The 55,663-nt window shown below is 71.8% G+C and carries 49 protein-coding genes and 1 riboswitch; of the genes, 17 read left to right on the forward strand and 32 right to left on the reverse strand.

Annotated elements, in window-relative coordinates:
• Positions 1-30: 30 nt before the first annotated feature.
• From V8J36_RS08285 to V8J36_RS08305, 5 genes are all read right to left on the reverse strand, one after another.
• Positions 31-843, reverse strand: a complete 813-nt coding sequence (locus V8J36_RS08285) for a GNAT family N-acetyltransferase (RefSeq protein ID WP_336466815.1) — start codon at positions 841-843, stop codon at positions 31-33.
• Positions 843-1,556, reverse strand: coding sequence for an SDR family oxidoreductase (locus V8J36_RS08290; protein ID WP_336466816.1), 714 nt, complete (start codon positions 1,554-1,556; stop codon positions 843-845). The genes V8J36_RS08285 and V8J36_RS08290 overlap by 1 nt, the downstream gene beginning before the upstream one ends.
• An 826-nt stretch (positions 1,557-2,382) precedes the next feature.
• Positions 2,383-3,678 carry an arylsulfotransferase family protein gene (locus V8J36_RS08295; RefSeq protein ID WP_336466817.1) on the reverse strand — a complete coding sequence of 432 codons (1,296 nt, stop codon included), beginning with the start codon at positions 3,676-3,678 and terminating at the stop codon, positions 2,383-2,385.
• A gap of 2 nt (positions 3,679-3,680) precedes the next feature.
• A complete protein-coding gene (locus V8J36_RS08300; protein ID WP_336466818.1) occupies positions 3,681-5,207 on the reverse strand; it encodes a sulfotransferase in 1,527 nt (508 codons plus the stop codon).
• Between the two features lies 1 nt (position 5,208).
• Complete coding sequence (locus V8J36_RS08305) at positions 5,209-5,517, reverse strand: hypothetical protein (RefSeq protein WP_336466819.1); 309 nt, start codon at positions 5,515-5,517, stop codon at positions 5,209-5,211.
• A 564-nt stretch (positions 5,518-6,081) separates the two neighbouring features.
• Between V8J36_RS08305 and V8J36_RS08310 the strand changes: the two genes are divergently transcribed.
• On the forward strand, positions 6,082-6,966 hold the full coding sequence (locus tag V8J36_RS08310; RefSeq protein WP_336466820.1) for a L,D-transpeptidase: 885 nt from the start codon (positions 6,082-6,084) through the stop codon (positions 6,964-6,966).
• Positions 6,967-7,526: 560 nt separating this feature from the next.
• Here V8J36_RS08310 and V8J36_RS08315 read toward each other — a convergent pair.
• Positions 7,527-7,868 (reverse strand): cupin domain-containing protein, encoded by a 342-nt coding sequence (locus V8J36_RS08315; RefSeq protein ID WP_336466821.1) that lies wholly within the window; start codon positions 7,866-7,868, stop codon positions 7,527-7,529.
• Positions 7,869-8,036: 168 nt separating this feature from the next.
• Between V8J36_RS08315 and panB the strand changes: the two genes are divergently transcribed.
• The 3 genes from panB (at position 8,037) to V8J36_RS08330 (ending at position 11,287) form a co-directional block, all read left to right on the forward strand.
• Complete coding sequence (gene panB / locus V8J36_RS08320) at positions 8,037-8,867, forward strand: 3-methyl-2-oxobutanoate hydroxymethyltransferase (RefSeq protein WP_336466822.1); 831 nt, start codon at positions 8,037-8,039, stop codon at positions 8,865-8,867.
• Positions 8,864-9,712: a pantoate--beta-alanine ligase gene (panC, locus tag V8J36_RS08325; protein ID WP_336466823.1), complete on the forward strand. Its 849-nt coding sequence runs from the start codon at positions 8,864-8,866 to the stop codon at positions 9,710-9,712. The genes panB and panC overlap by 4 nt, the downstream gene beginning before the upstream one ends.
• 909 nt (positions 9,713-10,621) lie before the next feature.
• Complete coding sequence (locus V8J36_RS08330; RefSeq protein WP_336466824.1) at positions 10,622-11,287, forward strand: DUF1523 family protein; 666 nt, start codon at positions 10,622-10,624, stop codon at positions 11,285-11,287.
• A 21-nt stretch (positions 11,288-11,308) separates the two neighbouring features.
• Here the strand turns inward: V8J36_RS08330 and V8J36_RS08335 are convergent, their stop codons facing one another.
• The 6 genes from V8J36_RS08335 to V8J36_RS08360 all read right to left on the reverse strand — a co-directional run bounded on the left by V8J36_RS08335 (position 11,309) and on the right by V8J36_RS08360 (position 16,600).
• Complete coding sequence (locus V8J36_RS08335; protein WP_336466825.1) at positions 11,309-11,638, reverse strand: hypothetical protein; 330 nt, start codon at positions 11,636-11,638, stop codon at positions 11,309-11,311.
• 193 nt (positions 11,639-11,831) lie between these two features.
• Positions 11,832-12,479: an aspartate/glutamate racemase family protein gene (locus V8J36_RS08340; RefSeq protein WP_336466826.1), complete on the reverse strand. Its 648-nt coding sequence runs from the start codon at positions 12,477-12,479 to the stop codon at positions 11,832-11,834.
• Position 12,480: 1 nt separating this feature from the next.
• On the reverse strand, positions 12,481-13,317 hold the full coding sequence (locus V8J36_RS08345) for an ABC transporter permease (RefSeq protein ID WP_336466827.1): 837 nt from the start codon (positions 13,315-13,317) through the stop codon (positions 12,481-12,483).
• Between the two features lie 2 nt (positions 13,318-13,319).
• Entirely contained in the window at positions 13,320-14,183 is an 864-nt protein-coding gene (locus V8J36_RS08350) for an ABC transporter permease (protein ID WP_336466828.1), read from the reverse strand.
• An 84-nt stretch (positions 14,184-14,267) separates the two neighbouring features.
• Positions 14,268-15,533, reverse strand: a complete 1,266-nt coding sequence (locus tag V8J36_RS08355) for an ABC transporter substrate-binding protein (RefSeq protein ID WP_336466829.1) — start codon at positions 15,531-15,533, stop codon at positions 14,268-14,270.
• A 92-nt stretch (positions 15,534-15,625) separates the two neighbouring features.
• Complete coding sequence (locus V8J36_RS08360; RefSeq protein ID WP_336466830.1) at positions 15,626-16,600, reverse strand: ABC transporter ATP-binding protein; 975 nt, start codon at positions 16,598-16,600, stop codon at positions 15,626-15,628.
• Between the two features lie 221 nt (positions 16,601-16,821).
• Between V8J36_RS08360 and V8J36_RS08365 the strand changes: the two genes are divergently transcribed.
• Together V8J36_RS08365 and doeB are read left to right on the forward strand one after the other, a co-directional pair.
• On the forward strand, positions 16,822-17,535 hold the full coding sequence (locus V8J36_RS08365) for a GntR family transcriptional regulator (protein WP_336466831.1): 714 nt from the start codon (positions 16,822-16,824) through the stop codon (positions 17,533-17,535).
• 113 nt (positions 17,536-17,648) lie between these two features.
• The gene (doeB, locus tag V8J36_RS08370; RefSeq protein ID WP_336466832.1) at positions 17,649-18,692 is read left to right on the forward strand and encodes a N(2)-acetyl-L-2,4-diaminobutanoate deacetylase DoeB; all 1,044 of its coding nucleotides are present in this window, start codon (positions 17,649-17,651) and stop codon (positions 18,690-18,692) included.
• Between the two features lie 3 nt (positions 18,693-18,695).
• Here doeB and V8J36_RS08375 read toward each other — a convergent pair whose 3' ends face one another.
• From V8J36_RS08375 to hisS, 4 genes are all read right to left on the reverse strand, one after another.
• Complete coding sequence (locus V8J36_RS08375) at positions 18,696-19,799, reverse strand: AbrB family transcriptional regulator (RefSeq protein ID WP_336466833.1); 1,104 nt, start codon at positions 19,797-19,799, stop codon at positions 18,696-18,698.
• A gap of 238 nt (positions 19,800-20,037) precedes the next feature.
• A complete protein-coding gene (gene hisG / locus V8J36_RS08380) occupies positions 20,038-20,727 on the reverse strand; it encodes an ATP phosphoribosyltransferase (protein WP_336466834.1) in 690 nt (229 codons plus the stop codon).
• Positions 20,724-21,815 (reverse strand): ATP phosphoribosyltransferase regulatory subunit, encoded by a 1,092-nt coding sequence (locus V8J36_RS08385; protein WP_336466835.1) that lies wholly within the window; start codon positions 21,813-21,815, stop codon positions 20,724-20,726. The genes hisG and V8J36_RS08385 overlap by 4 nt, the downstream gene beginning before the upstream one ends.
• Complete coding sequence (gene hisS / locus V8J36_RS08390; RefSeq protein ID WP_336466836.1) at positions 21,812-23,317, reverse strand: histidine--tRNA ligase; 1,506 nt, start codon at positions 23,315-23,317, stop codon at positions 21,812-21,814. Before hisS ends, V8J36_RS08385 begins: the two co-directional genes overlap by 4 nt.
• A gap of 209 nt (positions 23,318-23,526) precedes the next feature.
• Between hisS and V8J36_RS08395 the strand changes: the two genes are divergently transcribed.
• The 3 genes from V8J36_RS08395 (at position 23,527) to V8J36_RS08405 (ending at position 24,709) form a co-directional block, all read left to right on the forward strand.
• Positions 23,527-23,730, forward strand: a complete 204-nt coding sequence (locus tag V8J36_RS08395; RefSeq protein ID WP_336466837.1) for a SlyX family protein — start codon at positions 23,527-23,529, stop codon at positions 23,728-23,730.
• Between the two features lie 263 nt (positions 23,731-23,993).
• Positions 23,994-24,398: a methylmalonyl-CoA epimerase gene (gene mce / locus V8J36_RS08400; RefSeq protein ID WP_336466838.1), complete on the forward strand. Its 405-nt coding sequence runs from the start codon at positions 23,994-23,996 to the stop codon at positions 24,396-24,398.
• Positions 24,398-24,709 (forward strand): DUF1467 family protein, encoded by a 312-nt coding sequence (locus V8J36_RS08405; RefSeq protein ID WP_336466839.1) that lies wholly within the window; start codon positions 24,398-24,400, stop codon positions 24,707-24,709. The genes mce and V8J36_RS08405 overlap by 1 nt, the downstream gene beginning before the upstream one ends.
• A 92-nt stretch (positions 24,710-24,801) precedes the next feature.
• Here V8J36_RS08405 and V8J36_RS08410 read toward each other — a convergent pair whose 3' ends face one another.
• Positions 24,802-25,512, reverse strand: coding sequence for an EI24 domain-containing protein (locus tag V8J36_RS08410; protein ID WP_336466840.1), 711 nt, complete (start codon positions 25,510-25,512; stop codon positions 24,802-24,804).
• Positions 25,509-26,117 (reverse strand): nitroreductase family protein, encoded by a 609-nt coding sequence (locus V8J36_RS08415; RefSeq protein ID WP_336466841.1) that lies wholly within the window; start codon positions 26,115-26,117, stop codon positions 25,509-25,511. Before V8J36_RS08415 ends, V8J36_RS08410 begins: the two co-directional genes overlap by 4 nt.
• Positions 26,118-26,578: 461 nt before the next feature.
• On the opposite strand from V8J36_RS08415, the gene V8J36_RS08420 reads away from it, so the two are divergent.
• Complete coding sequence (locus V8J36_RS08420) at positions 26,579-29,899, forward strand: hypothetical protein (protein ID WP_336466842.1); 3,321 nt, start codon at positions 26,579-26,581, stop codon at positions 29,897-29,899.
• Here the strand turns inward: V8J36_RS08420 and rlmJ are convergent.
• Both rlmJ and V8J36_RS08430 read right to left on the reverse strand, forming a co-directional pair.
• The gene (gene rlmJ, locus V8J36_RS08425) at positions 29,896-30,678 is read right to left on the reverse strand and encodes a 23S rRNA (adenine(2030)-N(6))-methyltransferase RlmJ (protein ID WP_336466843.1); all 783 of its coding nucleotides are present in this window, start codon (positions 30,676-30,678) and stop codon (positions 29,896-29,898) included. The two genes, V8J36_RS08420 and rlmJ, sit on opposite strands and share 4 nt — an antisense overlap.
• A 24-nt stretch (positions 30,679-30,702) precedes the next feature.
• Positions 30,703-31,800 carry a class II histone deacetylase gene (locus V8J36_RS08430; protein WP_336466844.1) on the reverse strand — a complete coding sequence of 366 codons (1,098 nt, stop codon included), beginning with the start codon at positions 31,798-31,800 and terminating at the stop codon, positions 30,703-30,705.
• 74 nt (positions 31,801-31,874) lie between these two features.
• Here V8J36_RS08430 and V8J36_RS08435 point away from each other — a divergent pair, with 74 nt between their 5' ends.
• Positions 31,875-32,138: a DUF167 domain-containing protein gene (locus tag V8J36_RS08435; protein ID WP_336466845.1), complete on the forward strand. Its 264-nt coding sequence runs from the start codon at positions 31,875-31,877 to the stop codon at positions 32,136-32,138.
• An 84-nt stretch (positions 32,139-32,222) separates the two neighbouring features.
• On the opposite strand, the gene V8J36_RS08440 is transcribed toward V8J36_RS08435, so the two are convergent.
• The 3 genes from V8J36_RS08440 to V8J36_RS08450 all read right to left on the reverse strand — a co-directional run bounded on the left by V8J36_RS08440 (position 32,223) and on the right by V8J36_RS08450 (position 34,574).
• Positions 32,223-33,059, reverse strand: a complete 837-nt coding sequence (locus V8J36_RS08440) for a DUF1206 domain-containing protein (RefSeq protein ID WP_336466846.1) — start codon at positions 33,057-33,059, stop codon at positions 32,223-32,225.
• A gap of 82 nt (positions 33,060-33,141) precedes the next feature.
• Positions 33,142-33,639 carry a DUF6446 family protein gene (locus V8J36_RS08445; RefSeq protein ID WP_336466847.1) on the reverse strand — a complete coding sequence of 166 codons (498 nt, stop codon included), beginning with the start codon at positions 33,637-33,639 and terminating at the stop codon, positions 33,142-33,144.
• Positions 33,636-34,574, reverse strand: a complete 939-nt coding sequence (locus V8J36_RS08450; protein WP_336466848.1) for a glycine--tRNA ligase subunit alpha — start codon at positions 34,572-34,574, stop codon at positions 33,636-33,638. Before V8J36_RS08450 ends, V8J36_RS08445 begins: the two co-directional genes overlap by 4 nt.
• A 400-nt stretch (positions 34,575-34,974) precedes the next feature.
• Between V8J36_RS08450 and V8J36_RS08455 the strand changes: the two genes are divergently transcribed.
• Entirely contained in the window at positions 34,975-36,831 is a 1,857-nt protein-coding gene (locus tag V8J36_RS08455; protein WP_336466849.1) for a serine protease, read from the forward strand.
• Between the two features lie 772 nt (positions 36,832-37,603).
• Here the strand turns inward: V8J36_RS08455 and V8J36_RS08460 are convergent.
• Positions 37,604-39,052: a TrkH family potassium uptake protein gene (locus V8J36_RS08460; protein WP_336466850.1), complete on the reverse strand. Its 1,449-nt coding sequence runs from the start codon at positions 39,050-39,052 to the stop codon at positions 37,604-37,606.
• 319 nt (positions 39,053-39,371) lie between these two features.
• Positions 39,372-40,820 (reverse strand): TrkH family potassium uptake protein, encoded by a 1,449-nt coding sequence (locus V8J36_RS08465; RefSeq protein WP_336466851.1) that lies wholly within the window; start codon positions 40,818-40,820, stop codon positions 39,372-39,374.
• A 769-nt stretch (positions 40,821-41,589) separates the two neighbouring features.
• Here V8J36_RS08465 and V8J36_RS08470 point away from each other — a divergent pair.
• The gene (locus V8J36_RS08470) at positions 41,590-42,291 is read left to right on the forward strand and encodes a GcrA family cell cycle regulator (protein WP_336466852.1); all 702 of its coding nucleotides are present in this window, start codon (positions 41,590-41,592) and stop codon (positions 42,289-42,291) included.
• Positions 42,292-42,398: 107 nt separating this feature from the next.
• Entirely contained in the window at positions 42,399-43,790 is a 1,392-nt protein-coding gene (gene rimO, locus V8J36_RS08475; protein WP_336466853.1) for a 30S ribosomal protein S12 methylthiotransferase RimO, read from the forward strand.
• Positions 43,791-43,821: 31 nt separating this feature from the next.
• On the opposite strand, the gene V8J36_RS08480 is transcribed toward rimO, so the two are convergent.
• On the reverse strand, positions 43,822-44,184 hold the full coding sequence (locus V8J36_RS08480; RefSeq protein WP_336466854.1) for a PRC-barrel domain-containing protein: 363 nt from the start codon (positions 44,182-44,184) through the stop codon (positions 43,822-43,824).
• 258 nt (positions 44,185-44,442) lie between these two features.
• Positions 44,443-44,592, forward strand: a riboswitch (FMN riboswitch).
• 79 nt (positions 44,593-44,671) lie between these two features.
• Between V8J36_RS08480 and V8J36_RS08485 the strand changes: the two genes are divergently transcribed.
• Entirely contained in the window at positions 44,672-45,136 is a 465-nt protein-coding gene (locus V8J36_RS08485) for a 6,7-dimethyl-8-ribityllumazine synthase (RefSeq protein ID WP_336466855.1), read from the forward strand.
• Positions 45,137-45,318: 182 nt separating this feature from the next.
• On the opposite strand, the gene V8J36_RS08490 is transcribed toward V8J36_RS08485, so the two are convergent.
• From V8J36_RS08490 to V8J36_RS08500, 3 genes are all read right to left on the reverse strand, one after another.
• Positions 45,319-45,570 carry a DUF6455 family protein gene (locus tag V8J36_RS08490; RefSeq protein WP_336466856.1) on the reverse strand — a complete coding sequence of 84 codons (252 nt, stop codon included), beginning with the start codon at positions 45,568-45,570 and terminating at the stop codon, positions 45,319-45,321.
• A gap of 64 nt (positions 45,571-45,634) precedes the next feature.
• Positions 45,635-46,891 (reverse strand): DUF2254 domain-containing protein, encoded by a 1,257-nt coding sequence (locus V8J36_RS08495; protein WP_336466857.1) that lies wholly within the window; start codon positions 46,889-46,891, stop codon positions 45,635-45,637.
• A 297-nt stretch (positions 46,892-47,188) separates the two neighbouring features.
• A complete protein-coding gene (locus V8J36_RS08500; protein ID WP_336466858.1) occupies positions 47,189-47,899 on the reverse strand; it encodes a M48 family metallopeptidase in 711 nt (236 codons plus the stop codon).
• A 425-nt stretch (positions 47,900-48,324) separates the two neighbouring features.
• Here V8J36_RS08500 and V8J36_RS08505 point away from each other — a divergent pair, with 425 nt between their 5' ends.
• Positions 48,325-48,561: a hypothetical protein gene (locus V8J36_RS08505; protein WP_336466859.1), complete on the forward strand. Its 237-nt coding sequence runs from the start codon at positions 48,325-48,327 to the stop codon at positions 48,559-48,561.
• 931 nt (positions 48,562-49,492) lie between these two features.
• Here V8J36_RS08505 and argF read toward each other — a convergent pair.
• A complete protein-coding gene (gene argF, locus V8J36_RS08510) occupies positions 49,493-50,419 on the reverse strand; it encodes an ornithine carbamoyltransferase (RefSeq protein WP_336466860.1) in 927 nt (308 codons plus the stop codon).
• A gap of 149 nt (positions 50,420-50,568) precedes the next feature.
• A complete protein-coding gene (locus V8J36_RS08515) occupies positions 50,569-51,747 on the reverse strand; it encodes an aspartate aminotransferase family protein (RefSeq protein WP_336466861.1) in 1,179 nt (392 codons plus the stop codon).
• A 759-nt stretch (positions 51,748-52,506) separates the two neighbouring features.
• Between V8J36_RS08515 and V8J36_RS08520 the strand changes: the two genes are divergently transcribed.
• Complete coding sequence (locus tag V8J36_RS08520) at positions 52,507-53,325, forward strand: response regulator transcription factor (protein ID WP_336466862.1); 819 nt, start codon at positions 52,507-52,509, stop codon at positions 53,323-53,325.
• A gap of 1,515 nt (positions 53,326-54,840) precedes the next feature.
• On the opposite strand, the gene V8J36_RS08525 is transcribed toward V8J36_RS08520, so the two are convergent.
• Positions 54,841-55,548, reverse strand: a complete 708-nt coding sequence (locus V8J36_RS08525; RefSeq protein WP_336466863.1) for a GNAT family N-acetyltransferase — start codon at positions 55,546-55,548, stop codon at positions 54,841-54,843.
• Positions 55,549-55,663: the final 115 nt, after the last annotated feature.

Below are 55,663 nucleotides of genomic sequence, written 5' to 3' on the forward strand. Positions count from 1 at the left end.
GGGGGGGCACGCGTGCCCCCCCGACCTGCCTCATCCAAGCTCCAGCGTCGCCACCGCGAGTCCGGTCCCATCCCCGCGCGGCGCCGGCCCCCGGTACATCCGCGCCGTCCCGAACGAGGCCCCGAAGCCCAGCGCCTGCAGCGGCGCGGTCAGGGCCGAGCCCTCAGGCAGGTCCACGACGATCTCGCCCACGCCCATCGCCGCCACCGCCGCACGGATCAGCGTCAGCCCCGCCGCGGCCTCCGGCGCGACCACCGGCCCGATCTTCGCCGCCCCCCGGCACAGCCGCAGCGTCGCGAAGCCGCCGTGGCCAAGGTAGGTCCGCCGCGAGGCCGCCGGCGCCAGCCAGGCCGACAGGAAGCGGCTGCGGTCATACCCCGTCGCGGCGCGGTCGAGCGCCAGAAGTTCCGCCAGATCGGCCGCCCCGGCCTCGCGCACCGCGGGGTCACTCCGGCCGTCGATCCGCCCCTGCCAGCGCCAGGTCTGGCCCGCCGGCGCGAAGCCCGATTTCACGTAATTCGCCTGCTGCGCCGGCACGCCGTCAAGGCCCACGGTGCGCTCCCCCGCATGGGCCAGCGCGTGGGACCAAAGCGCGAAGCCCACGCCCCGGCCCCGCCAGTCGGGCCGGCAGAGGTAGAGGCCAAGGAAAGCCATGCCCGGGTCGTGGTTCACCACCGAGATCGCGGCGACCATCTCGCCGCCCGCGAAGGCGCCGAAGAAACCCTCCGGATCCGCGGCGCGGAAGGCCGCGGCATCATCGAGCCCGGGGTTCCAGCCCTCTGCCGCCGCCCAGTCCATCGCCTGCGACAGCTCGGGCCCGGTCAGGACGCGCAGATCGGGCATCACAGGTCGCGGATGTCGGTGGCCGGTTGCGTGCCGAAGGCCTCGGACAGCAGGTGGGCGACGATGGCGGCGGCCGCGGCCTCGGGGCTGGCCAGCGCGCCCTCGGCCTTCATCGCGACGAAGCGGTCCAGCGCCGAGAAACGTTCGGCCGGGGTGGCGCGGATCGTGCCCTGCATCTCGGTGTCGATGACGCCGGGGGCGAGGCTTTCCACCCGCAGCCCGGCCAGCGCGTCCTCGACGACCGAGCGGGCGTGGTGGTCGAGCGCGGCCTTGGTCGCGCAATAGACCGACCAGCCGCTGTAGGCCTTGCGGGCGGCTCCGCTCGAGATGTGGCAGAGCCGGCGGTCGGGCAGGCCGGCGGTGGCGGCGATCATCGCCTCGGCCAGCATCAGCGGCGCCGCGACGTTCAGCGCGACGGCCTGCGCGACGGCGGCGGGGGCGTTGGTGCCGGCGGGGCCGATCGGCTCGACCATGCCGGCGTTGTTCACGAGGATCGCGGGCCCGGTGCCGCCGGCGAGGAAGTTCGCAAGCTCGCCCCCCGCCAGCCAGTCGCCGACCGCGGCGGTGTCGGACAGGTCCAGCGCCACCTCGCGCAGCCCCGCCGCGCCCGAGCGGCGGCGCGAGACCGCGAGCACCTCTGCCCCCGCCTCGACCAGTTCCGCGGCGATGGCCGCGCCGAGGCCGCGGCTGTGACCGGTTACGATGGCGCGCATGGCGATCCCCTTCTGCATTCGGCAAATCCGGGCGCGAGACTAGCAGCGGGTCCGTCAGGCACAAGCTGTTGTCATGCAGCGTCTTCGCCGGGCCGCGGGGCGGCTCCCCGCCCGGTCGGGCGCGGTGCCACCGCCTCTGCGCGGGTGCCGGCTCCGGCGGCCCCGGGGCGGTGGTTGCAATGTGCCGCGCCCCCGCGCCCCTCGCTAGGAAGGTGAGCGTGCGGATTGCGGTCCGCGTGTTCGCTTTGCCGCGTCCGGGGGCGGCCGAGAGTGCCGAGGCCCGGGTCCGCAGAAGGACGATCACCAATCCGGGGCCCGCGCCGTTCGGACGAGCGCCCGGTTCAAGGCCAAGGCGCAGGGTGCGCCAACCGGGGGCACCTGAGGCAAGGGCGGAACGTGACATCGCGATCCCGTCCGGCGGCGGCCGCTGCGGGCCGGGTCACCCCGATCCGTCGCGACGCGGCGGGCACGGAAGCAGATCGGCGCCCCCGATCCCGCGGCCGACAAGCTGGCGCCGCTGCGGGCCGGGTCGCCGGCAAGCCGGCCGGACACAAGGCCGCGAGGAGAGTGGCGCCGGACTTCGTCGCAAGCGCTTCGACCCCGCCGCGCGGGGATCAAAGGGGTGCGGGGCGCGCGAGAGAGCCGAGGGCGCAGCTTGCGCCACCATCCGCCCCGCTGCCTGTCCCGAGGGCGCAACCGATCGCCGGTCCCGGCATGGCTACCGGTTCGGACGATCCCAAACCGCGGCCCCCGGGCTCCCGATCCGCCACGCCGTCGTGTCCCCTGCCCGCCACGCGCGCCGCGAAGGCCCGGCGCGGGGCGCGGGTCAGAGCTGCCCGGAGCCGCCCTCGGCCGCGGCGGTGACCTCGCAGCGCGGGCGGCCGCCCTCGAAGAAGTCGGGCGCGACGTGGCGGGCCTCGGTCACGATCAGGTTCTGGCGCGCGTCCCAGCCCATGTCGCGTTCCCAGACCAAGGCGCCGTCGGCGGTGATCTCGAACACGCGGCCGTGCTGGGCCTCGGTGATCAGGATGTTGCCCGAGGGCAGGACCTGATGCTTGCCCCGCTGCCAGCTGTAGAAGGGCAGTGCCTCGCTTCCGGCGAAGACCACCGCGGTCTCGTGCGTCTTCGGGTCGACCCGCAGGATCCGCGAGCGGCCCGAGCCGGTGTGGTTGTCGAAGACGGTGATCGTGCCGTCGGGCTGGAAGTCGGGATCGTGCTGCTTCAGCCAAGGCCCGTGCTGATACCACTTGAAGCGCCCGGTCCGGCGGTCGGCCACCGCGATCATGTTGATCTCGCGCAGCGAGACCAGCAGGTCGCCCGGCGCGAACATCGGGAAGGCCGCGGCCATTTCGGGGGTCAGCGTCTCGACATCATTGGCGTGGAACGGGTCGCTTTCGTAGGTCAGCGGCGCCTCGCCATAGCCGACATGGGTGCGGATGCCGATGATCCCCTCCTGCCCCGCGCCGGCGCGGATCATGTCGCCGATGCTGACAAGATCTGTGACCGCCCCCGTCTCGAGATCGACATGGGCGGCGGTGTCGCCGCGCCAAGTCAGCAGGCCGGGCGCCCCGTCGGTGCCGGGGTCGGGACTGATCGTGTGGTGGAAGTCGCCCGGCGTCGACCACATCGGGGTGCCGCAGGCGTCGAAGCGGGCGATGGCGTGGCCGCCGTCGAAGGTCGCGATCAGCGAGCCGTCGGCCTCGACCTCCATCCCGTGCAGCATGGTGTTCAGCGGGTTCGGCCCGCCCGGATCGGCCTTGGCATAGTCGATCGGCCATTCGTGGACGACGCTGCCGCGCTCGTCGAAGAGGGTCACGGTGAAGGGCGCGCGCGCCTGATCGCGCGAGAGCCCGGCGACGAGGGTGAAGCCCGGCGTCACCCGGTCGGGCTGCGCGACGGTGAAGCGCTCGGCCGCGCCGGGGTGGCGGGCGGGCACGAGATGGCGCGTGGGCTCGAGCCCGACATCGTTCTTCCAGTTGGCCCGCAGGTCCGCGACCGTGTCGAGCGCGAGCGTGATCTGCGGGTTCGGAAACCAGTCGTTGCGGGCCGCGACCACGCCGTAGCCGGCGGCAAGCACCGCGACCGAGACGGCAAAGGCGGCAAAAGGGGCCTTCTCGGGCATGGTCAGGCCTCCGCCCGCGCGCGCGGGCGGCGCAGCGGCACCACCGGCGCCGGGGCGCGGATCAGGCAGCGCGCGATCAGCGCGGCATGGACCTCGCGCACGCGGGCCAGCAGCGCGCGGTCGGCGTCCTCGGGCGGCGCGGCGGGACGCGGGGCGCGGAACCGCGGCGCGGTGGCGGCAAGCGCCGCGCGGTCCTGCAGGCCCAGCGCCCGCGCCAGAACAGGCAGGTGGCGCCGGGGATCCGCGGACAGCGCGTCATGGTCAAGGAACACCGCGCCCGCCCCCGCAGTGGCCAGCACGCCCTCGTGGACGTCGGCCCAGTAGCGCAGCCAGAAGTCGGGATGCGCGGCCTCGTCCCCCGCAGGCGGGGCGCCGTCGAACAGGATCGGGCGCAGGGCCTGGCCGAATTCGAAATGGCCGATCCCCTCCATGTAGCGCCGGCCGAAGGGTTCTTGCGCGTGCAGGCGGCCGAAGCGCGCATGCTGGCGCATCAGCGAGCGGACATGCGCCATCGGGTCGCGCACCGGGATCAGCAGCGTCGCATCGGGGCAGATCCGCTGAAGGTAGCCAAGCCGCGCGATCGAGGCGTTGTTCTTGGCCAGGTAACGCTCGGCCCCCGGACGGGTGGCCACGACCTTGGCGCGGTACAGCTCGAAGAACCGCTCGAAGGCCGGGTTCGCGGCCTCTTGCGGCCAGGGGCGGATGTGGTCGCGGGCGTACTGGTCCTTCCAGAAGGCGAGCCAGGCCATCTCTTCGAAGGCCTCGGGGCTGTCGAAGCCCACGGTCAGCCCGTCGCCATGCGCCCGCTCGACCGCGTCGGCCGGCTTGCGGAAGCCGCGGGTCAGTTCGGACCACATCAGCGGGGCCAGCGCGAAGGGCATGTGCCGATAGGTGGCGGCGGCGAATTCGCCCTGCCGGGCCAGCACCTCGAGCAGGATCGTGGTGCCGGCGCGCGCGAGCGATGTGACGAAGACCGGGCGGCGCGCGGTGGCAAGGTCGATGCGGTCGGCGTAGCGGTCGGTCTCGACCTGGGCCAGCGCCTTCTGCAGGCCAGGCCCGGCGAAGGCCAGCCGGTGCAGGGCGCGGTCCGCCCGGCCATAGGGAATGTCGTCCGGGCGGGCGGCGCGCTCGCCCTCGGGACGCCGTCCGCGGCCTGCCTTCGGCAGCGCGACCCACAGCGCGGTGGCGATCGCGCCCGAGGCCAGCAGGAAGACCCCGTCCGAGGCCAGCGCCAGCGCCTCGGCCATCGTGTAGAGGCCAAGCGCGGCCCCCGCCCAGACGATCAGGCCCGACAGGCCCAGCGCCGCAAGGCCGATGCCGCCGATGCGGAAGAAGCCCAGGAACAGTCGCCCCGCAGCGGCGCGCATCGCCGCCTCTTTCTCGGCGTCGCCAAGATCGGGGGCGGCCATGGTGGCGCCGGCGGTCCGGGCCGTCGCCACCAGCCGCGCGCCGACATCCTCGGCCCGCATCAGTTTCAGCGAGGTCACGAAGGCCAGCAGGCCAAGGCCCAGCGCCACCAGCGTCGCCATCTCAGCGCTCCCGATCGCCGGGCAGATCGGTGCCCGCGGAGGTGGCCGTGGACGTTGCTGGGCGGCCGCGCCGCAGCAGCCGCTTCACCGGATACCAGACGAAGCCCACCAGCGCGAAGAAGACCGCGCCGATCAGCGCGAGCACGGTGCCGATGGCGGTCAGCCCGGCGCCGGGGCCGACATAGGCCTGCGCCATGCCGGGCAGCGCCAGCGCCAGCGCGCCGGCGAGCAGCGCCGCGAGATGGGGAGAGAGACGCCCGGACCTGCAGGCGGGACGGCGGGCGGGTTGCAGCGGGGTGGTCGGGGTCATGCGGGTCTCCTCTGGGGGCCGGTCCGCCGGGGGCGGGGCGGGTCCTGACAGGCGGTCCGGCGCGGCGGCGGCGGAAAACGCTTCTCCGCGGCGGGGTGTCCAATGGGTCTATGTCCTTCCCGGACCCGGGGTCCGCAGCGAATTTCGGCTGCGGCGAATTCCTGCGAGGCCGCGGCGCGCGCCGGCAGGGATCGGCCGGGGCGGCGGGCCTTGGCGCGGGGTCAAGGGGGTGGCCCCGGCGCACCCGTCACGAAGCCGCGACCGCACCGGGACCGGGGCGTGATCGCGCCGCGCGAATCCCCGCGCCGGCCCGGCAGGCAAGGGCCGCGCCGGTGCAACCATTCCCGAAACGAAGCGCTGCGCGGGCGGTGGGCGCGGGCCGCGCAAGAGGGATTCCTGCACCGCCCCCGCCTGAATCTCCGGGCGATGGAACCGCGAGGGGTTGACGGACCTTTCGCCCATGTCCTGATAGGGCGTCGCCCTCCGGGGCGGGTCGGGCAGCTGCCGCCCGGGCCCGCATCACCCCCCCGGCAGAGCCTAAACGAACGAACGAGGTATCCCGAGGTGATCCTTCTGAACACCCGCACCCGCCTGGCCGCTGCGGCCATCTCCCTGCTCGCGCTCGCGGCCTGCGGTGGCGGACCGGTCAACGACGCCGCGCCGCGTCCCAACAGCGTGCCGCCCGAGGTGGCCGCGCGCTACCAGGCGATGCCCGATGGCGAATACACGATCCCGGCCGTCGATACCGGCTATCTGAACGATGCGACCGTGCGCAAGGAAGTGGCCTACAACGGTCCAGACAGCCCCGGCACCATCGTCGTCGACCCCTATGCCCGCGTGCTCTACCACGTCGAGGAAGGCGGCCGCGCGACTCGCTACGGCATCGCCGTCGGCCGCGAGGGCAAGGGCTTCTCGGGCGCCGCGGTGATCAACCGCAAGGCCGAATGGCCGCGCTGGACGCCGACCGCGAACATGGTCCGGTCCGAGCCCGAGGTCTACGGCCCCGTCGCCGGCGGCCTGCCGGGCGGTCTCGAGAACCCGCTGGGCGCGCGCGCGCTCTATCTCTACCGCGGCGGGCGTGACACCTACTACCGGATCCACGGCACCAACAACGCCTCGACCATCGGCCGCGCCACCTCGGCCGGCTGCATCCGGCTTTACAACCAGGACATTGTCGATCTCTTCGCCGCGACCGAACTGGGCTCGCCCGTGAAGGTGCGCACCCCCGACGAGTCGATGGCTCTGGAAGGCGAGATGGTCGAAGGGCCGGACGGGCTGATGATCCCGATGGCCTCGCTGAGCCCTGAAGTGCAGAACCAGATCCGCATGGGCCAGACCCCCTGGCCGGCCTTCTTCGCCGGCAGCTCGATCAGCCCGACGAACTCGATCGGCTCCGAGGCGGCGCTGCAGGCGCACAGCATCAACGACCAGGCGCCGCTGACCAACTGAGCGCGGCGCGACGGCACGAGACGCGGGCGGGGGAGACCCCGCCCGTTGTCGTTTGCAGGGGCCGGCCGCTGGGCCGTCTGATCGCGCGGCGGGCCGCATCCGGCCGACCCTGGTCTTTGACCGCCGGGCCCTTCCCGCATCCGCGACACGACGCCCGGCTTAGCGCTGCGACCGGCTGCCGATCCCCGGGATGCTGGACGACACCGACCGGATCCGCGGCCTGCGCCGCTCGGTCGTTCGGTCTTGGCTGGTGAAACCGCGCAGGTGGCGATGGTCCGCGAGGAACCGGGATCGAGGCCTCGCCACCCGGGCCGCCGCTGTTCGTCGACGCCCTGTTTCCCGCGAGGGCAGTGCCGGCCACGATAGTCCGGCGATCTTCGATCCTGCCTTCCCGCCGGCCGCCCGGGTCGCGCCCGGTGTCCTCGGTCGCCCCGGCCGGCCACGGCTGATCCCCTAAGGTCCTGTGGCGCCACTCGTCCGCGGCTCCCCCGCGCAGCGCCGGGCCGGAGGCCCCGGGCGCAGGGGGTCCGGGGGAGGCCGCGCCTCCCCCGGCACCTGTTTCATTCGAGGATCACGAAGTCCTTCAGCATCGTCTCGACGCAGTGCCAGATCCCGGTGAACCCCGGGCGGATGATCAGGCTGGTGCCTGCGGCCAGCCGCGTCTCGCTGCCGTCGTCGCCGATCAGGATCGACAGGCCCGAGTGCACGCGGATGTATTCCCACTCGGAATAGGACACCTTCCACTTGCCGGGGGTGCATTGCCACATGCCGCAGTAGAGCCCGTCGCGGTCCTCGGCCAGCCAGGTGGTGTGCTCGGGATCGCCCTCGATCACGATCTCCGGGTCGGGACGCTCGACCTCGGGCACCAGGGTGGAACGATCGAACGTCTGGATGGTCTGCATGGGGCCTCCTCGGGCTGTCGCGCACCGGTCGCGGCGACCGGCAGGCGCAGGTCTAGCCGCCCGCGGGGGGCGCTGTCAGCCCTTGCCGGGCGACTGCGACGAAAAGGTGGTTGGAACGCGCCCCCCGCCCGTCTAGAAACCGCCGGACACCGCGGGGGAGGACGATCCGTGAGCGCACAGTCGGAAGCGGGCCGCAGGCTCACCCCCTCGGAGATCCGCGCGCGCAAGGGCGGCCAGCCGATCGTCTGCCTGACCGCCTACACCACCCCCGTCGCCCGCATCGCCGACACCGCCTGCGACCTGGTGCTGGTCGGCGATTCCGTGGGCATGGTGCTGCACGGCCTGCCCGACACGCTGGGCGTCACGCTCGAGATGATGATCCTGCACGGCCGCGCCGTGGCCCGCGGCCTTGCCCGCGCCTGCATGGTCGTCGACCTGCCCTTCGCCAGCTACGAGGCCTCGCCCCAGCAGGCCTTCGCCGCCGCCGCCCGGGTGATGGCAGAGACCGGCGCGCAGGCGGTGAAGTTGGAGGGCGGCCAGCACATGGCGGAGACCGTCGCGTTCCTGGTGACCCGCGGCATCCCGGTCATGGGCCATGTCGGGCTGACGCCGCAGGCGGTGAACACGCTGGGCGGCTACAAGGTGCAGGGCCGTGGCGCCGCCGGCGAGCGCATCGCCGCCGACGCCCGCGCGCTGGCCGAGGCCGGGGCCTTCGCGGTCGTGCTGGAAAAGGTGCCCGAGGGGCTAGGCCGCCGGATCACCGAGGCGCTGCCCGTCCCCACCATCGGCATCGGCGCGGGCGCGGCCTGCGACGGGCAGGTCTTGGTGATCGACGACATGCTGGGCCTCTTCGCCGCGTTCCGCCCGAAGTTCGTCAAGCGCTATGCCGAGCTTGGCCGCACCGCCGAGGCCGCCGTCGCCGCCTATGCCGAAGAGGTTCGCGCGCGCCGCTTCCCCGCCCCCGAACATGTCTTCGCCGACGAGGGAGAGACGAAATGACCGACGCCGTCCCGATCATCCGTTCGCTGTCCCAGCTGCGCGCCCTGACGCGAGCCTGGCGCCGCGCGGGCGAGCGCATCGCGGTGGTGCCGACGATGGGCGCGCTGCACGCCGGGCACATGAGCCTGGTGACCGAGGCGAAGGCCCGGGCCGAGCGGGTGATCGTGACGATCTTCGTGAACCCCAAGCAGTTCAACAGCCGCGAGGATTACGAGAAATATCCCCGCACCGAAGAGGCCGACGCGCGGCTTCTGGCGCCCTATGCGGTCGATGCGGTCTTCGTGCCGCCCGAGGACGAGGTCTATCCGCCGGGCTTTTCGACCACCATCAGCGTCACGGGCCTGACCGGGCCGCTGGAAGGCAGCTTCCGCCCCGGGCATTTCGACGGGATGACCACGGTGGTCACCAAGCTTCTGACCATGACATCGGCTGACCGCGCGATGTTCGGCGAGAAGGACTGGCAGCAGCTGCAGGTCGTCACCCGGCTGGCGCGCGACCTGAACCTCGACTGCGAGATCGTGCCCTGCCCGACGATCCGCGAAGAGGACGGGCTGGCGCTGTCGTCGCGCAATCAGCGGCTCAGCGCCGCGGAACGCGCGATGGCCGCGGCCCTGCCCCGCGCGCTGTTCGGTGCCGCGGTCGAGATCCTCGAGGGCCGCGCGCCCGACACCGTGCTCGAGACCGCGCGGGCGGCGATCCTTGCGGCGGGATTCGGCTCGATCGACTATCTCGAGCTGCGCGACGCCGAGACCTTCGGCCCCGCCCATGCCGGCCGCCCCGCGCGGCTTTTCGTGGCCGCCTGGGCGGGACCGGTGCGGCTGATCGACAATATCGCCGTGGGCTGAGCGACGCGCAGGCCGTTTTGGCCGCGCGGGTTCGCCGCGTGGCTTCCGGCCCGGCGACGTCAGGGATCATTCCCCGCACGCCCCGCCACGGGCCGACGCGCTGGCGGCGGGGGGCGCCTGCTGCAGGCCCGCCTCCCGACGCAGGCGCCGCGCGACGCTTGGCATGCCCCGCCTGCGCAGGCCACGCGGCTTCCGCGCCCGCCGCGCGCCCAGAGATGTCCTCTTGTTCCGTCCGCGGGTCCTTTTGGAGCACCTTTGCAACGACCGAAGACGCAGCCCGGGACCGGCGGACCATCGATGGCGACCTCGACCGCGGCTCCCATCGCCGCAGGCCCGATCCCGCGCTCATGCGGTGCCGCGGCTGGTGTTACGGCACGCAACCCGGCAGACAGCATCCGTTCAGACCGCGCTCCACGGCCCAAGCGGCACGCACCGCACCGCACCGCACCGCACCGCACCGCACCGCACCGCACCGCACCGCACCGCACCGCACCGCACCGACGCCATTCCTGCCCGGCCTAAGATGCAATCGCACTGTGCCAGCGGCCAACCCTGCGACGCGCCAGCGGCACGGACCCGACAGGCCTACCAAGGCCGCAGCAGCCGTGCCGCACGCTCCGGCTCGACACGGTCCGTGACCAGCCGAGCCGGCCCGTTACCTGCCCTGCACAGGCTCGCGCGCCCGCCCGCGCGTGTCAGACGGCTTCCGTAGCGCCGCCGCGCGCTTCCGCGCCCCCCCTGCCCCGTGCCGACCGTGGCTGTAGCCATCACACCGGCCCTCTCCTGCACGCCCCCTGCGTGCACCGTCGTGCCGGGCGTCGATGCGCCGCCCCCTGCACGCCGGGCGGGACTGGCACCTGCCGGTCCGATCCCCCATATTGATCGCGTGGTTAACCGGGGGCAGGACCGATGCGTTACGTGAAATGGGGCGGGCTCGCGCTGGTGGCGCTGATCGTCTTCGGCTTCCTGCACTATACGCTGCCGCGCCATGACATCGTGCGCATCGTCGACACCGACACCCGGCGCATCGACTTCGGCAACAACGCGATCTTCTGGCAAGCGGCGGAGTCCGGCACCGCGCGCGACCAGGTCACCCGCGACGTGAAGTTCATCGAGACGGTGCGCGAGAACGGCAAGCCCTTGGTGTTCCGCAACGAGGACACCGGCTGGGGCTGGCCCTTCTACTTCAAGTTCGACAGCTACGACCTGCAGACGCAGGCCGCGAACCTGCGCTCGACCGAGGCCGCGCCGCAATGGGTGCAGGTCACCCGCTATGGCTGGCGCAACCAGTATTTCACCATCTTCCCCAACGCGATGTCGCTGAAGCCGGTGGCCGGGCCCGAGGTGCGGATCATCCCCTGGTTCAACATCATCTTCCTGACGCTGGTCGTGCTGGGGCTGCTGACCCTGCGCCGGCTCTGGCTGAACTTCACCCGCCGGCGGATCGAACCCGCGCTGGAAGGGCTGGGCGAGGGCTGGGAAGGTCTCGAGCATCGCGGCGCCGATGCCGCACGGGGCGCGCGCACCGCCACGGGCCGGATGAAGGCCCGCCTGAAGGGCTGGTTCGGCGGCTGAAACGCCGAACCGCAGGGGCCGTCAGCCCTCGACTTCGGGGGCGACGGTCAGCGTGGCGCTGCGGCCCGCATAGCGCAGCGCGAAGCGGGTCAGCGGCGGCGGCACCATCCGCTCGACCACTTCCGAGGTGACCATGAAGCCCGCATCGCGCAGGAAGTCGATGACCTCGGGCCCGGCGATCGGATCGCCGCCCAGCACCCGCACGTTCACGTCCGAGATGCCATTGAGCCGCCCGAGCAGGAAGGTCTCTGCCGCGGGATCGAGGAACATCGGCTCGCGGGTGAAGCGCCGCTTGCCTTCGGGGCCGGCCGCGGGAGTTCCCTCCAGCGGTTCCATGCCTTCCATATCCATGCCTGTGCCCTCTCTCTGGCCCGTCTATCCCCCGGTTGATCCGGGGGCCGCGGGGCTTTGCCGACTCTGCCGTCCCCTAGGGCTAACACCCGGCGGCTGAGTCCTGCAAACATCCAGTCAGCTTTCGGCGGTATCCGGCTGCCGGGGGTCGATTTCGGCGAGCCCCCGCCGAGAGGTATGACGACCGGCCCCGTCAGGGCGCGAGCGCGACCGACAGCCGCGCCGCCGCCGCCACCCCGTCGACCAGCCGCGCGCGGAACCGCGGCTGCAGCAGGTCGCGCAGCGGCGCCATGCCCGCGCAGCCCAGCACCAGCGCGGCAGGCGCGTCGGCCGCCTCGGCCGCGGCCAGTGCGCCTGCCAGCCGCTCGATCGTCGCGGGCCCCGCGGGTTCCAGGTCCAGCACCGGGATGCCGCTGGCATGGACCTTCGCGCAGACCGACGACAGGCCATAGGCGGCGATGTTGTCCTCGATCACCGGGACAGAGACCTGCAGCGTCGTCACCACGGAAAAACGCCGCCCCAGCAGCGCCGCGGTGTGGAAGGCGGCCTGGCCGATGCCGATCACCGGGCAATGCGCCGCCGCCCGCAGCCGGTCGAGCCCGGTGTCGTCGAAGCAGCCGATCACGATCGCCTCGGCGCCGGCAGCCGCGGCCGCGGGCAGCCGCGCAAGCAGGCCCGGCACCGCGGCCTCGCCATCCGCCGCGCCCTGGATCGCGGGCGGGCCGTCGTGGTTGGTCCAGCCGATGACCTCGTGCCCGGGCACGGCGGCCCGCGCGGCCTCGACCATCGCCTCGGTCATCGCCTCGGTGGCATTCGGGTTCAGATAGAGGATGCGGGTCACGTCAGACGCCCTTGCCTGCGTCCGACCCCAGCCGCGCCTGACGTTTCGCCCCGATCCAGAGCACCGCCATGAACACGCCGATCACCAGAAAGGAGAAGACCGTGGTCAGCGTGCCCAGCGCGAAGATCACCGGCGTGGTGACGTTGGTGGTCATCCCGTAAATCTCGAGCGGCAGGGTGTTGTAGCTGCCCGAGGTCAGCAGGGTGCGGGCGAATTCGTCATAGCTGAGCGTGAAGCCGAAGAGCGCGACCCCGAACAGCGACGGCGCGATCATCGGCACGACGACGTGGCGGATCGTCTGCCAGGCGGTGGCGCCCTGGTCGCGCGCCGCCTCCTCGTAGGCCGGGTTGAAGCGGTTGAAGATCGCGAACATGATCAGAAGGCCGAAGGGCAGCGTCCAGGTCAGCTGCGACCCGAAGCCCGAGGTCGCCCAGTGCACCTCGAGCCCGGACTGCGAGAAGATCAGCCCCACGCCCAGCGACACGAGGATCGAGGGGATCACCAGCGCGGTGATGATCAGGTAGAACAGCGCGCCCGAGCCCGCGAATTTCTTCCGGAACGCCAGACCGCCCATCAGCGCGATGACCACGGTCGCGACCATGACCATCAGGCCGAGCGCGAGGCTGCGCCGGAACGCGCCCCAGATGTCGCCCACCGCCTGCTGCTCGAAAAGGTCGCGGAACCAGTAGAGCGAGACACCGCGCATCGGGAAGGTCAACCCGCCCTCGGGCCCCTGGAAGCTGAGGATCGCGATGGTCAGCGTCGGCCCGTAGAGGAACAGCAGAAACAGGGCGAAGAAGGCCGCGAGCAGGTAGAAGGACTTCGGACGGGGTTCCATGCTCACAGCTCCTTCCGGATGTCGACGAAGCGCAGGAAGATGGCGATGGTGATCAGCACGGTCGCCAGCAGCACCACGGATGTCGCGGCGGCCGAGGGGTATTGCAGCAGCGCGATGTCGTTCGAGATCAGCCGCCCGACGTTGGCCGATTGCGATCCCGACATGAAGCGCACGGTGATGAAATCGCCCATGACCATGGTCACGACGAAGATCGTGCCGATCATGATCCCGGGCTTGCAGAGCGGGATGATGACGTTCCACAGCGTCTGCCAGCCCGTGGCGCCGGCGTCGTTGGCGGCCTCCAGCAGCGAACGGTCGATGCGCATCATCGTGTTGAAGATCGGCACCACCATGAACAGCGTGTAGAGGTGGACGAAGGCCAGGATCACCGAGAAGTCCGAAAACAGCAGCCAGTCCAGCGGCTGGTCGATCACCCCCCAGGCCATCAGCGTCGAATTGGCGATGCCGTTGCGGCCCAGGAACGGGATCCAGCTGATCATCCGGATGATGTTCGAGGTCCAGAACGGGATCGTGCACAGCAGGAACAGCGCCGTCTGCCACCCGGTCGAGCGGATGTGGAAGGCCAGGAAATAGGCGATGGTGAAGCCGATCCCCAGGGTGAAGACCCAAGTGATCGCGGCATATTTCGCGGTGTTCAGGAACACCCGGTAGGTCACGTCCGAGCCGAAGAGGAACTCGTAGTTCTCCAGGCTGAAGGCCGGCACGATCGAGAATTCGGTCGCGGTCCAGAAGCTGACCACGGTGATCATGACGATCGGCAGGATCAGGAAGAAGAACAGCACCACCACCAGCGGCGAGGCCAGAAGCCACCCGCTCAGGTGCCGCGATTTCAGCAGGCGCTCCATGATCCCTCTTTCGGCTTGGCGGAAATACTCTCGGGGGGTGCAGGGGGGCAGACAGCCCCCCTGCCTCTTCGTCACGCGCGAGGCTCAGGCCGCGATGAACTCGTTCCACTTGCGGACCATGTACTGGTTCTCGTCCATGACCGCGTTCCAGCAGGCGACATGGCCCATGCGCTCGTAGAACGAGCCGCCGTCGCGCAGGTCGCCGGCCTTGGCCATCGCCTGTCCTTGCGGGTTGGTGATGGTGTCGGTGGCGGGCTTGCCCTCGAACCAGTAGCCCCATTCGTTCTCGCTCATGTGCTCTTTCGAGGTCTCGGGGACCGCCGAATAATAGCCCTGGCGCATCAGGAAGCCGCCGACCCAGCCGGACAGATACCAGTTGATGTATTCATAGGCCGCATCCAGCTGGATGCCCGACAGCGCCTTCGACAGGCCGATGCCGCCGCCCCACGAGCGGTAGCCTTCCTTCAGCGGCTGGTAGACGCAGTCGATGCCGCGCGACTTCACGGCGGTGATCGCGGGCGACCACATCGACTGGATGACGACCTCGCCGGAGGCCATCAGGTTCACCGACTCGTCGAAGGTCTTCCAGAAGCTGCGGAACTGGCCGGCACGCTTGGCCTCGGTGAAGATCGCCATGGTCTTGTCGATCTCTTCGCGGGTCATGTTGCCCTTGTCGCCGTACTTGATCTCGCCCATCGCCTCGCAGACCATGGCCGCGTCCATGATCCCGATCGACGAGATGTCGAGGATCGAGGCCTTGCCCTTGAACTCGGGGTTCAGAAGCTCGGTCCAGCTTTCGATCGGGCGCTTGATCAGGTCGGGGCGGATGCCCAGCGTGTCGGCGTTGTAGATCGTCGGGATGAGGGTCATCCAGCCGGTCTCTTCCTTGGCGAAGTCCTTGCCGCCCGGGCCCGAGGTGAAGCCCACGGTATGCGGCGCGGTGCCCTGCGCGATCACGCTTTCCGGGGTCAGCTTGCCGTTGCGGAAGATGCCCACGATCTTGTCGTAGTTCTTGATCTTCGAGACATCCATCGCCTGCAGGTTGCCGGTCGGCCAGACCTTCTTGCAGATCCAGTACTCGATGTCGGCGATGTCGAAGCTGTTGGGCTGGGTGGCGGCGCGCTGGGTGACGGCGTCGCTGTCGAGCGCGGTCATCTCGAGCGTGAAGCCCAGGTCTTCCTTCACCTTCGCGGCGACCTCGTTGAGGTTCGACACGCCGGTGCCGAACTGGCGCAGCGTGACGTTCTTGATGTCCTGCGCCCAGATCATCGGCGCCGGGAAGGCGGTGGCGGCAGCGACGGCCGCGCCGGTCTTCAGCAGGCTGCGGCGGCTGTAATGGTTCTTCTTCATGTCGTCCTCTCCTGTGGGTCTTTCGGGCGGGTCCCTCTCCGGCTCCGCCGCGTTTCAAAGGGTGTCAGGCGTCGGGTGTCAGGCGTCGGCTTTCAGGCGTCCAGGCGGTGCACCCGCGCGGGGTCCCAGACGAAGCTGACGGCATCGCCCGGCGCCTTCGGATCGGCGAAGAAGGCGGCCTCGGGGATCAGCGCCAGGATCTCCTGCGCCCCTGCCGCCTGCCCGGTCACCGCCACATGCGCGCCCTGGTATTCGACCGCGCGCACGACGGCCTCGGTCCCTCCGGGACCGATCCGCACCTCGTCGGCCCGCACCGCGACCTTGCCCGCGGGCAGCGCGATCACGTTGTGCCCGCCCATGAAACGGGCCACGAATTCGGTGCGCGGCGCGTTGAACATCTCGCGCGGCGACCCCGCCTGCTCGATCACGGCGTTGTTCATCAGCACCATCTCGTCGGCCAGCGCCAAGGCCTCGTCCTGGCCGTGGGTGACATGGATGAAGGTGATGCCCAGCTCGCGCTGCAGCCGCTTCAGCTCGGCCCGCACCTTCAGCCGCAGGAACGGGTCCAGCGCCGACAGAGGTTCATCCAGCAGAAGCACCTGCGGATCGGTGATCAGCGCGCGGGCCAGCGCCACGCGCTGCTGCTGCCCGCCCGACAGCTGCGCCGGGCGCCGCTCGGCCAGCCGCACCATGTCGACCAGCTCCAGCATCTCCATCGCGCGCTTGCGGCGGGTCTCGGCGGCGATGCGCTTCATCTTCAGGCTGAAGGCCACGTTGTCGACCACCGACAGATGCGGGAACAGCGCATAGGACTGGAACATCATCGCCGTGCCGCGCTTCGCCGGCGGCAGCTTCGCCACGTCGGTGCCGCCCAGAACCACCGCGCCCTCGGTCACGCTCTCGTGCCCGGCGATCATGCGCAGCGTCGTCGACTTGCCGCAACCCGACGGGCCCAGCAGGCAGACATAGCTGCCGCCCCGGAACAGATGCGTCACCGCGTTCACCGCCGTGGTCGCGCCATAGCGCTTGGTCACGCTGACCAGCTCGAGATCCTGCCCTGTCCGCATCGCGCCCCCTGCACCTGTCTTCACCGATGCTGCGCCGGCCTTTCGGCAGGGCGGGAACGAAAAGCGCGGCGAAGAGCCCGGATTTCTTTCGTGCTGAAAGCTTGGGCGGATCGGATCGGGTCCAGCTCTCGATTGCATCCAAAATTGTATACAACCTCCAATACGAAGCCTCCGACACTGCCGCGCTTGAGCTTTCCCGCCGCTGTCGCGAGAATCATTTCATGGACCAGAGCCCTGCCCTTTCCGCCGCGCCCGCCCGCGAAATCCCCGCGACCAGCGAGGCCGTGGCCGAAGATCTGGCGCTGGCGATCCACGAGCATCGCCTGCCGCCCGGCACCAAGCTGAGCGAGGACGAGGTCGGCGAGATCTTCGGTGTCAGCCGCACGGTGATCCGCGCCGCCTTCCAGAAGCTGTCGCATGACCACCTGATCGTGCTGAAGCGCAACCGCGGCGCCTTCGTTGCGCAACCGACGGCCCGCGAGGCGCGCGAGGTGTTCGAGGCGCGCGCGCTGCTGGAACCGCGCACCGCCCGCTCGGCGGCCGAACGGGCGACGCCGGCCGACCTCGCCGCCTTGCGCCGCCACATCGACGACGAGCACGCGGCGTTGCATGCCGGCGACATGGGCCGCGCCCTGCGCCTCTCGGGCCTGTTCCACATCGAGATCGCGCGCATCGCCGATCAGGACACGATCTGCGAGTTCATCACCTCGCTGATCTCGCGCTCGTCACTGATCATCTCGCTCTACTGGCAGCGCCGCACCGCGATCTGCGAGAGCCACGCCCATGACGCGCTGCTGCGCGCGCTCGCCGACCGCGACGGCGCCCGCGCGGAAGAGCTGATGAAGAGCCATCTTCTCGACCTGCTGTCCTCGCTCGACCTCAAGAGCGCGCCCGAGGCCAGCCCCTCGCTGCGCGCCGCCCTGCGCCGCGACTGATCCCTCTTTCGCATTGGCCGAAATATCCCGGGGGAGCGCGGCACGCGCGGGGGCAGAGCCCCCTCTTGCCTTCGTCCCGCCGCGCCCCCACCCTCCCCGCACCGGAGGATGCCATGCCCGATCCCGCCAAGCACGACCCAGCCCTGCCCGCCGCAGACCTGCCGCCCTCACCCGTCGTCCCGACCATCGCGCTGACCGGCGACGGCAAGCGCCACGGTCACCTGCGCCTGCCCTACAGCCGCGACGACAGCGCCTGGGGCTCGGTGATGATCCCGGTCTCGGTGATCGCCAACGGTCCGGGCCCGACCGCGCTGCTGATCGGCGGCAACCATGGCGACGAATACGAAGGCCCGGTCGCGCTCTGGGATCTGGCCCGCAGCCTGACGCCGGATCAGATCACCGGCCGGGTGATCCTGCTGCCCGCCCTGAACCAGCCGGCCTTCGCCACGGCCGGCCGCACCTCGCCCATCGACCGCGGCAACCTGAACCGCAGCTTCCCCGGCCATCCCGCCGGCACCGTCACCCAGAAGATCGCCGATTTCGTCACCCGCGCGCTGCTGCCCGAAGCCGACATCGTGCTCGACATCCATTCCGGGGGCCGCACGCTCGACTTCCTGCCCTTCGCCGCCGCGCACGAACTGCCCGACCCCGCCCATCAGGCGCGCTGCGTGGCCGCGATGCGCGCCTTCGGCGCCCCCTTCTCGATGGTCATGCGCGAGATCGACGCGGTCGGCATGCTCGACACCACCGCCGAGGCGATGGGCAAGACCTTCGTCACGACCGAGCTTGGCGGCGGCGGCACCGTCACCGCCGCCTCAGCCGGGATCGCGTCCCGCGGGATCCGCGGGCTTCTGGCCCATGCCGGCATCCTGCCCGCACCCCGACCAGACCCGGGCCCCGCGCCGTCGCGGCCGCTGTCGATGGCCGACGACCGCGCCACGCATGTCGCGCCGGCCTCAGGGCTCTGCCAGCCGCTGCGCGACCTTGGCGAGCGGGTGGCAGAGGGCGAGCCGCTCGCGCTGATCCACCCCGCCGACCGGCTGGGGGCCGAGCCTGTGACGGTCCGGGCGCAGATGCCGGGGCTGCTCGCCGGGCGGCATTTCCCGGGGCTGGTGAAGCTTGGGGATTTCCTCGCGGTGATCGCGACCGAGCTCTAGCGCTCAGCCGCGGTGGCCGGTCCAGCGCATCGCGATCCGGGTGATCCAGGGGCCGAAGAGGATGACGATCACCGCCCGCGCGGTCTGCATCGCCATCACGAAGGCCACGTCGACCTTGGTCGAGGCGGCGATGACCGCCACGGTGTCGAGCCCGCCGGGCGAGGTCGCCAGATAGGCCGACAGCGGATCGATCCCCGCGAAGCGCACGAGCAGCGCCGCAAGCCCGCCGCAGATCGCGACCAGCACAAGGATCATCGCCAGCACCCGCGGCAGCGCGCGGGCGGCATGGGCGATCACCGGCCGGTCGAAGCGCAGCCCGACCCCCCAGCCGATCGCGGCATAGCCCAGCGCCAGCATCAGGGGCGGCAGGTCGATCTCCATGAAGCCCGCATCCTGCAGCGCGGTGCCGATGAAGATCGGCAGCAGCAGCGGCCCCGAGGGGATGCGGATCCACTCGGACAGCCAGACCGCCCCGACCGCCAGCGCCATCGTCGCCACGAAAGGCACCGCCTGCGGCAGCACGAACCAATGCGTCCCCGGCGCCGAGCCGCCGGCGGGCGCGCCCAGCTCGCGCGCGATGATCGCCGCGGCCGAGGCCACGATCAGCACGCGGGTGTATTGCATGACCGCCACCAGCCGCTGGTCGGCGCCATATTGCGCCGACATCAGCGTCATCGCGCTGGCGCCGCCCGGCGAGGCGCCCCAGAGCGCGGTGGTGCCCGGCAGGATCCGCGCCCGCGCCAGCAGCACGCCCAGCCCCATCGCCACCGCGATCACCGAGACGACGCCGCCCAGGAACAGCGGCCAGCGCCCCGCGATCTCCTGCAGCACCGGCAGCGACAGCGAATCCGCGACCATGCAGCCGACGAGGGCCTGCGCGAAGCGGTAGGGCAGCCCCGGCAGCACCAGCCGCGCGCCCCCCAGCCCGCAGAGGATCCCCGCCAGCATCGGTCCCAGCAGCAGGGCCGCCGGCAGCCCGGTCTGTTCCAGCAGCACGACGAAGACCAGCGACATCGCCGCCAGCAGCAGCCAGCGCAGCGCAACGGGCATCCGCCCCAGGCGGGTGGCCCCCGGGGCGGTCGGCGGATCGGACGGTACGGGGGTCATCGGGCAGGCTCCGGCTGTCGCAGGGCGCGGGGGGGGATCGGCCCCCTGCCCGGGGATGGCGTCATTCGCGGCGGCGAGGCCGGGAGAGGCCTCTGCATACGACGGTACACCGAACTGCGCGGCAGCCGCAAGGTCTCGCGGCCCCCGGTCTTTCAAGGGCCCCGCGTTTCCACGCCCCCTGCGCTTTCACCCGCCCCGTCCGTTCGGAGGGCCCCATCCGTTCGGACGGCCGCGCCGCTCACAGACCCAGACGGCCCGCCAGCGTGCCCCAGGTGCGCGCGACCCCGTCCCAGTCGGCGCCGCGGGCGCGGAACAGGCAGGCCTGGCTCTGGTGGATCAACCCGTCGGACAGGATCTTCAGGTGGTTCGCGCGCAGCGTCTCGCCCGACGAGGTGATGTCGGCGATGGCTTCCGCGGTCAGGTTCTTCACCGTGCCCTCGGTCGCGCCCTGGCTGTCGACCAGCTGGTAGTCGGCAACGCCGTTCTCCTGCAGGAACTCGCGCACGAGCCGGTGATACTTGGTCGCGATCCGCATCCGGAAGCCATGTGCGCGCCGGAACGCCGCGGCGGCGGCGTCGAGGTCTTCCAGCAGGTCCACGTCGCTCCAGCAGGCCGGGACCGCGATGATCAGGTCGGCATGGCCGAAGCCAAGGGGCGCCAGTTCCTCGACCAGCTCGGCCCAGTCGGCCAGCTTGTCGCGCACGAGGTCAGACCCGGTGACGCCCAGATGGATGCGCCCCGCCGCCAGCTCGCGCGGGATCTCGCCCGCCGACAGCAGCACCAGCTCGACCCCGTCGATCCCCTCGACCCGGCCGGAATACTCGCGCTCCGACCCGGTGCGGCTGAGCGCGATGCCCCGCGCGCCGAACCAGTCGAAGGTCTTCTCCATCAGCCGGCCCTTCGAGGGCACGCCCAGCTTCAGCGTCATGCCCGGCCCTCCAGCTGCGCCACGAGGCCGGGGCGGATCACGCCCCCCACCGCCGGGATCGAGCCATGGCCGGCCGTCGCGCCCAGAACCGCGGTCAGCGCGTCGTAGCGCCCGCCGGTGGCGACGGGCGGCAGCTTCGGATCGGACTGGCGCAGCATGAACACGAAGCCGTCGTAATATTCCATCGTGCCCCGCCCGTGGCTGGCGTCATAGGTCAGCCGCGAGATGTCGACGCCCTTGGCCGCCATCGCTGCCAGACGCTCGCCCATCCGCTGCACCGCCGGCGCGATCGAGGGCATCCCCGCCGCCAGCGTGGTCAGCCTGCCCAGCGCCTCGGGCGCGGGCGCGGTCAGCGAGAACAGCGCATCGAGCCGCGCGACCTCGTCTGCCGGCAGCGGCGCCGCGGCGGCATCCTCTTCCAGCGCGGCGATGCGGGCCGCGACCTCGGCTTCCGAGCGCAGGCCGATGAAGGGCGCGTCAGAGCCGCCCTCGCCCGCCAGCAGCGCCGCGCGCGAGGCGGGAACCGGGCCGCGGCCGGAATAGCGGTCGATCAGCGCGCGGAAGCGCCGGGGCCGCCAGATGTGGCGCAGAAGCGCGGCCTTGCGGCTGTCCAGCGTGGGCAGGCCGCGCACGGCCGCGGTCAGGATGCCGATGTCGCCGATCACCGGCACCAGCGGCAGGGGCGCGAGCAGGCGCGAGAACAGCGCGAAGACCTCGGCATCGGCCTCGGGCGGGGCGGCGCGGGCGAAAAGCTCATACCCCACCTGGAAATATTCGGCGGTGCGGGGGCCGCGATGCTCCTGCTTGCGGAACACCTCGCCCATGTAGCAGTAGCGCGCCGGGTCCGAGCCGCGGGCCATGTGCATCTGCACGACCGGCACGGTGAAGTCCGGGCGCATCATCATCTCGCCGCGCAGCGGGTCCTGGGTGACGAAGGCGCGGGCGCGGATGTCCTCGCCGTACAGATCCAGCAGCACCTCGGCGGGCAGCAGGATGTCGGCCTCGACCTCGGCGGCGCCGGCGGCGCGGAAGGCGGCCAGCAGCCGCTCGCCCGTCGCGCGGGCCTCGGCTTTGCCAAGCGCGCTCACGGCTCGAGCATCCGGCGCACGGCGGCGACGATGTCCCCGCGGGGAACCTCGACCTGCGCGGGGCGGGCCTTCCATTCCTCGAGGCTGGCGCCCTCGGCGATCTTTGCGCCAAGGATCAGGTCCTTCAAAACGACCGTGCCCTTCGCCGCCTCGTCCCCGCCTTGGATCACCGCGATGGGCGAGGCGCGTTTGTCGGCGTATTTCAACTGGTTGCCGAAGTTCTTTGGGTTGCCCAGATAGACCTCGGCGCGGATGCCGGCGGCGCGCAGCTCGCCTGCCATCGCCATGTACTCGGCCATGCGGTCGCGATCCATCACCGTCACCACCACCGGGCCCGCGGTCTCGCCCCCGGCGCGGCCCTTGGCGCGCAGCGCGGCCAGAAGCCGGTCGACGCCGATCGAGACGCCGGTCGCCGGCACCGACTGGCCAGTGAAGCGCTTCACCAGATCGTCGTAACGCCCGCCGCCCGCGACCGATCCGAACGAGCGCTTGCGGCCCTTCTCGTCGAGGATCTCGAAGGTCAGTTCGGCCTCGTAGACCGGGCCGGTGTAGTAGCCAAGGCCGCGCACCACCGAGGGGTCGATCTCGATCCGGTCGGGGCCAAGGCCCTGCGCATCGAGAAGTTCGGCAATGGTTTCAAGCTCCTGCACGCCTTCGCGCCCGATGGCCGAGGTGCCGATCAGCTCGCCCAGACGCGCGACCGTGGCCGGGCCGTCGGCGCGCTTGGCGGACATGAAGCCCATGACGATCTCGGCCTGCTCGGGCGAGAGGCCCGCGCCCTTGGTGAAATCGCCGCTCTCGTCGAGCCGGCCTTCGCCCAGCAGCGCGCGCACGCCGGCATCCCCCAGCCGGTCGATCTTGTCGATGGCGCGCAGCACGATGCCGCGTTCCTCGAAGAAGCGGTCGGGGTCGGCGGGGTCGAGCACGCCCGCCGCTTCCATCACCCCGTTGAGAACCTTGCGGTTGTTCACCCGCACCAGATAGTCGCCGCGGGGGATCCCCACCGTCTCGAGCGCGCCGGCGAGCATCGCGCAGATCTCGGCATCGGCCGCGACCGAGGGTGCGCCCACCGTATCGGCATCGCATTGATAGAACTGGCGGAATCGGCCCGGGCCGGGCTTTTCGTTGCGCCAGACCGGGCCCATCGCATAGCGGCGGTAGGGGCTGGGCAGGTCGTTGCGGAACTGCGCCGCGACCCGCGCGAGCGGCGCGGTCATGTCATAGCGCAGCGCCAGCCAGTCGCCGGGCTTGCTGTCGGATTCCGCATCTTCCTGCCAGGCGAAGACGCCCTCGTTCGGGCGGTCGACGTCGGGCAGGAATTTCCCCAGCGCCTCGACGGTCTCCACCGCCGAGGTTTCCAGCGGCTCGAACCCGTGGCGATGATAGACCCCGGCGATCGCGTCGAGCATCGCCTTGCGCTCGGTCACCTCGGCGCCGAAATAGTCGCGAAAGCCCCTCGGGGTCTCGGCGCGCGGTCTGCGGGGAGCCTTGTCCTTGGCCATTGGCCTCGCCTCGTTCGTCTGGTCACGGGTCCGCGCGGGTCTTAGCCGAGCCGGGCATGGCGAACAAGCGAGAGGGGGAAGATGGGGGTAAAATGCCCCGGAAAACCCCGTGCACAACAGGTGCACCCCCTGTACACCCCCCGTACACCCCCCCGCACATCCTTGGTGCCGGCGTGGTGACCGATCCAGAGGCGAAACGGAGCAGGCCGGTGACCGAGATCGAGAAGCTGGAAGAGACCGTCGCGCATCTGCTGCGCACCGTCGAAGAGCTGAGCGCCGTCGTCGCGCGGCAGGACGGCGAGATCCAGCGCCTGTCGCGGCGCGTGGGCCTGCTGATGGAACGCGAGGCCGAACGCGAGGCCGACGGCTCGAACACCATCCCGCTTGCGGACCAGCGCCCGCCGCATTGGTGAGGCCGGGCGGTCCGGGGCCTCTTCGCCGCCGGGACCGCGCCACGCCCCGACCCGCGCCCTTGGCGGTCCCAGACGCGGCCGGGCGGTCCGCTGCCCCCCCCGAGCGGCGAAGCGCGACGGCCCGCGGGGCGACTGCTCGGTGGGCGGCCAGAGGGTGCGGCACAGGACCGCGGCGTCGCGTCACCTCCCTTGGTAGCCCTTGCCCGGCCCCGCCCCGACGGGTCATAGCTTGGCGAGAGCTTGCGATGCCGAAGGAGGAACGGATGATCGGACGCCTGAACCATGTCGCCATCGCGGTGCCCGACCTCGAGGCGGCCTCGGCGCAGTATCGCGACACGCTGGGCGCCCGCGTCGGCCAGCCGCAGGACGAGCCCGACCACGGGGTGACCGTCGTCTTCATCGAGCTGCCGAACACCAAGATCGAACTGCTCTACCCGATGGGCGACGACAGCCCTATCAAGGGCTTCCTCGAGAAGAACCCCGCGGGCGGGATCCACCACATCTGCTACGAGGTCGAGGACATCCTCGCCGCCCGCGACCGTCTGAAGGCGCAGGGCGCGCGGGTGCTGGGGTCGGGCGAGCCGAAGATCGGCGCGCATGGCAAGCCGGTGCTGTTCCTGCATCCCAAGGATTTCAACGGCTGCCTGGTGGAGCTGGAGCAGGTCTGATGACGATCACCGCGGCGCTCGTCCTCTATTCGGTGATCTGGTTCCTGACGCTGTTCGTGGTGCTGCCGATCCGCGCCCGCAGCCAGGCGGACGCGGGCGAGGTGGTGCCGGGCACCCCCGCCGGCGCCCCGGCCGAGGCGCGCATCGGGCAGAAGGCGAAGCTGACCACGCTGGTCGCGACGCCGCTGTTCCTGGTGATCGCGGCGGTGATCCTGTCGGGCTGGATCACCATCGAGGATCTGGACTGGTTCCGGCGCATGGGCCCGGGCGGGGGCTGGCGCGAGGTGCCGCTGGCGCCGCAAGGGGGCTGAGGCTCCAAGGCCCGGCGTGGGAGGGGGCGCTGCCCCCGCCGCCCTGCGGGCGCCTCCCCCGGGATACTTGGACCAATGAGAAAGGCTGGGGGTCAGGCGAGGCCGCGGGCCGCGTCGCGCCGCGACAGGCGGTGGTAGAGATGGGTGAAGGCGGCGGCGCCGATGACCGGGATCGTCAGGTTGACCAGCGGCACGGTCAGCGGCACCGCCATCAGCGCGCCGAGCGCCCAGATCGTCAGCGGGTGGCGGCGGCGGAGGCGGGCCGCGCCCTCGGGGCCGATGCGGCGCATCGCGGCCATCTGCATGTATTCACGGCCCAGAAGCCAGCCGTTCACCGCCCAGAACAGAAGCGGCCCCAGCGGGCCTGCGACCAGGTAGGCGATCAGCGCCAGCGCGTTGATCACGAAGACGAGGAGCAGGAAGCCCGCCGAGTCGCGCAGCGCCGTGGCGAGGCCGACGCCCGGCGCGGGCGGCAGGTCGGGATAGTGCTTTTCCTCGACCGCCTCGGCGACCGTGTCGAGGAAGAACCCGGTGAAGGCCGAGGCGACCGGCACCATCAGGAAGACCGAGGCGGCCAGCATCAGCGGCACCACGCCCCATTCCAGCACGTCCTGCACCCAGGTGACCTCGCCCCAGTACCAGAGCGTGACCGTGCCGGGCACAAGCCACCCCACCAGCCCCATCAGCCCCCAGGTGATCGCCAAGAGAAGCGCGAGCGCGAGGCCGATTCCGGTCAGCAGCACCCGCAGGAAGCGCGGATCGCCGATCTGGCCCAGCGCCGCCGCGACGGAAGCCGCGATCATGCGTCGCGCCAGTCGATGCTGCGCTCGGGGTCCGGGCGCGGACGGTCGGGGGGCAGCGTGGTCTCGGTCCCGATATGGACGAAGCCCGCGAGGCGCTCGCCCGGGGCCAAGCCCAGCCCCTCGGTCAGGAAGCCCGGGTCATAGGCGGGCCAGCCGGTCAGCCAGCAGGCGCCCCAGCCCGCGGCCTGCGCGGCGTTGCAAAGCGTGGCGGCGACGGCGCCCACGCTGAGCACCTGTTCCCATTCCGGGACCTTGCCGGTGTCGCGCGGCACCGCCACCACGGCGACGCAGAGCGGGCTGTCGGCGAATTGCGCGACGCCCTTGCCGGCCTGGTCGGGGGCGAGGCCCTTCTCGGTCGCCCGGGTGCCGGCCAGCGCCGCCAGACGGTCGAGCGCGCCGCGTTCCAGCACGATCAGCCGCCAGGGTTCCAGCTTGCCGTGATCGGGCACGCGCAGCGCCATCTGCAGCAGCGGCGCCAGCGCGGCACGGTCCGGCGCGGGGCCGGTCAGGGTTTTCGCGGGCCGCGAACGGCGGGTGGCGAGGAAGTCGAGCACCTCGGGGCGCGCGCGCAGCGGCTGCGAGGCGACGGGATCGGGAGCGGTCATGCGGGTCTCCGGCTTGTCGCCATGGGATGTCGGCCATCGCGGCGCGATGTTCAAGGCCGGTGGCGTGGCGGGCCGCGATTCGCCGCGGGCCCGGCCCGGTCGCGGCGCGCGTTCCACAAGCGCTTGCGCGCCGGGGACGGTGGGCCGGCAGGTCTTGCGGTCCCGGTCGGTGCGACAACCGATGGCAACCGGGGATTGCATTTCCTGCGGGATCTGCCACGATTCAGGTCTGTATTTCATCGGTATCGGTTGTTCATCATGCGTTTCCTCTCCTCTCTCCTCCTCTGCGCGATCTTGGGCCTTACGCTGGCCGGAGCCGTTTCGGCCCCGGCAACGGCCGGCCCCTGCAACCGCGCGATCCAGACCTGCTGATCGCCCCCTTTCCGGACATCATCTGACACGCGCTGCCGCCGCGGGCCGACATCGGCCTGCCGGAGGTGCGCGTGCGGGGGGACGCCGCAATGGACGCCTGGCCCACATCCGTGCCCGAAACCCTGTGGGGCTATGTCGACCTGCAACGCATGTCGGTCGGCGCCCTGCCGATGATGGGCGTGCATTTCGATCCGCTCTTCCTGACCGCCTTCGTCGTCGGCGGCGTGTTCCTGGGCGTCTTCGCGGCGCGCCGCTTCGACGACCGCGCCCAGCCCGCGCGCGAGGGGGCGCGGGTGCTCGACCGGCTCGAGCCCGGCGACATGGGCGGCACCGGCGCGCTGCAGCGGGCGTTCCTGCTGTATCTGGGGACGCTGCTTGCGCTTTATGCCTGCTTTACCTTTTTCGGCCGCGTCGCTTTCCAGCTGATCGGCCGGCTGCCGATCGCCGGGGCGCAAGTCGATACGGCGCGGATCGACTTCAGTTCACCGCAATGGCCGCTGCTGCTGGCCTTCGGCTTCGCGGGGCTGGCGCCGCTGGTGCCGCCGCTGGCCGCGGCCGAGGTCTGGCTGCGCGAGCGCGTGCACCGGGCCGTGGGCATCCCGATCCGGCTGCGGCAGAAGACGCGCGAGCTTCTGGCCGAGCTGAACCGCGCCGGACCGGATGCCAGGCAGGCGATCCTGGCGGACATCGGCGACCAGAAGACCTCGTGGCTTCCGAAGAGGATCGACGACAGGGGCGTGCCGGTCGACGGGTTCGCGCAATGGATCCTCGACCGCATCGGCGCCCCCGAAGAGCTGGAGATGCTGATCCTGCGGGTGCAGCTGCTGTGCCACTGGGTGGGCCACCGCACCACCTGGCCGCGTGACGCGCTGTCCGAAAAGCTGCGCGAGATCGAGGCGAAGGCGGTCCGCGACGCGCAGCAGGCGCGGATCGAGCTGCGCCATCTCAACCGCGAAATCTACGGGGCGACCGATGGTGGCACCGCGGTCGGTGGTGGCAAGGATGCGGAGGATGCCTCCAGCGCACTGCGCGCGCGTCAAAGCGCGCTGCACAAGCGGCTGGCGGCGGTGATCGAGACGCTGGAGGGCTGCCTCGAAGATCTGGCAACCCTGCAGGTGATCGCGCTCGAGCGCGACCCGGACTATGCCCCCGCGGCGCAGGCGGGACCGGACCCGGGGCGCGGGGCGCCGGTCACGGCGCTGCAGCACGAGATCCTCGACCGCATCCGCCGCCCCGACCTTGGCGGCGTCGGCCCCGAGCTGGGGCTGCTGGTCGGCACGCCGGTGGTGTTCCTGGTCTACTGGCTGGCGATCTCGTTCGGCCTGAATGATGCCGTCAACGGCTCGCCCCGCGCCGATGCCGTGAATGTCGCGCTTTCGGCGGGGTTCGAGACGTTGCGCTATGTCGCGCTGATCTTCCTGCCGCTGCTGACCGCCTTCACCCTGCGCCAGGAGCTGACCGAGCGGCAGGCCTGGCCCTGGCAGGCTCAGGGACCGGTGGCGGACCAGCGGGCGGCGCGCAGGCAGACCCTGGTGATGATCGCCACCGCGGTGGCGGTGGTCGCGGTGATCGGCATGGTGCTGATCGCCACGCTGTCGGCCTTCCTGATCTCGGAAAGCAGCGCGCGGCTGCGCGAGATGCTGCTGGGATCGCGGATGCCGGTGCTGAGCTTCTACCTGAGGCAGGTGCCGGTGGCGCTGCTGGTGGCGGGTTTCGCGCTCTGGGGGACCGAGCAGCGGATCAGGGGCCGGGTGCCGCCCGGCCCATGGCTGGCCGTTCTGGTGATGGCGGCCTACTGGGCCCTGACCAAGATGCCGACCTACGGCGGGCTGGCCAATGACACGCTTTGGGTGGATGACCGGCCAACGCGGCTATTCTGGGCCTATCACGAGGTCGCGACCCTCGCCGTCTACGGCACCGCCACCTGGCTTTCGGTCTCGGTGCTGGGCCGCTGGCGCCCCGCGCCGGCCCGCGCGCTCGCCTGCGCGCGCCCGCAGAGCCCGCCCGCCCCCACCGCCCCACCCGCCCTGACTGCCCCGCCCGCCCTGACTGGCCCGTCCGCCGGTGTCGCGCTGGACGGCGGGGCGCTCGGGGTCTTGGTGATCGCGCTGCTCTGCTGGGCCCTGACCGGTGGGCCGACGCAGTCGCAGCAGACCACAACCGGGCTCTGCCGCTCAGAGGGTGACGCGCGGCATCCCGGCGCGCTGGTGGTGGGCTTCCGCAAGGATGCCGAGCCCTTCAGCTTCCTGCCCTCCAGCGTTCCGGCAACGGGCCGGGCCGGCCATCGCTATCAGGGCTACCTGGCCGATCTGTGCTACTGGATCGCCGATTCCTCGGGATGCCGGATCGACGCGGTCGAGGTCTCCGGCACCGACCGCTTCCCCAAGCTCGGGAACGGGGAGATCGACCTGCTCTGCGACCCGGTGACCCTGCGCTATGAAGGGCGCGGCGATGCGCCCCGGGGCGCGACGGCCGGGGCCGCCGCCGGCGACGCAGTAACCGATACGCAGGTCCCCGCACAGATCCCGCGCGAAGAGGCGGGGATCTTCTCACCGATCGTGTTCCTGTCGGGCATCAGCTATCTCGCGAACGGAAAGCCGCAGGAAAAGGACACCAGGACGATCATCGGCTATCTGAAGTTCGGCACCGCCGCGCCCGAAGTCTCGCCCCAGCTCTATGCGCGGCTCTGCGCCTCGAACCTGCTGGGTGGCGTGAAATGTCTGGGCGGAATGAGCTTCGAAACCGAAGCCCTCAGAAGGATGGTGGCCGCCCAATCAAGGGGCACCCCGCAGAGTGGCGCCGCGCCCGAGGTTCCGCCCCAGCACGATGCGGGGTCCTGCGCGTCGACTCTTCCCGTCGGTGGCGACTGCCCTGACGGTCCGACGCGAGAATATGAGGCCTTTGGAGCGATCGAGACCGCCCGACTTGCGGGCGGGCCCCAGATCGATGCCGGGACCGTTGTCGCGCGGGGCTTCGACACCCATGACGCCTTGGTGGATTGGGTCTGTGCGGACCTGACCCGACCGACCGAAGGCACCCCGGTGACCGCACCAAAGCCGGCCGGCGAGACGCGGATCTACCTTGGGGATCGCGAGCTGATCCAGGCCAAGCTCAAGAGCTGGACCGACAGCGGCCATCCCTGCCCCGGCGTCGATGCCGATCCGGTGCAGAACGTGCTGACCTACGAACCCTATGTGCTGATGAGCCGCAACGACAACGCGGAGCTGGCGAAGTTCGTCGAGCGGCAGGTCTATCGCTTCTTCTCGCACCGGGCGCTGGCGAACGGGCTTTTCGCCGCGCATTTCCCGAAGCAGCGGATGTCAGAGCCGCTGGCCTACCTATTCCTGCTGAACGCCGTCGAACCCGAGGACCGCGTGATGAGGCCCTCGGCGCCGGCGGCGACGCGCTAGAGCCGGGCGAAAAGCTTCGTCAGCCGCGCGGCCTCCTCCGCCAGACCCCAGGGCGGGTTGATCACGAACATGCCCGAGCCGACCATGCCGTGGCCGGGGCGCGCGGGGGGGAAGCGGACCTCGTGCGAGAGCGCCTGCGGAAAGGCCTGGCGCAGGCGGATCACCATGTCGAGCTGCAGGCCCGAGGCCAGCAGCGGATACCACAGCATCAGCACGCCCACGTTCCACTTCCGCGCGATCTTGCCGAGGAATTCGGGGATCGCGCGATAGTCCTCTTTCACCTCGAAGGAGGGATCGCAGAGCAGGAGACCCCGTTTCGGTTCGGGCGGGGTGCGCGAGAAGGCCATCTCGAAGCCCGAGATGCGATGGACATTGCTGGTCCAGGGTTCCAGCGCTTCGGTCAGCGCGGCGTGCTCGGCGGGGTGCAGCTCGGCCAGCTGCATCGCGTCACCGGGGCGCAGCGCGAGGGCCGCGAGCAGCGGCGAGCCGGGATAGGCGCGCGGCCCGAACCGCGCGCGCACCTCGGCCAGATGGCGCATGTAGGGGTGATCGGGGGCGAACCACTTTTCGGCCAGCGCCCGGGTGATGCCCGCCGCCGCCTCGCCGGTCTTCGCGGCCTCGGCCGAGCCGAGGTCGTAGAGCCCGCGGCCGGCGTGGGTTTCCAGATAGGACAGCGGCTTGTCCTTGCGGGTCATGTAGTCGAGCGCCGCGGACAGCAGCGCGTGCTTGTGCACGTCCGCGAGGTTTCCGGCGTGATAGTGGTGTTGATAGGACAGCATGGCCCGGCCTTAGCGCAGTCTGGTCTAGAGGAACAGGCCCGCAAGCTCTGCAAGGCGGGCGGAATGGAAAGCCTGCGCCGCGGGGCCCGGCTGGCGGGCGATCAGGGTCGCGGCCAGCGGATCGGCGGCGCGGATCGGCTCGCCCGAAAGCTCCTCCATCACCGCATGGGCGAGGAAGGGGACGTGCACCTCGGAATAGCCGCCCTCGTGGACCATCACGAGCCGGCCCTGGCACAGCTCGGCCGCGGCGGCCTTCACCATCGCGGTCATCGCGCGGAAGGTGTCCGAGGTGGCCAGCATCCGGCCCAGCGGGTCCATCGCGCCCGCGTCGTAGCCGCAGGCGATGACGATCGCGTCCGGCTCGAAGCGGCGCAGCATCGGCAGCACGATCCGCTCCATCGCCTCGACATAGGTGGCATGGCCCGCGCCGGGCGAGAGCGGCAGGTTGACATTGTAGCCGTGGCCCCGCCCCTCGCCCCGCGCCATCGCGGTGCCGGTATCGGTCGGATAGTTGAATTCCTGATGGATCGAGACGGTCAGCACCTCGGGATCGCGCCAGAAGATCGCTTCCGTGCCATTGCCGTGATGCACGTCCCAGTCGACGACGGCCACGCGGCGGGCCAGCCCATGCGCCTGCGCGGCGCGGATCGCGACGGCGATGTTGTTCAGCAGGCAGAAGCCGTTCGGGAAGGCGGGCAGCGCGTGATGCCCCGGCGGGCGGCTGAGCGCATAGGCATTGCGATGCTCGCCCCGCAGGACCGAGGCCAGCGCCGCGGTGGCCAGTCCGGCCGAGAGCGCCGCGACCTCGTAGCCGTCGCGGCCGAAGGGGGTGCGCAGGCCAAGCTCGCCGCCGCCCGCGTCCGAGGCCGCCTTGAACGCGTCGAGATAGGCGCCGTCATGGACTCGCGCCAGATCTTCGCGCGTGGCGGGCGGGGCCGAGCGGGTGTCGAGTTTCGCAAGCAGCCCGGTCACTTCCATTAGGTTCTTGAAGCGCCGCTTGGTCTCGGGGTTCTCCGGCAGGCCGCCACCGGGCTGAACGAGGCCGCCCACGGGAAGGGTGAGCGCGTAATTGCCGCCATGGTGCCAGAAGCAGCGTTCGTCGGTATAGAAGGCGGTGGACATCGGGCGCTCCTGCTTCGGCTGGGCGGGAGGCTAGTCGCTGGCGCGTCCGTTAACCAGAGAGAACGGAGGCGGGCGTGGCGAAGGCCGAGGTCGAGAATCTGGCGGGGCTGGCGGTTGCGGGCACGGTCGTGGCGCTGAAGGTCACCCCCGGCGCGCGGCGCAACCGGCTGTTCCGGCGCGACGGGCAGATCCGCGTCGAGGTGACCGAGGCGCCCGAGCGCGGGCGCGCGACCGAGGCCGCGGCGCGGCTGCTGGCCGAGGCGCTGGGGGTTGCGCCCTCGCGCCTGACGCTGACGCGCGGGGCCGCAAGCCGCGACAAGACCTTTCGGATCGACTGATCCGGGGAATGATCGCGAAAGGTCAACGGAAGGGCTGCGAGCGCCCCTGAGACGGGGTGCAAGGATCGGGAAAGGACAGGCGCGTCAGGCGGTCAGCCGCGCGCCCATCCGCTGCGCCATCGAGACGACGCCCTCGTGCGGGCGGGTCGGCAGGATCCGGGCCCGCGCCTCGACCCAGCAGTAAAGGCCGAAGCCGACCATGCCCACGGCCAGCGCGCCCAGCAGCATCCGCCCGAAGGCCGCGCCGCGCACGGTGTCGAAGGCCTTCGACAGGCCGCCGGCCTCGGACGGGTCGGCATGGAGGGCGGCGAACAGGAAGAAGCTGCCGATCATCGCGATGACCACGCCATGGGCGATGACGCCGGCCCGCGCGGCGGGGGCGAGCTTCGCCATGGTGGGTGTGAAGCGCAGATGCTCGCGGTATTCCTCGCGCCAGCCCTTCAGCACATACATGCCGCCCGCGCCGACGACCACGAGGCCCAGCAGGCCGACCAGCCATTGCCCAGCCGGCATCTGCAGCAGATGCGAGGTCAGCGTCTGGCTGCCCTGCCCGCCCTGCTCCTGACCGCCCATCGCGAGGCGCGCCACCGACAGCGCGAGGCCCGCATTCACCAGCCCGCTGACGACCTGCCCGATGCGGCCCACGGCGCCCTTGGCACCGGTGCCCTTCGCCTCGAGATCCATCGCGCCGCAGATCACGCGCCAGATCGCGTAGCAGGCGAGGCCCAGCGCGATCAGCGCCAGCACCGGGCGGCCCATCGGGTTGCCGCGCAGGGTTTCGAGCGCGCCGGTCTGATCCTCGGCGGCGCCGCCCGACCAGGCGGCCAGCAGCGCAAGCCCGCCCACCAGCAGATAGACGGTGCCGCGCGCGCCGTAGCCGGCGCGCATCACGGGTTCGACCCAGGCGGGGGCGGTCTTCATCTTGGTCCTCCAGACGGCATTCGGCGCATGGGGACATATCGCGCGGGGCGCGGCCGGGGTTCCCCCCCTGCCGCGGGCCGCGTCACTTCTCTTCGACCAGCGGCCGCGCGTCGGCGCCCTCTTCGAGCTGGTTCCAGGCATAGGCGCGCCCATCGGGATAGATCGCCACCACCCGGTCGACGCCCGGGCGCACGGCGCGCTGCGACAGGAAGGCCACCGCCTCGCCGCGTTCCAGATCGGCGCCGATGCGGCCGGCATCGAAGCAGCCGAACCAGCCCGGCGCGTTGAGCGGCGTCGCGTTGTCATAGGTCTGGTAGGTCTCGGTCAGCAGCGCCAGCGACAGCCGGGTGCGGAAGCAGGACCGGAAGCGCAGGGGCGAGCTGTCGGCGTCGATCCCCTCGAAGCCGTCGGCGGCGATTTCCTCGGGCGCGTCGGTGGCGATCGAGGTCAGGGTGACGGTGCTCGCCCCCTGGTCGAGGCTGACCGGCTGGTAATAGGCGTAGTCCTGCGCATACCACATGCCGGCGCCGGCGATCAGCGCGGGAAGGACGATGGCGCCGGCCACGAGCTTGCCGTTCACGCTGCTGGGGCGGTCGCCGCAGCGCCGCCGGCCTCGGTGGTCACGAAGGCATCGGCGCATTTCTTCGCCAGCGCCCGGACCCGGCCGATATAGGCCTGCCGCTCGGTGACCGAGATCACGCCGCGGGCGTCGAGCAGGTTGAAGAGGTGGCTGGCCTTGATGCACTGGTCATAGGCCGGGTGCGCCATGGTGATCGCGCGGCCGGCCTTGTCGGCCGCCGGGGCGGCGAGGATGCGTTCGCATTCGGCCTCGGCATCCTCGAAATGCTGCAGCAACATCGCGGTGTCGGCCTGGTCGAAGTTCCAGCGGCTGTATTCCTGCTCGGTCTGGCGGAAGATGTCGCCATAGCTCAGCGGGATCGGCGAGGACGGATCGTTGAACGGCATGTCCATCACGTGGTCGATGCCGAGCACATACATGGCAAGGCGTTCGAGCCCGTAGGTCAGCTCGCCCGAGACCGGGCGGCAGTCATGGCCGCCGACCTGCTGGAAATAGGTGAACTGGCTGACTTCCATGCCGTCGCACCAGACCTCCCAGCCCAGGCCCCAGGCGCCGAGCGTCGGCGATTCCCAGTCGTCCTCGACGAAGCGGATGTCGTGCAGCGCAAGGTCGATGCCGATCGCCTGCAGGCTGCCGAGATAGAGCGCCTGCAGGTCCTTCGGCGAGGGTTTGATCAGGACCTGGTACTGGTAGTAGTGCTGCAGCCGGTTCGGGTTTTCGCCATACCGCCCGTCGGTCGGGCGGCGCGAGGGCTGGACATAGGCCGCGGCCCAGGGGCGCGAGCCCAGCGCGCGCAGCGTGGTCGCCGGGTGGAAGGTGCCGGCGCCGACCTCCATGTCGTAGGGCTGCAGCACCGCGCAGCCCTTCGCGCCCCAGTAGGACTGGAGCCGCAGGATGATTTCCTGGAACGAGCGGGGGGCGTCGGCGGTCGTCATGGCGCATACTCCGTGAAGCGCCCCTTCCATAGGAAGAAGGGCGCGGCGGGTCAATCTGTCCGGATCGGGCGGCCCGTATCGGATGGGTCGGATCGGACGGGGCGGATCGGGAACGACAGGACCGGCGGGCGGGGTGAAGGGCGGGTCCTGCGCGCGGCGAGGCGCAGGGTGGCGGCGCGCGGGATGGGCGGCGCGCCCCTGCCCTGCCGGTCACGCGGCCGGGGGGGCCGGGGGACGCCCCCCCGGCCCCCCCGGCGGCGCGGTCCGCGCCCGGCGCGGCGGCGGCGCTGTCGCAACGCTGCAACAGCGGCAATTATGACCCAGACGTGAACGCCCGGCCTTGACCCTTCCCTTAGGTTCCCCGAAGGGAGGCAGGACGGGCGTATCGGAGGCATTTTCGATGAATTTCGCGCAATTCGGCATGGTGGCGGTCGCGGTGATGGTGGCCGGGGCGGCCGAGGCCCAGCAGACCTGGGTTCAGATCGAGGCGCAGCCGAACCTGCGCGCCGCCGAGGAACGCGCCCGCGCCTATGCCAATGTCTTCCCCGACGTGCAGGGCTTCGCGATGAACACCGGCTGGTACGCGATCGCGCTGGGCCCCTTCGGCTCGCCGGCCGAGGCCGAGCGGCAGCTGCGCCAGCTGCGCGGCGACCGGATGATCCCGGGTGACAGCTATCTGGCCGATGGAGGGCGCTTCCGCCAGCAGTTCTGGCCGGCGGGCGGCATGCCGCTGCCCGGCGCGGCCGCGACCGCCGCCCTGCCCCCCCCCGCACCAAACGCGGTCGAGGCGCTGCCGGTGCCGCCGGGGGCCGCCCTTCCGGCGGCGCCCCTGCCGGGCGAGGCGACGCCGCCGACGGCGGACGCCCGCGCCGCCCAGGCCCCGACCGCTCCGGCCCCCGCCCCCGCCCTGGGCTCGGCCCTGCCGGACGAGACCGAGGCCGAGGCCCGCGCCTCGGAGGCGCTCTTGTCGGATGACGAGCGGCGCGACTTGCAGGCGGCGCTGGCCTGGGCCGGCGTCTACGGCGCCGCGATCGACGGCGCCTTCGGCCGCGGCACCCGCGCCAGCATGGCCGCCTGGCAGAGCGCGCAGGGCCATGCGCCGACCGGGGTGCTGACCACCGCCGAGCGGGCCGCGCTGACCGGGGCGCATCGCGCCGCCCTCGACAGCCTCGGGATCGCCGAGGTCGCGGATGAAGAGGCCGGCATCACCGCCGCCCTGCCGATGGGCCTTGTCGCGTTCGCGGCCTACGAGCCGCCCTTCGTGCGCTATGCCCCGAAGGACGGCTCGGGGGTGACGGTGCTGCTGGTCTCGCAGCAGGGCAACCAGGCGACGCTCTACGGGCTGTACGACGCGCTGGCCGGGCTCGACATCATGCCGGCGACCGGGGCGCGCGAGCGCGGTGCCGCGGGCTTCCGGATCGAGGGCAGCGGGCCGGACCGGCATGCGCTGGCCGAGGTGAAGCTGTCGGGCGGGCTGATCAAGGGCTGGCTGATCTCTTGGCCCGCGGCGCGCGAGGCCGAGATGGGGCTGGCGCTGTCGGCGCTGCGCGACGGGTTCCGCGCCACGGGCAACCATGCGCTGGATGCCGGCGCCGGGGTGCCCTCGGCGGTGGCGGGCGGCACGCTGGTCGCCGGGCTCGAGGCGAACCGGCCGGCGCGGGCCCGCAGCGGGGTGTTCCTCGATGGCAAGGGCACGGTGCTGACCACGGTCGAGGCGGTCGAGGCCTGCCGGCGGATCACCGTCGACGCGGGCACCGAGGCGCGGGTGAAGGCGCAGGATGCGGCCACGGGGCTGGCGCTGCTGGTGCCGCTGACGCCGCTGGCCCCGCGCGCGACGGCGGCCTTCGCGGCCGAGCCGCCGCGCACCGGCGCCGAGGCGGCGGTGGCGGGCTATGCCTGGGCGGACGAGCTGGACGCGCCGGTGATGACCTTCGGACGGATCGCGGCCCCCGAGGGGCTGGCCGGAGAGGCCGATCTTGCGCGGCTCGATCTGTCGGCATTGCCCGGCGACGCGGGCGGGCCGGTGGTGGACGGCACCGGGGCGGTGACCGGGCTGCTGCTGCCGAAGGGCGGGCGGGCCGATGGCAAGGTATTGCCCGACACGGTGAGCTTCGCGATCAAGGCGCAGGCGATCGAGGCCTTCCTCGCGCGCGAGGGGGTGAGCCCCGCGCGCAGCGCCGCGACCGGCGCGATGGCGGCCGAGGACCTGACCGACCACTCGCTGAAGATGACGACCCGCGTCGGCTGCTGGGACTGACCCCGGCCCCTCGGCCCTGCCCCACCGCCGCGCTGCTGGTGCCCGGTTGACGCCGGGGGGGCCGGGGGGACGCCCCCCCGGCCCCCCCGGCGGGCAACGTGGTGCTTCTGCCCCGCCGCGCCCCGACCCCCGCGGCGAGGCGCCCGCTGCCGGGCCGGCCGGGTTCCGGTCGGGGCCGCAGCGCGCGGCGCAGGCCCGCTCGCGCGATCCTCACGGCAGGGGCAGTCCCGCGCAGCCGCCCTTGTCCTGACCCGGCCGTGCCGGCCCAGTTGCACCGCCCCTTCCGCACTGAGCCTTCCGCACGGGACATGATCGTGAGGGGCTGGGACGCGCAGGGCTCCAGCCCCATCAAGCGCAGCCCCGCGCGCCGCAACCACTTCAGGCTCAATCCCGCCGGCCTGAGCGCACCGCGCTAAGCGCGAGTAGCCGGTCGCGGAGGCTGGTCGTGGGGCCCCGCCGCGAAGTTTCAACCGAGCACTCTCCCGCCACAAGATCCCTGGCCGCACAATTCGCCGCCGCTGGGGCCCGAGCACGCGGCCGGAGTGCAGGACCAGCCGCAAGGACCATCCACAGCGGCCAGGCAAACGAGACCAATAGAAAAGAACCGCAGCAGGGCGCCCGAGCGCAGGGACCTCGGCCGCAGCGGCCAGCCTCGACGGACCTCGCCGCAGCACGCCCGGGGGCGGTGACAGGCGGTGGTCCCGCCCCGCCGGCGCGCTCCACCGGCCCGCCGCGCGCGCAACGGTCCGCGCACCGCGCCGCCGACGCACGCTCAGCCGCGCCAGAACCGCGGCAGGAACAGCACGAAGACCGACAGAAGCTCGAGCCGGCCGGCGAACATGCCGAAGGTCATCATCCATTTCGCCGCCGCCGGGAAATCGCCCATCGCCCCGGTCGGCCCCACCTCGGGGCCCCAGGCCGGCCCGACATTGGCGATCGCGGTCCAGGCCGCGGTGATCGCCGTCTGGCTGTCGAGCCCGGTCAGCGACAGCGCCACGATCAGCACCCCGAAGCTGAGCAGGAACAGGCTGAGGAAGGCCATGACCGAGCTCACCACCTCGTCCTCGACCACCCGGCCGCCCAGATGCACCCGGCGCACCCGGTTCGGGCTGTGCAGGCCGCGCAGCGCCGCGCGGATCGCCCCGAACAGCACCAGCCAGCGGAACACCTTGATCGAGCACACCGTCGACGAGGTGCAGCCCCCCACCAGCCCCGCGATCATCAGCACCACCAGCGACATCTCGCCCCAGCGGGTGATGTCGGCCGAGACGAACCCCGTCCCGCTCATCACCGAGATCACGTTGAACACCGTCTCGCGCAGCGCGAGGCCCGGCGTCATTTCGCCGCTGGTCAGCCGGTAGAGCAGCAGCAGCAGGATCAGCCCCGCCGTCCAGCGCAGGAAGGCGCGCACCTGCACGTCCTGCCAGAAGGGCGCGGCATGGCCGTGGATCAGCTGCACGAAGCGCACGAAGGGCAGCGAAGCCAGCAGCATGAAGGCCGAGGCCACCACCTCGGGCGCGCCGATCAGCGCGCCGAAGCTGGCGTCATAGCTCGAGAAGCCGCCGGTCGAGATCGTGGTCAGCGCATGCATGGTGGCATCGAAGCCCGACAGGCCGACCGCCATGTAGGCGCACAGGCACAGCACCGTCAGCCCGCAATAGACCCTGAGCAGCGCGGCCGAGATGTCGAAGGCCCGCGGCAGCACCTTGCCCAGCGTGTCGAAGCCTTCCGAGCGGAAGAACTGCATGCCGCCGATCTTCATCACCGGCAGGAAGATCATCGCGACGATGACGATGCCGAGCCCGCCCAGCCACTGCAGCAGGCCGCGCCACAGGTTCGCCCCCGCCGGCAGCCCGTCGAGCCCGGTGAAGACCGTGGCCCCGGTGGTGGTCACGCCCGACATCGCCTCGAACACCGCGTCGGTGAAGCCCGCCCGCGGCGCGCCGATCATCAGCGGCAGCGCCCCGAACAGCGGCACCGCCAGCCAGATGCCCGAGGTCAGCAGGAAGCTCTGGCGCAGGGTGAGCGCCTTCGGCGCGGCATTGCGGCAGGCCAGCGCCATGAAGCCGCCGGCGGCACCGGTCAGCACCGCGCTTTCGAGGAAGGCCGCGGCATTGCCGTTGCCCTCTGCAAGGTCGACCGCCATCGGCAGCAGCATGGCCACGGCCAGCGCGACCAGCAGCAGGCCGATGACATAGGCGACGGGGCGCAGGTCGATCATCGCCCTGCCTTCGCTCGGCGCGGCGGGGCTGTCAACCGCGCGCCATCCTGCGCGCGCCCCGGCCCGCCGGACCGCGACCCGGCCGACGGCGCGGACGAGGGTGCGGCCGGGGGTGCGGCCGGCCGAGCGACCCGCGACACGACCTGCGGGCCGCGGCGCCCGCCGTCCCCTGCGCGCTCTGCGGCCGCCCTGCCCGCGCCGGACGCCGTGACCGAGCGCCCGAGGGATGTCGCGACCGGAAGCGTGGCCGAGGGCGTGGCGGGGGGTGGGGTGGAAGGCGCAGCGGGGGGCGCGGTGGGCGGCGCGGGCATCCGCGCGCTCACGCGCGCCAGAACCGCGGCATCACCACCACGAAGACGGCCAGCAGCGCCAGACGTCCCATCAGCATGGTGACGATCATGATCCATTTCGCGGCTTCGGGGAAATCGACGAAGGTGCCGGTGCGCGCGACCATCGGTCCGTAGCCGTAGCCGATGTTGCCGATCGAGGTCCAGATCCCGAACAGCGCCGATTCGAGGTCGACGCCGGTGAAGGTCATCAGCACGCTCATCACGCCGATGGTCAGGATGTAGCCGTAGACATACATCACCAGCGCGTTCATCGAATCGTCGTCGACGGTGCGGCCATCGTATTTCACCGGCGCGATCCGGTGCGGGGCGTGCAGCAGCCGGATCCGCGACAGGATCGCCTCGCCCAGCACCTGCACCCGGAACACCGTCAGCGCCCCCGAGGACGAGGACGAGCAGCCGCCGACGATGCCGACGATCAGCGCCACCACCATCGCGAAGCTGCCCCAGCCGCCGAAGCTGCCCGAGAAGAATCCGGTGCCCGAAAAGATCGAGACGAGGTTGAACAGCGTCTCGCGGAACGCGGGCTCCAGCGTCATGTCGCTGGTCGACACCCGCCACAGCGTCACCGCGCCCACGGCGTAGGCGATCCAGCGCAGGTAGGCGCGCACCTGCGCGTCGCCCCAGATCACCAGCGGCGCCCCGGTCACCGCCTGCACGTAGCGGATGTAGGGCAGCGAGCCGAGGATCATGAAGGCCGCGCCCGCATATTCGCCGATGCCCTGGTATTTCGAGAAGGAGACGTCGGTGGGCGCGAAGCCCCCGGTGGCGATGGTGGCCATCGACATCACCGCCGCATCCAGCGGCGTGAAGCCGATCATCAGGTAGGTGATGCAGCAGGCCAGCGTCAGCCCGGCATAGACCATGACCAGCGCCCGCGCGATGTCGGTGGCGCGCGGGGCGACCTTGCCCAGCGTGTCGAAGCCCTCGGTCCGGAAGAACTGCATGCCGCCGACGCGCATGATCGGCAGGAAGATCATCACGATGAACGAGATCCCCAGCCCGCCCAGCCAGTTCAGCATCCCCCGCCACAGGTTCAGACCCGGCGGCATCTTGTCGAGCCCGACGAGGATGGTCGAGCCGGTGGTGGTGATGCCCGAGACCGCCTCGAAATAGCCGTCGGTGAAGCTGGTGCGGGTGGCGCCCAGCATGAAGGGCAGCGTGCCGAAGACCGGCACAATCGCCCAGATGCCGACCGTCAGCAGGAAGGCCTGCCGCACGCCGAAGCTGCGGCGCAGCGAGTTGCGGGTGGTCAGGGCCAGCAGCAGGCCGGTCAGCAGGGTGATCAGCGCGCTCTGCCCGAAGGCCCACCAGTTCGCTGGGGCGAAGATCACGTCCACCGCCATCGGGATTAGCATCAGCCCGCCGAGGAAGGCGAGCATCAGGCCGATCACATATCCGACGGGGCGCAGGTCAGTCATCTCGGGCGGAGCCTTCGCCGCAGCGCGGCCCGCTGTCAAGCGACGCCGCCATCGCGGACCCCGCGTCCCGCGTCCCGCGAGCCGAGCTGCGAGACCCGAGCCGTGAGCCGTGAGCCGTGAGCCGTGAGCCGTGGCCTACCAATGGCCCGACCCGTGACAAGACTTGTGACCCAGCCCGTGGCCGACCTGTGGTTCGATCTGTGACTCGGACCCTGCTCCGCAACCTGCCCCGTCCCGGGCCCGAGGCGGTGCACTGCCGGGCGCCCTGCCGGCCGCGCAGCCCGGTCCGCGCATGCTGCCCTGCCCAACCCGCCGCTTTGACGGGTCCGCGCAGACTGCCCCGTCTTGCTCCGCGCGGCCCGGGCCTCTGCCGCAGGGCCTGCGCAGGCCCTCGCTCGCCTGCACTCGCCTTGGCTTCGCGACCCCGCCCTGCGCTGCCCCGCGCCACCTTGGCCTGCCCTACCTTTGGCCTGCCCTGCCTCTGGCCTGTGCTGCCATCGCCTGCCTGCCCTGCGCTGTCACCCTGCACAGTCCGGCCATCCTGCCCTGTCCCGTCCGTCCTGTTTGTCCTGCCCCTTCTGCCCCTCCTGCCGCGCGCGGGCGTCGGGTTGCCGTGCGCGGGGCAGATCCCGCAGCGCGGCAGGGACGCGCGCTCTTGAAGTCGCGGGGCCAAGCTTGTATCTAGTCGCGTCGCGGCTAAACTCCCTTTGCCGCCTGGGGCCGCGTCCCGCATCGCGCCTCGCTGACGACCACAAGGAAAGGCCATCCGATGTCCTGGACCGACGAACGCGTCGAGCTTCTGAAGAAGATGTGGCAGGACGGCCAGTCCGCCAGCCAGATCGCCAAGGAACTGGGCGGCGTCACCCGCAACGCGGTGATCGGCAAGGTGCATCGCCTCGGCCTGTCGAACCGCGTCGGCGGTCCGGACGGCAAGCCCGAGGCGCCCGCCGCCCCCGTCGCCGCCGCGCCCTCGGCCCCCTCCGGCGCCCACCGCCCGGCGCCCGAGCCCGAGACCCGGGCCGAGCCCGTCGCGGCGCGCCCCGCCGCCGCGGCCCCCCGCCCGGTCGAACGCCCTGCCGACCGCTCTGGCGATCGCCCCGCCGAACGTTCTGGCGAGCGGACCGAACGCCCGGCCGAGCGGGCCGAGCGCCCCGCGGCGCCGGTCAGCGCCGCCCCGATCCCGCCGCGCCGCCCGATGGTGCCGGTCGCGGGCCAGCCGCTGCCGCCGCAGCCCTCGGCCGGCGAGATCAGCCCCGAGGCGCTGGCCTCGGTCCGCGAGGTCGAGAAGCGCGCCCGCAAGCTGACGCTGATGGAGCTGACCGAGCGCACCTGCAAATGGCCGATCGGCGATCCGGCGACCGAGGACTTCTGGTTCTGCGGCCTGCACGCCCAGCCCGGCAAACCCTATTGCGAGGCCCATGTCGGCGTCGCCTTCCAGCCGATGAGCGCCCGGCGCGACCGCCGGCGCTGAGACCCGGACGCAGGCCGGGGGCGCTGCCCCCGGACCCCCGGGATATTTGGACCAATGCGAAAGGGGGAAGGGCTGCGTCCTTCCCTTTGCCGTTTTCGAGAGATGCCATGAGCCTCAATCCGCCGAACCTTCGCCCCGACCTTGCCCCCGCGCCGATGTTCGACGCGGGCGCCGCGCGCCGCGAGGGGCAGCCGACGATCGGCATGGTGTCGCTGGGCTGCCCGAAGGCGCTGGTCGACAGCGAGCGGATCCTGACCCGGCTGCGCGCCGAGGGCTACCAGATCAGCCCCGATTACAAGGGCGCCGACGCGGTGATCGTGAACACCTGCGGCTTCCTCGACAGTGCCAAGGCCGAAAGCCTCGAGGCGATCGGCGAGGCGCTGAAGGAGAACGGCCGCGTGCTGGTCACCGGCTGTCTTGGCGCCGAGCCGGAATTCATCACCGGCGCGCATCCCTCGGTGCTGGCGGTGACCGGTCCGCATCAATACGAGGCGGTGCTGGATGCGGTGCACAAGGCGGTGCCGCCCGCGCCCGATCCGTTCATCGACCTGATGCCCGCCGCGGGCGTGAAGCTGACGCCGCGCCATTACAGCTACCTCAAGATCTCCGAGGGCTGTAACCACAAGTGCAAGTTCTGCATCATCCCCGACATGCGCGGGCGCCTGGTCAGCCGCCCGGCCCATGCCGTGCTGCGCGAGGCCGAGAAGCTGGTGGAAAGCGGCGTGCGCGAGCTGCTGGTGATTTCTCAGGACACCTCGGCCTATGGCGTCGACCGCAAGCATGACCTGCACCCCTGGAAGGGGGGCGAGGTGCGCTCGCACATCACCGATCTTTCGCGGGAAATGGGCCGGCTGGGAGCCTGGGTGCGCTTGCACTATGTCTACCCCTATCCGCATGTGCGCGAACTGATCCCGCTGATGGCCGAGGGGCTGGTGCTGCCCTATCTCGACATCCCGTTCCAGCATGCCGATCCAGGCGTGCTGCGCCGCATGGCGCGGCCGGCGGCGGCGGCGCGGACGCTGGACGAGATCGCGGCCTGGCGCCGCGACTGCCCGGACATCACCCTGCGCTCGACCTTCATCGTCGGCTACCCCGGCGAGACCGAGGCCGAGTTCCAGGTGCTTCTCGACTGGATGGACGAGGCGCAGCTCGACCGCGTCGGCTGCTTCAAATACGAGAATGTCGCCGGCGCGCGCTCGAACGATCTGCCGGACCATGTGCCGGAAGAGGTCAAGCAGGAGCGCTGGGAGCGGTTCATGGAGAAGGCGCAGGCCATCTCCGAGGCGAAGCTGCAGGCCAAGGTCGGCAGCCTGCAGCAGGTGATCGTCGACGCCGTGGACGGCGAGGGCGCGACCTGCCGGACCATGGCCGATGCGCCCGAGATCGACGGCAACCTCTATATCGACGAGGGCTTCGAGGGGCTGGCCCCCGGCGACATGGTCACCGTCGAGGTCGAGGAGGCCTCGGACTACGATCTCTGGGGGCGGATCGCCGGCTGAGGTCTTGAGCGCGGCGCCGCGACCGTCGGGGTCACCAGTAGGGAACGGCGCCGTAATAGGTGAAGTAGTCCTGTTCCCAGCGCCGGTCGGTGCGCCAGTCCTCGGTGCGCTTCGGGGCGGCGTCGAGCTGCTCTTTCGTGATGTCGGTGACGAAGCCGTCGAGTTCGACATCGTAGCTGAGCTTCGACCAGGGGATCGGGTGGTACTCCTCCCCAAGCCCCAGGAAGCCGCCGAAGCCCATCTCGGCATAGGCGATGCGGCCCGAGAGCTTGTCGATGATCAGCTCCTCGATATGGCCGAGCTTTTCGCCCGAGGGGCTGTAGACCGCGGTGCCGGTCACGTCGCGCGACGAGATGTGCGGGCGCGCGGGGCGGGTGGCGAACTGGTCCATCATGTCGGATCCTCCTTCCGGGATGCGTTCCGGGATCAACGCGGCGGCGGCCCTGCCGTTCCGATCCCGCTTCGGCCCGGCCCCTGTGTGGCCCTTGTGTGGCCCCGCTCCGGCTGGCGCGGACGCACCCGTAGCGCGGCCCCTGCGCAACGTCACGACCCGGCTCTGGCCGAAAGCCCGACCCGTCCAGGAACGGGCGGCAGCGCCGGTTGCGGCGGGTGACGGTGCCCCTTGCGCCTGCCGCGGGAATCGGCACAGTGGCGGCGTTCTCAGGGCGGGGCGGAATTCCCCACCGGCGGTATGCGGGGGGTGACCCCGGCGAGCCCGCGAGCGCCCCGCCGATGGCGGGGGTCAGCAGACCAGGTGCGATGCCTGGGCCGACGGTCACAGTCCGGATGGAAGAGAGCAAGTCGCCGGGGTCCGCATGTCGCGGTCGCCGGAGACCTGTGATCGCCTTGGGTGACGTGTCGCCAGGAGAAGGAGATCACCGATGACACACACCCGCTATGCCTTCCTCAAGGCCAACTGGCATTCCGATGTCGTGGACCGCGCGCTGGAGGGCTTCCTTGAATTGATCCCGGCCGCGGATGTCGATGTCTTCGACGTCCCGGGCGCCTTCGAGCTGCCGCTGGCGGCGCAGAAGCTGGCGCGGACCGGGCGCTATGGCGCGGTGGCCTGCGCGGCGCTGGTCGTCGACGGCGGCATCTATCGCCACGACTTCGTGGCCCAGGCCGTGGTCGACGGGCTGATGCGCGCCGGGCTCGAGACCGGGGTGCCGGTGCTGTCGGTCTCGCTGACGCCGCATCACTACCAGGAGGGCGCGCATCACGGCGCGATCTTCCGGGCGCATTTCGTCGAGAAGGGGCGCGAGGCGGCCCGGGCGGCGTTGGCGGCCGTGGCGCTGCACGCCCGGCTTGACGCTGGCGAGACGGTCCGTGTGATGGAAACGGCCTGAGCCGAAACAGGGTCGGGGGGCCTGCGAGGCCCCCCCCGGGCTCTGGCGCCCCCCCGGCTCTGGCGCGCCAGCCCGGGGGGCCGCGAAATGTTGCGGGGGCCGGCCTCCCCAGACCGACCCCCGCTCCCGCCCATGATCCGCCGCGCCTCTCCCCGCGCGGCGACGGGATCCTCTCTGACCTGTCAGTCCCGCATCGCGGCGAGCGTCTCGCCGTTGACGCAGTAGTACGGGGCCGCTTCGGCCACCGGATGCTCGGCCAGCCAATGCGCGCAGCCCTCGGGGTTGGCGCAGCCGGTGCAGCCCACGACCATGTCGCGCCAGGTCTCGGAGGCCAGCCGACCGTCCTCGAGCCGGGCGCTGAGATCCACCCCCAGCGCGCCCGCCATCGCATTCACGAGCTGCGCGTGGTGATGCACTGACCGGGTCCCGCACATGGCCGCCTCCGTTGTTCGATGGGGGGACCATGCACCGGGAATCAACCGACCGCCTTGATCTGGATCAAGCCTCGGGAACCGGCGCCGCGGCCGCCAGCCGGTCCCGCTCGGCCTGCAGGGTCAGCGCGCCCTCGGCCCGCGCCAGCGCCGTGGCCGATTGCGCGCGCGCGGGGGCCGCGAAGCGCGCCGGCGCGATCCCGGCCAGGGCGGCGAGGGTCTTCTGCAGCCTGAGCTGCACCTCGAACATCGCGGCCCCGTCGCGGGCGATGGGCGCGAAGGCATCCTCGAAGAGATCGGCGGTCGCCAGCGGCGGCACCCGCACCCGCGGGTAGCGCAGCCCCGCCGGCTGGCGCGGTTGCGACCAGTCGGCGAACAGCCGCAGCAGCCGGCCCAGCACGTCGATCGCGGTGCCGGGGTCGTTCACCGCCGGCGACAGCGCGCGACTGGCGATCTCGGCCATCACCGACAGACCGAAGCGCGGATCATGCTCGAAGGTCCGCCGCTCGCCGATCGCGAAGGCGGCGCGGAGCCGCGTCTCGGGCAGGTCCGTCGCCGCGCCGCCGGGGACGATGTGCAGCAGCGGGCGCGCCGGATGCACCAGCGCCCCGGGCATCGCGGCCAGCCAGATCTCGATCCCCGCCGCCTCGGCCGCGGTCTGAAGGGCCGCAAGGTCGACATGCTGGACATAGCCCGTCTGGTCGGCGGTGACGGCGCGGGCGGTGGCGGGGGGCGTCTCGCCCGCGGCCAGCGGGCGGCCGCCCAGCGCCGGGTCCTCGGCCCGTGCCGCAAGGGCGCGGGCGGTCGCGGCCTCGACCGTGGCGGTGGTCGAGGCGACGCGGCCGAACTGGCTCAGGTGCTGGATCCAGCGGATCATCGTGATCACGATCAGCGCGATCAGCAGCAGGGTGACAGCGTAAAGCACCAGCCGCCCGCGCAGCCCGTAAAGCCCGGTGTTCAGCACGATCAACCCGACGAGGGCGAAGAGGAAGGCCCCGAGGAAGGTCGAAAGCGCGTTCTGGCTGGTGCGGTCCTCGAGCAGCAGCTGCACCGCGCGGGGGGTGACACTGGAGGTGGCGCCGGCATAGGCCTGCACCATGACCGAGAGCGAAAAGGTGGTCACGGTCAGCATCGACGAGGCGAGGATCGACAGGATCTGGTCGAGCGCGTCGGCGCCGATCTCGGTGCCCAGATCCTCGGGCAGCCAGGGGGCCAGCGCGACGCCGGCCAGCGCCGCCGCGACCGCCGCCAGCCCGAACAGTGCCGCGCGCAGCCACAGGCTGCGGCTGGCGCGCAGCAGTTTCCAGAGCCAGGTGGATGTCATGCCATGTCCCGTCGCGTTGCCCGTCCCCGGGCTGAAGCCCCGAGCGGGGGCGACGGTTCCCCCGCAAGCGCCGCGAAGGTGCTGTCACGCCCCTGCCCGCCCGCCCTGCGCACGGCCCTGTCGCCGGGTGTCGCGCATTTCCGCACGCGAGGCCATCGTGCCGCCTGCGGAACCCGGCCCGCCGGCCAGCGCCCCGGAACCGGGCCTTGTGCAATCCCTCGTCCCCGGCTCTCGTCCCCCGCTCTCATCCCAGGGCGCCCTGTGCCGGCCTCCCGCCCCGGCCCGCGGCGGGGCGTCTCAGCGCAGCGTGCCCGCCTTCAGCGCGGCGACGGTGCGCTGGACCACGGCGATGCGCTCGGCGTTCGGCGGGTGGCTGCCCAGGAAGCGGTCGCCCGGATCGGGCAGGCGGCTGAAGAACCGCGCGCCCGTCAGCGGATCGAAGCCCGCGTCCCAGGCGATGATCGACCCCAGCTCGTCGGCCTCGAGCTCGTAGTTCTTCGCATAGGCGCGCCCGGCGAGGCCCGCGCCAAGCTGCTGGGCCTGCGTCGCGTCGATGCCATAAGCCGCGGCCAGCCCGCCGAAGATCGCCGCCCCCGTCGCCGCGCTCTGCTGCTGGCGGGGGATGTGGCCGGCGATGTGATGCGCGGCCTCGTGGCCCATGACGAAGGCCAGCTCGTCCATGTTCCGCGCGTCGCCGATCAGCGCGAGGTTGAAGGCGACGATCGGCCGGCCGCTGTCGTCGAGCGTCTGGAAGGCGTTGGCCTGCTGGCCCGGGCGGTCGTCGACCACGATCTGGAAGTCGCAGTTCGAGCTGGGGGCGCGCTGGCGGCACTCGGCCTCGATCGCCGGCTCCATGCGGTTGACGACGGTGGCGAAGTTGCGCGCGGCCTCGGCGGCGCTCAGCGGGCCGGTGTCGGCGTCATAGGCGGGCACCGGCGCGGGCGCCGGGCCGGCGGGGGTGTAGCCGGGCAGCGGCTCGCAGGCGGCAAGGCCCAGCGCGGCCAGCACCAGCAGCGCCGCCGGCCGCAGGCGGGCGGAGAGGTGGGCAGAGAGCCGGGCTGGGACAGCGGCGCCAGCAAGGGCGGCAGGCCTGAGGGCAGCGCGCGCCGCGGGGGCATCGGCGCGGGGCCCTCGGGAAGGGCTCGGCGTCACCACAGGCATCGCGGCAGAGGAGTCGGCGGGGCGTTCGGCGGGGATCAGGGCGGGCATCGGCAGGTCTGGTCTCCTCCGGGCGGCGGATCGGGGGCCCGGGCCCGCTGCGGGTCTGCCGGGGGAAAATAGCCGCGCTGCGGGCGCACGGAAAGGGGCTCGCCACGCCTTCACGCCGGGGTGAAGCCGCCACCGCGCCCGCCCGCGTTGACCCCCGGGGCGGAAGCCTGCCACAGTCGGCGCAGGGACGCCCCGTCGGGCCGGTCCCGGGAAGGAGACCTGCAATGTTCACGATCGAACATGACTTCGACGCCACCGTCATCACCCTCGTCGACGAGGGCGGATCGCCGCTGCAGGAGGACGTGACCGTTCAGGGCTTCGAGGATTGCGTGGTGCTCGAGCAGCTGGACCCGCGCCGCGACGAGGTGGTGCGCATCACCCTGTCGATGGCGCAGGTGCGCGAGCTGGCGGCGGCGCTGAACCTGCCCGAGGGCGTCTACCGGATGAAACCCAAAGCCTGACCCCCGGCGGCCAGAGGACGCTCAACCGCCCCGCTGCCCCGCCGGCCCGGCCTGCTCTATGGGACGCCGGGTCCAGCCTGCCGGATCGGACCGCCAGCCTGGCGGGCCGGGTCGGCCTGTGATCCCGAACGGACACGTCGGCCCGCCGTGCCGGCCCCGGTGTCGGGCCGTCACTTCGGCCCGCCACGCCGATCCGGCGCCCCGGCCTGCCCGCCCGGGGCACCGATACAAGTCATCACCCCGGCCCGCGGGATCAGCCCGCACACCCCACCCGCCGCTCCGCCCCCCGGCCTGCCGTGGCGGTCAGGCGCTCCGCCCCCCCGGCGGCGTGACCGTACGGCGCCGCCACGCGTTTGGTGTCCGGCCAGCGGCATCAGGATGCGAACCCGGCGCGCCGGTCCTTCAGCACAGACCGGCTGTCGGTCTGCCACCGCAGCCTGACATGGACGTCTGGCGGTCCGGCCCAGCCCATCGGCGTGATCACGCGGCGCGGCGACGCAGTTGGTCACCCGGCCCGTCGCATCGGGCTGCAGGCCCGACCCGCCGGGTTGGCCTGTCCCCCGGATCCGCCGCATCAGACTGTCGTCCTGACCGTCCCTGTCGGTCGCTCACCACGCCTGTTGCATCAGTCGGGCATCCCGGCCTGTCGCAGTGGCGCGGACGTCTCGGCCTTCCGGCCTGAGGCGTGATCCGGATTTGCCATGTCAGGTCCCGTCCCGGCAGCGGTGCGGGCCCGTCACCCAGCCTGTCGCACTGGGCGGTCACCCGAGTTCGCCGTGCCAGCCAGCCGTCAGACCCGACTGCCCCACCCGTCTCCGTCAGACAACAGTGGCGCGGCTGCCCGAGTGGCGCGCGTCCTTCAGCGGGGCGCGGTCCCGCCCCCGGGCGCCCGCGCGCCCCCTGCGGGCGCGCAGCGCGCGGGGATCGCGGCTCAGAGGCCGAGGCACCAGCGCAGCACCGCCTTCTGCGCGTGCAGGCGGTTCTCGGCCTCGTCGAAGATCACCGAGTTCGGGCCGTCCATCACCGCCGAGGTGACCTCGTCCTCGCGATGGGCGGGCAGGCAGTGCATGAACAGCGCCTCGGGCTTGGCATGGGCCATCAGCGCCTCGTTCACCTGGTAGCCGCGCAGCAGGTTGTGGCGGCGCTCCTTCGATGACTGGCTGTCATGCATGCTGACCCAGGTGTCGGCCACGACCACATCCGCGCCCTCGACCGCCTTGACCGGATCGCGCTCGATCGCGAAGCGGGCGCCGCGGTCGCGCACGAGGCCCTGCCATTCCGGCTCGGGATCGAGCTGCGAGGGCCCGGTGAAGGTGAAGTCGAAGCCCAGCTGGCCCGCGGCGTGCATCCAGCTGGCACAGACGTTGTTGCCGTCGCCCGCCCAGACCACCTTGCGCCCGGTGATCGGGCCGCGGTGCTCTTCGAAGGTCATCACGTCGGCCATGATCTGGCAGGGATGGGTGCGGTTGGTCAGGCCGTTGATCACCGGGACGGTGGCGTATTCGGCCATCTCCTGCAGCGTCTGCTCTTCGAAGGTGCGCAGCATGATCAGGTCGACGTAGCGCGACAGCACCCGGGCGGTGTCGGCGATGGTCTCGCCATGGCCGAGCTGCATCTCCTTGCCCGACAGCACCATGGTCTGGCCGCCCATCTGGCGCACGCCGACGTCGAAGCTGACGCGGGTGCGGGTCGAGGGCTTTTCGAAGATCAGCGCGACCATGCGGTCCTTCAGCGGCTGGTCGTCGTCGGGCGCGCCCTTCGGACGGCCGGCGCGGGCGCGCTTCATCGCCAGGCCCTGGTCGAGCATCTGGCGCAGGTCTTCGGGGGCGGTGGTGTGGATGTCGAGGAAGTGGTTCATCTGGGGTCACTTGTGGGGAGGTCGGTGGGGGCTGTCTGCCCCCACACCCCCGAGGATATTTTCACCAATGCGAAAGGGGCGCGGTCTGGCAGGGGCCGGTGCCTCGGCGCCGGCGGGACCTGCGGGGAATGAGCCGCGCCCGGGACATGTCAGGCAGCCTTCGCCACGGCCGCCGCGGCGCGGTCGAGCCGCGCCAGCGCCTCGGCGATGTCGGCGTCGGGGATGTTCAAGGGCGGCAGCAGGCGCACCACGTTCTCGGCCGCGGGCACGGTGAGGACATGCTCGGCGTAGCCGGCCTTCACCAGATCCGCGGGCGCGACCTTGCACTTCAGGCCCAGCATCAGCCCCTCGCCGCGCACGCCCTCGAGCACGTCCGGATGGGCCGCGACCAGCGCCTCGAGCCCTTGGCGGAAGAGCCCCGCCTTGCGCTTCACCTCGGCGAGGAAGGCGGGCGCGGCGACGATCTCCATCACCTTGCCGCCCACCGCGCAGCCCAGCGGGTTGCCGCCATAGGTCGAGCCATGGGTGCCCGCGACCATGCCCGAGGCCGCGTCTTCCGTCGCCAGCACCGCGCCCAGCGGGAAGCCGCCGCCGATGCCCTTGGCCACGGTCATGATGTCGGGGGTGATCCCGGCCTGTTCATGGTAGAACAGCGTGCCGGTCCGGCCCATGCCGCATTGCACCTCGTCCAGCACCAGAAGCGCGCCGGTCGCATCGCAGAGCGCGCGGATCTCCTTCAGCTCGGCATCCGGCCAGACCTTGATCCCGCCCTCGCCCACGATCGGCTCGAGGAAGACCGCCGCCGTCGTCTCGGTCACCGCGGCCTTCAGCGCCGCCATGTCGCCCCAGGCGAGCCGGGTGAAGCCCGGCAGCAGGGGACCGAAGCCCTTGATCATCTTCTCGCCGCCCGAGGCCGCGATCGCCGCCGAGGACCGGCCGTGGAACGAGCCGTCGAAGGTGACGATCTCGACCCGTTCGGGCTGGCCCTTCTCGTACCAGTACTTGCGGACCATCTTCACCGCCAGTTCCGTGGCCTCGGTGCCCGAGTTGGTGAAGAACACCGTGTCGGCGAAGGTCGCGTCGACCAGCGCCTGCGCCAGCGCCTCCTGCTGCGGGATCTTGTAGAGGTTCGAGACATGCCAGAGCTTGCCGGCCTGCGCGGTGATCGTCGCGACCAGCTCGGGATTGGCATGGCCGAGCGCGTTCACCGCGATCCCGGCGCCGAGGTCGAGGTATCGGGTCCCGTCCGAAGTGGTGAGCCAGGCGCCCTCGCCCGAGACGAATTCGAGCGGCGCGCGGTTGTAGGTCGGCAGGACGGGGGCGATCATGGGGTGTCTCCCGGGGAAGAAGGCCAATGGGTGCGCGATTGGTCGGAACGAGTCAACCGGGCGGGGGATTTGTGCGGGGTCTTCGGGGGCTGTGCAAGGGCGGATGGCCCGGGCACGGCGGATCGGGCGTCAGGCGCGGGCGCGTCGACGTCGGGGCAGCGTGAAGAGGGCGGCCTTTGCGATCATGCCCTCGCCGTATCCGCACCGCGGGTGCCGCGCAAGGAAAATCCGCGGGCGCCGCGCGAGGAAAATTGTCACCCCGGCCGACGTTAACCCGGCCTTAGCCCCGTCGCCCGCAGGCTTTGACCTCGCGGGGGGGGGCCGCGCCGCTGAGGGCCGGCCGGTTCTGACGAGGACGCGGCCAAACGACGCCCCGGCCAAACGGCGACCCGCGCGGAGGATGGCCCGCCCGGACGGGGAGTCCCCGTGCGTGCTGTGCGAAGAAGACGACGACGGGCTTGGCAAGCGTCCGGATCTGCCGGCGGCCGGTCTGCGCATCCGCGGCCAAGCATCCTGGGCCGCGCATTTTTCGGGACCGGGACTCCGCCCCGCGGCCCGCCCCCCTCACCGGCGCGCGTGTGCCACGGCAGCGCCTGCCGCTGATCCGCCGTGCCTGCCCACTCTTTTTCCATCCGCCCACCCGCCTGCCGCCTGCCCCTTCGCACCCCGCCGCCGCTTCCCAGGTCCGTCGCCATGCCCGAACCCCCGCCACCGCCCTTGGCCCCGCCCCTGCCCCCGGCCGTCACGCCGGCCCCCGGCATGACCCCGCTCGGCGCAAGGCGCGCGGACCCGGCGCGGCCCTTCCTCGGCCTCACCGTGCTGGCGGTCGAGGACAGCCGCTTCGCCTCCGAGGCGCTGCGCCTGCTCTGCCTGCGCTCGGGCGCGCGGATCCGGCGCGCCGAGTCGATCGCGGCGGCCCAGCGCCACCTTGCCGGCTACCGGCCCGACATCGCGGTCATCGACCTCGGCCTGCCGGACGGCAGCGGCTGCACGCTGATCCGAAGCCTCGCGGCGGCGCGGCCGCGGGTTCCGGCGATCCTCGCGATCTCGGGCCGGGACGAGGCGCGGGACGAGGCGCTGGCCGCCGGTGCGGACGCCTTCCTGCCCAAGCCGATCCCCAGCCTTGCCGCCTTTCAGGCCGCGGTGCTGGGCGCCTTGCCAGCCGATCTGCGGATGACCGAGATCGCGGCGCCGGTCGAAACGGCGCTGGCCCCGCCCGACCCGATGGCGCTGCGCGACGACCTCGCCCATGCGGCCGAGATCCTGACCGGCGACGCCCCGGCGGAGGCCGAGATCGACTACGTGGCAGGCTTCCTCGCCGGCATCGCCCGGCTGACCGAGGACCCGGCGCTGGCCGAGGCCGCGGCGGCCCTCCTGCGCCACCGCGCGCGGGTTCCGGGCGCGCCGGGGCCCGGACAGGGCGCGCCCGCGGCGCCGGCGGATCCCGCAGCGGCGCCGCCCGAAACGCCCCCCGGCGCCGCGGGACGCGACGCCACCGACGAAGCCGGGCGCGCGCCCGGTCTCGCCCGTGTCCACCGCCTGCTGGCCGAGCGCATGGCCGCGAACCCGCTGCTCTGAACCTGTCCAACGGACCGCTGGCAGCAACGGGGCCGTGAGTCCGGGCGACACCGCTGCCGAAACGAAGGCGCCCGCACCGGGGCCAAGTCACGCCCCCGGCCGATCCTCGGCGCGGCCACGCCAAGGCCGCCCTCAGCCCTCAGCCCTCAGCCCTCAGCCCTCAGCCCTCAGCCCTCAGCCCTCAGCCCTCAGCCCTCAGCCCTCAGCCCTCAGCCCTCAGCCCTCAGCCCTCAGCCCTCAGCCCTCAGCCCTCAGCCCTCAGCCCTCAGCCCTCAGCCCTCAGCCCTCAGCCCTCAGCCCTCAGCCCTCAGCCCTCAGCCCTCAGCCCTCAGCCCTCAGCCCTCAGCCCTCAGCCCTCAGCCCTCAGCCCTCAGCCCTCAGCCCTCAGCCCTCAGCCCTCAGCCCTCAGCCCTCAGCCCTCAGCCCTCAGCCCTCAGCCCTCAGCCCTCAGCCCTCAGCCCTCAGCCCTCAGCCCTCAGCCCTCAGCCCTCAGCCCTCAGCCCTCAGCCCTCAGCCCTCAGCCCTCAGCCCTCAGCCCTCAGCCCTCAGCCCTCAGCCCTCAGCCCTCAGCCCTCAGCCCTCAGCCCTCAGCCCTCAGCCCTCAGCCCTCAGCCCTCAGCCCTCAGCCCTCAGCCCTCAGCCCTCAGCCCTCAGCCCTCAGCCCTCAGCCCTCAGCCCTCAGCCCTCAGCCCTCAGCCCTCAGCCCTCAGCCCTCAGCCCTCAGCCCTCAGCCCTCAGCCCTCAGCCCTCAGCCCTCAGCCCTCAGCCCTCAGCCCTCAGCCCTCAGCCCTCAGCCCTCAGCCCTCAGCCCTCAGCCCTCAGCCCTCAGCCCTCAGCCCTCAGCCCTCAGCCCTCAGCCCTCAGCCCTCAGCCCTCAGCCCTCAGCCCTCAGCCCTCAGCCCTCAGCCCTCAGCCCTCAGCCCTCAGCCCTCAGCCCTCAGCCCTCAGCCCTCAGCCCTCAGCCCTCAGCCCTCAGCCCTCAGCCCTCAGCCCTCAGCCCTCAGCCCTCAGCCCTCAGAAAAGGGGTGTTGCGGCCACAGTGCCGGTCCAATCCCGGTTCGGACGTTCCGACATTCCGCCCTGCGTTCGTCCACCGATGGCGGGTCAATCCTCGGATCAAGGTGCTCTGGGACGGTCCACGGGAAAAGCCGCGCCACTCACAGGCCTGCGGGAACCGCCCACGGGCCATATCTTCCAAGCGCTGTCGGCAGAGCACGGTCCGACGGACAGCGAGGAGCGGCGCGCGGCGGCTCTCGATCGTCATGTCACGGCTCTGGCGTCGCGTCCCCCTGCGCCGGCCACGGAGCGGCTGGCCCGAACCGACGGCTGGCGCCTGCACGACCCGGACGGCGCAGAGCCTTCAGCCCCCTCGGCACGCCGGGCCGACAGGGGCGCAAAGCGGTCCCGCGCCGGAGACGGCCTGCTTTGCCGGCGCGAAGGGCAGAGCCCCCGCGCCCCGGCCGACGACCAGACCCGTTGTCGCTGCGGAAGGGCCGCGCAGCGCCCTGCGCCGGCTCAGCCCAGCACCGGATCCGAGGCGACGCGCACCAGCGCGGTCAGGTCCGAGAGCCGCTCGATCTGCCGGCCATCCGCGGTGAAGTTGCCGGGGCTGAGCCAGACGCGGAACGCCTCGCTCAGTGCCGGCCAGTCCTCGTCGGTGATCGCGTACCAGGCGGTGTCGCGGTTGCGGCCCTTGTAGATCGTCGCCTGGCGGAACACGCCCTCGTAGCTGAAGCCCAGCCGTTGCGCCGCGCGGCGCGAGGGGATGTTCAGGCTGTCGCATTTCCATTCGTAGCGGCGGTAGCCGTTGGCGAAGGCCCAGCGCATCATCAGCGCCATCGCCTCGGTCGCGGCGCGGCTGCCCTGCAATTCGGGCGCGAAGTTCAGGTGGCCTACCTCGATGGTGCCGACCTCAGGTGCGACGCGCAGGTAGCTGGCGACGCCGCCGAGATGACCGGTTTCGAGGTTGCGGATCGCGAAGAACATCGGGTCGGGCTTGCCCTGCACGTCGCGCACCCAGCGGTGATAGGTCGCGGCGGAGGAGAAGGGGCCATAGGGCAGGTAGTCCCAGATCCCGTCATCGGCCGAATTGGCGCGGAACAGGTCGGCGGCATGCGCCTCGGCCTCGAGCGGCTCGAGCCGGGCCCAATGGCCCTCCATGACCTCGGCGCGGGGCGGCGTGGCCGGGGTCCAGCCCGGGACGGGGGCGCCGAATTTCTTCATCCTGTTCCGCTCCTTGAGGGGTCGTGTCGGCAGTGTTCCGCCCGTCTGGCGATCCTAGGGGGTCGCGGGCGCAAGGCAAGGGGCGGTGTGGGGGGGAATGCGTCGCGGCGGGGGG

Source organism: Frigidibacter sp. MR17.14, assembly GCF_037095735.1.
Lineage (GTDB): Bacteria > Pseudomonadota > Alphaproteobacteria > Rhodobacterales > Rhodobacteraceae > Frigidibacter.

Excerpts from the sequence above, each read along its gene's own strand:
- V8J36_RS08285 (WP_336466815.1), bottom strand. The coding sequence starts at position 843 with ATGCCCGATCTGCGCGTCCTGACCGGGCCCGAGCTGTCGCAGGCGATG.
- V8J36_RS08290 (WP_336466816.1), bottom strand. The coding sequence starts at position 1,556 with ATGCGCGCCATCGTAACCGGTCACAGCCGCGGCCTCGGCGCGGCCATC.
- V8J36_RS08295 (WP_336466817.1), bottom strand. The coding sequence starts at position 3,678 with ATGCCCGAGAAGGCCCCTTTTGCCGCCTTTGCCGTCTCGGTCGCGGTG.
- V8J36_RS08300 (WP_336466818.1), bottom strand. The coding sequence starts at position 5,207 with ATGGCGACGCTGGTGGCGCTGGGCCTTGGCCTGCTGGCCTTCGTGACC.
- V8J36_RS08305 (WP_336466819.1), bottom strand. The coding sequence starts at position 5,517 with ATGACCCCGACCACCCCGCTGCAACCCGCCCGCCGTCCCGCCTGCAGG.
- V8J36_RS08315 (WP_336466821.1), bottom strand. The coding sequence starts at position 7,868 with ATGCAGACCATCCAGACGTTCGATCGTTCCACCCTGGTGCCCGAGGTC.
- panC (WP_336466823.1), top strand. The coding sequence starts at position 8,864 with ATGACCGACGCCGTCCCGATCATCCGTTCGCTGTCCCAGCTGCGCGCC.
- V8J36_RS08330 (WP_336466824.1), top strand. The coding sequence starts at position 10,622 with ATGCGTTACGTGAAATGGGGCGGGCTCGCGCTGGTGGCGCTGATCGTC.
- V8J36_RS08335 (WP_336466825.1), bottom strand. The coding sequence starts at position 11,638 with ATGGATATGGAAGGCATGGAACCGCTGGAGGGAACTCCCGCGGCCGGC.
- V8J36_RS08345 (WP_336466827.1), bottom strand. The coding sequence starts at position 13,317 with ATGGAACCCCGTCCGAAGTCCTTCTACCTGCTCGCGGCCTTCTTCGCC.
- V8J36_RS08350 (WP_336466828.1), bottom strand. The coding sequence starts at position 14,183 with ATGGAGCGCCTGCTGAAATCGCGGCACCTGAGCGGGTGGCTTCTGGCC.
- V8J36_RS08355 (WP_336466829.1), bottom strand. The coding sequence starts at position 15,533 with ATGAAGAAGAACCATTACAGCCGCCGCAGCCTGCTGAAGACCGGCGCG.
- V8J36_RS08360 (WP_336466830.1), bottom strand. The coding sequence starts at position 16,600 with ATGCGGACAGGGCAGGATCTCGAGCTGGTCAGCGTGACCAAGCGCTAT.
- V8J36_RS08365 (WP_336466831.1), top strand. The coding sequence starts at position 16,822 with ATGGACCAGAGCCCTGCCCTTTCCGCCGCGCCCGCCCGCGAAATCCCC.
- doeB (WP_336466832.1), top strand. The coding sequence starts at position 17,649 with ATGCCCGATCCCGCCAAGCACGACCCAGCCCTGCCCGCCGCAGACCTG.
- V8J36_RS08375 (WP_336466833.1), bottom strand. The coding sequence starts at position 19,799 with ATGACCCCCGTACCGTCCGATCCGCCGACCGCCCCGGGGGCCACCCGC.
- hisG (WP_336466834.1), bottom strand. The coding sequence starts at position 20,727 with ATGACGCTGAAGCTGGGCGTGCCCTCGAAGGGCCGGCTGATGGAGAAG.
- hisS (WP_336466836.1), bottom strand. The coding sequence starts at position 23,317 with ATGGCCAAGGACAAGGCTCCCCGCAGACCGCGCGCCGAGACCCCGAGG.
- mce (WP_336466838.1), top strand. The coding sequence starts at position 23,994 with ATGATCGGACGCCTGAACCATGTCGCCATCGCGGTGCCCGACCTCGAG.
- V8J36_RS08405 (WP_336466839.1), top strand. The coding sequence starts at position 24,398 with ATGACGATCACCGCGGCGCTCGTCCTCTATTCGGTGATCTGGTTCCTG.
- V8J36_RS08410 (WP_336466840.1), bottom strand. The coding sequence starts at position 25,512 with ATGATCGCGGCTTCCGTCGCGGCGGCGCTGGGCCAGATCGGCGATCCG.
- V8J36_RS08415 (WP_336466841.1), bottom strand. The coding sequence starts at position 26,117 with ATGACCGCTCCCGATCCCGTCGCCTCGCAGCCGCTGCGCGCGCGCCCC.
- V8J36_RS08420 (WP_336466842.1), top strand. The coding sequence starts at position 26,579 with ATGGACGCCTGGCCCACATCCGTGCCCGAAACCCTGTGGGGCTATGTC.
- rlmJ (WP_336466843.1), bottom strand. The coding sequence starts at position 30,678 with ATGCTGTCCTATCAACACCACTATCACGCCGGAAACCTCGCGGACGTG.
- V8J36_RS08430 (WP_336466844.1), bottom strand. The coding sequence starts at position 31,800 with ATGTCCACCGCCTTCTATACCGACGAACGCTGCTTCTGGCACCATGGC.
- V8J36_RS08440 (WP_336466846.1), bottom strand. The coding sequence starts at position 33,059 with ATGAAGACCGCCCCCGCCTGGGTCGAACCCGTGATGCGCGCCGGCTAC.
- V8J36_RS08450 (WP_336466848.1), bottom strand. The coding sequence starts at position 34,574 with ATGACGACCGCCGACGCCCCCCGCTCGTTCCAGGAAATCATCCTGCGG.
- V8J36_RS08455 (WP_336466849.1), top strand. The coding sequence starts at position 34,975 with ATGAATTTCGCGCAATTCGGCATGGTGGCGGTCGCGGTGATGGTGGCC.
- V8J36_RS08460 (WP_336466850.1), bottom strand. The coding sequence starts at position 39,052 with ATGATCGACCTGCGCCCCGTCGCCTATGTCATCGGCCTGCTGCTGGTC.
- V8J36_RS08465 (WP_336466851.1), bottom strand. The coding sequence starts at position 40,820 with ATGACTGACCTGCGCCCCGTCGGATATGTGATCGGCCTGATGCTCGCC.
- V8J36_RS08470 (WP_336466852.1), top strand. The coding sequence starts at position 41,590 with ATGTCCTGGACCGACGAACGCGTCGAGCTTCTGAAGAAGATGTGGCAG.
- rimO (WP_336466853.1), top strand. The coding sequence starts at position 42,399 with ATGAGCCTCAATCCGCCGAACCTTCGCCCCGACCTTGCCCCCGCGCCG.
- V8J36_RS08480 (WP_336466854.1), bottom strand. The coding sequence starts at position 44,184 with ATGATGGACCAGTTCGCCACCCGCCCCGCGCGCCCGCACATCTCGTCG.
- V8J36_RS08485 (WP_336466855.1), top strand. The coding sequence starts at position 44,672 with ATGACACACACCCGCTATGCCTTCCTCAAGGCCAACTGGCATTCCGAT.
- V8J36_RS08490 (WP_336466856.1), bottom strand. The coding sequence starts at position 45,570 with ATGTGCGGGACCCGGTCAGTGCATCACCACGCGCAGCTCGTGAATGCG.
- V8J36_RS08495 (WP_336466857.1), bottom strand. The coding sequence starts at position 46,891 with ATGACATCCACCTGGCTCTGGAAACTGCTGCGCGCCAGCCGCAGCCTG.
- V8J36_RS08505 (WP_336466859.1), top strand. The coding sequence starts at position 48,325 with ATGTTCACGATCGAACATGACTTCGACGCCACCGTCATCACCCTCGTC.
- argF (WP_336466860.1), bottom strand. The coding sequence starts at position 50,419 with ATGAACCACTTCCTCGACATCCACACCACCGCCCCCGAAGACCTGCGC.
- V8J36_RS08515 (WP_336466861.1), bottom strand. The coding sequence starts at position 51,747 with ATGATCGCCCCCGTCCTGCCGACCTACAACCGCGCGCCGCTCGAATTC.
- V8J36_RS08520 (WP_336466862.1), top strand. The coding sequence starts at position 52,507 with ATGACCCCGCTCGGCGCAAGGCGCGCGGACCCGGCGCGGCCCTTCCTC.
- V8J36_RS08525 (WP_336466863.1), bottom strand. The coding sequence starts at position 55,548 with ATGAAGAAATTCGGCGCCCCCGTCCCGGGCTGGACCCCGGCCACGCCG.